This is a genomic window from Bradyrhizobium guangdongense, assembly GCF_006483445.1.
In the GTDB taxonomy this organism is placed as follows: Bacteria; Pseudomonadota; Alphaproteobacteria; order Rhizobiales; family Xanthobacteraceae; genus Bradyrhizobium; species Bradyrhizobium guangdongense_A.
Genome location: NZ_PPPT01000095.1, coordinates 1 through 49,571 on the forward strand (window position 1 = coordinate 1; position 49,571 = coordinate 49,571).

General features: G+C 65.1%; 46 protein-coding genes, 2 tRNA genes and 1 riboswitch. Of the genes, 29 read left to right on the top strand and 19 right to left on the bottom strand.

All coding sequences use genetic code 11. From position 1 onward, the window contains the following. On the bottom strand, positions 1–1,167 hold a 1,167-nt coding region (locus tag C2U70_RS13845; protein ID WP_140978646.1), incomplete at its 3' end, for an MATE family efflux transporter. An 86-nt stretch (positions 1,168–1,253) separates the two neighbouring features. Continuing rightward, positions 1,254–1,832, bottom strand: a complete 579-nt coding sequence (locus tag C2U70_RS13850; RefSeq protein ID WP_186294246.1) for a DUF2239 family protein — start codon at positions 1,830–1,832, stop codon at positions 1,254–1,256. Positions 1,833–1,992: 160 nt separating this feature from the next. On the opposite strand from C2U70_RS13850, the gene C2U70_RS13855 reads away from it, so the two are divergent. Further along, a complete protein-coding gene (locus C2U70_RS13855) occupies positions 1,993–2,658 on the top strand; it encodes a glutathione S-transferase family protein (protein WP_140978650.1) in 666 nt (221 codons plus the stop codon). A 3-nt stretch (positions 2,659–2,661) separates the two neighbouring features. Here C2U70_RS13855 and C2U70_RS13860 read toward each other — a convergent pair whose 3' ends face one another. Both C2U70_RS13860 and ggt read right to left on the bottom strand, forming a co-directional pair. Continuing rightward, a complete protein-coding gene (locus C2U70_RS13860; RefSeq protein ID WP_140978652.1) occupies positions 2,662–4,056 on the bottom strand; it encodes a serine hydrolase domain-containing protein in 1,395 nt (464 codons plus the stop codon). 65 nt (positions 4,057–4,121) lie between these two features. After that, positions 4,122–5,873, bottom strand: a complete 1,752-nt coding sequence (gene ggt, locus C2U70_RS13865) for a gamma-glutamyltransferase (protein WP_140978654.1) — start codon at positions 5,871–5,873, stop codon at positions 4,122–4,124. A 103-nt stretch (positions 5,874–5,976) separates the two neighbouring features. On the opposite strand from ggt, the gene C2U70_RS13870 reads away from it, so the two are divergent. Continuing rightward, positions 5,977–7,356, top strand: coding sequence for an MFS transporter (locus C2U70_RS13870; RefSeq protein ID WP_140978656.1), 1,380 nt, complete (start codon positions 5,977–5,979; stop codon positions 7,354–7,356). 105 nt (positions 7,357–7,461) lie between these two features. On the opposite strand, the gene purH is transcribed toward C2U70_RS13870, so the two are convergent. The 3 genes from purH to C2U70_RS13885 all read right to left on the bottom strand — a co-directional run bounded on the left by purH (position 7,462) and on the right by C2U70_RS13885 (position 12,440). Then, positions 7,462–9,051: a bifunctional phosphoribosylaminoimidazolecarboxamide formyltransferase/IMP cyclohydrolase gene (gene purH, locus C2U70_RS13875; RefSeq protein ID WP_140978658.1), complete on the bottom strand. Its 1,590-nt coding sequence runs from the start codon at positions 9,049–9,051 to the stop codon at positions 7,462–7,464. 25 nt (positions 9,052–9,076) lie between these two features. Then, a riboswitch (ZMP/ZTP riboswitch) is annotated at positions 9,077–9,158 on the bottom strand. A 60-nt stretch (positions 9,159–9,218) separates the two neighbouring features. Further along, positions 9,219–10,937: a heparinase II/III family protein gene (locus C2U70_RS13880; RefSeq protein WP_186294247.1), complete on the bottom strand. Its 1,719-nt coding sequence runs from the start codon at positions 10,935–10,937 to the stop codon at positions 9,219–9,221. 156 nt (positions 10,938–11,093) lie between these two features. Next, positions 11,094–12,440: an RsmB/NOP family class I SAM-dependent RNA methyltransferase gene (locus tag C2U70_RS13885; RefSeq protein ID WP_140978661.1), complete on the bottom strand. Its 1,347-nt coding sequence runs from the start codon at positions 12,438–12,440 to the stop codon at positions 11,094–11,096. A 176-nt stretch (positions 12,441–12,616) separates the two neighbouring features. On the opposite strand from C2U70_RS13885, the gene C2U70_RS13890 reads away from it, so the two are divergent. Beyond that, complete coding sequence (locus C2U70_RS13890) at positions 12,617–12,814, top strand: DUF1674 domain-containing protein (RefSeq protein ID WP_140978663.1); 198 nt, start codon at positions 12,617–12,619, stop codon at positions 12,812–12,814. 50 nt (positions 12,815–12,864) lie between these two features. Continuing rightward, entirely contained in the window at positions 12,865–13,461 is a 597-nt protein-coding gene (locus C2U70_RS13895) for a thermonuclease family protein (RefSeq protein ID WP_140978665.1), read from the top strand. A 52-nt stretch (positions 13,462–13,513) separates the two neighbouring features. Here C2U70_RS13895 and C2U70_RS13900 read toward each other — a convergent pair whose 3' ends face one another. Then, positions 13,514–14,029, bottom strand: a complete 516-nt coding sequence (locus tag C2U70_RS13900) for a L,D-transpeptidase (protein WP_140978667.1) — start codon at positions 14,027–14,029, stop codon at positions 13,514–13,516. A gap of 440 nt (positions 14,030–14,469) precedes the next feature. After that, positions 14,470–16,422: an acetate--CoA ligase gene (gene acs / locus C2U70_RS13905; RefSeq protein WP_186294248.1), complete on the bottom strand. Its 1,953-nt coding sequence runs from the start codon at positions 16,420–16,422 to the stop codon at positions 14,470–14,472. A 402-nt stretch (positions 16,423–16,824) separates the two neighbouring features. Between acs and C2U70_RS13910 the strand changes: the two genes are divergently transcribed. Then, entirely contained in the window at positions 16,825–17,994 is a 1,170-nt protein-coding gene (locus tag C2U70_RS13910; protein ID WP_140978669.1) for a DNA topoisomerase IB, read from the top strand. 136 nt (positions 17,995–18,130) lie between these two features. Here C2U70_RS13910 and C2U70_RS13915 read toward each other — a convergent pair whose 3' ends face one another. Next, positions 18,131–18,589: an SRPBCC family protein gene (locus tag C2U70_RS13915; protein WP_140978671.1), complete on the bottom strand. Its 459-nt coding sequence runs from the start codon at positions 18,587–18,589 to the stop codon at positions 18,131–18,133. A gap of 102 nt (positions 18,590–18,691) precedes the next feature. Between C2U70_RS13915 and C2U70_RS13920 the strand changes: the two genes are divergently transcribed. Next, positions 18,692–19,777 carry an adenylate/guanylate cyclase domain-containing protein gene (locus C2U70_RS13920; protein WP_186294249.1) on the top strand — a complete coding sequence of 362 codons (1,086 nt, stop codon included), beginning with the start codon at positions 18,692–18,694 and terminating at the stop codon, positions 19,775–19,777. Between the two features lie 144 nt (positions 19,778–19,921). On the opposite strand, the gene C2U70_RS13925 is transcribed toward C2U70_RS13920, so the two are convergent. The 3 genes from C2U70_RS13925 to tsaD are packed head-to-tail and all read right to left on the bottom strand — an operon-like array spanning position 19,922 to position 22,394. Then, the gene (locus tag C2U70_RS13925) at positions 19,922–20,335 is read right to left on the bottom strand and encodes an EVE domain-containing protein (RefSeq protein ID WP_140978732.1); all 414 of its coding nucleotides are present in this window, start codon (positions 20,333–20,335) and stop codon (positions 19,922–19,924) included. A 2-nt stretch (positions 20,336–20,337) separates the two neighbouring features. Then, positions 20,338–21,318, bottom strand: coding sequence for an NAD(P)H-dependent glycerol-3-phosphate dehydrogenase (locus C2U70_RS13930; protein ID WP_140978673.1), 981 nt, complete (start codon positions 21,316–21,318; stop codon positions 20,338–20,340). A 2-nt stretch (positions 21,319–21,320) separates the two neighbouring features. Further along, on the bottom strand, positions 21,321–22,394 hold the full coding sequence (gene tsaD, locus C2U70_RS13935; protein ID WP_140978675.1) for a tRNA (adenosine(37)-N6)-threonylcarbamoyltransferase complex transferase subunit TsaD: 1,074 nt from the start codon (positions 22,392–22,394) through the stop codon (positions 21,321–21,323). 151 nt (positions 22,395–22,545) lie between these two features. Here tsaD and C2U70_RS13940 point away from each other — a divergent pair, with 151 nt between their 5' ends. The 6 genes from C2U70_RS13940 to C2U70_RS13965 all read left to right on the top strand — a co-directional run bounded on the left by C2U70_RS13940 (position 22,546) and on the right by C2U70_RS13965 (position 28,777). Beyond that, a complete protein-coding gene (locus C2U70_RS13940; protein WP_140978677.1) occupies positions 22,546–23,292 on the top strand; it encodes a uroporphyrinogen-III synthase in 747 nt (248 codons plus the stop codon). 69 nt (positions 23,293–23,361) lie between these two features. Continuing rightward, a complete protein-coding gene (locus C2U70_RS13945) occupies positions 23,362–24,552 on the top strand; it encodes a COG4223 family protein (protein WP_140978679.1) in 1,191 nt (396 codons plus the stop codon). Between the two features lie 7 nt (positions 24,553–24,559). Further along, on the top strand, positions 24,560–26,320 hold the full coding sequence (locus C2U70_RS13950; protein ID WP_140978681.1) for a heme biosynthesis protein HemY: 1,761 nt from the start codon (positions 24,560–24,562) through the stop codon (positions 26,318–26,320). Between the two features lie 88 nt (positions 26,321–26,408). After that, a tRNA-Thr gene (locus C2U70_RS13955) sits at positions 26,409–26,484 on the top strand. 105 nt (positions 26,485–26,589) lie between these two features. Continuing rightward, positions 26,590–28,254, top strand: a complete 1,665-nt coding sequence (locus C2U70_RS13960; protein WP_246666749.1) for a hypothetical protein — start codon at positions 26,590–26,592, stop codon at positions 28,252–28,254. Between the two features lie 121 nt (positions 28,255–28,375). After that, positions 28,376–28,777 (top strand): hypothetical protein, encoded by a 402-nt coding sequence (locus C2U70_RS13965; protein WP_140978683.1) that lies wholly within the window; start codon positions 28,376–28,378, stop codon positions 28,775–28,777. An 83-nt stretch (positions 28,778–28,860) separates the two neighbouring features. Here the strand turns inward: C2U70_RS13965 and C2U70_RS13970 are convergent, their stop codons facing one another. Next, positions 28,861–29,919, bottom strand: coding sequence for a polysaccharide deacetylase family protein (locus C2U70_RS13970; protein WP_140978685.1), 1,059 nt, complete (start codon positions 29,917–29,919; stop codon positions 28,861–28,863). A 252-nt stretch (positions 29,920–30,171) separates the two neighbouring features. On the opposite strand from C2U70_RS13970, the gene C2U70_RS13975 reads away from it, so the two are divergent. Both C2U70_RS13975 and C2U70_RS13980 read left to right on the top strand, forming a co-directional pair. Further along, entirely contained in the window at positions 30,172–30,483 is a 312-nt protein-coding gene (locus tag C2U70_RS13975; RefSeq protein ID WP_140978687.1) for a hypothetical protein, read from the top strand. 181 nt (positions 30,484–30,664) lie between these two features. Beyond that, complete coding sequence (locus C2U70_RS13980; protein WP_140978689.1) at positions 30,665–30,874, top strand: hypothetical protein; 210 nt, start codon at positions 30,665–30,667, stop codon at positions 30,872–30,874. Between the two features lie 104 nt (positions 30,875–30,978). Here the strand turns inward: C2U70_RS13980 and C2U70_RS13985 are convergent, their stop codons facing one another. After that, positions 30,979–32,667 (bottom strand): MFS transporter, encoded by a 1,689-nt coding sequence (locus tag C2U70_RS13985; RefSeq protein WP_140978691.1) that lies wholly within the window; start codon positions 32,665–32,667, stop codon positions 30,979–30,981. Between the two features lie 133 nt (positions 32,668–32,800). Between C2U70_RS13985 and C2U70_RS13990 the strand changes: the two genes are divergently transcribed. The 8 genes from C2U70_RS13990 to C2U70_RS14025 all read left to right on the top strand — a co-directional run bounded on the left by C2U70_RS13990 (position 32,801) and on the right by C2U70_RS14025 (position 41,131). Further along, positions 32,801–34,171, top strand: a complete 1,371-nt coding sequence (locus C2U70_RS13990) for a hydrolase (protein WP_140978693.1) — start codon at positions 32,801–32,803, stop codon at positions 34,169–34,171. 36 nt (positions 34,172–34,207) lie between these two features. Then, entirely contained in the window at positions 34,208–35,596 is a 1,389-nt protein-coding gene (locus C2U70_RS13995) for a cytochrome P450 (protein ID WP_140978694.1), read from the top strand. Between the two features lie 51 nt (positions 35,597–35,647). Beyond that, the gene (locus tag C2U70_RS14000) at positions 35,648–37,060 is read left to right on the top strand and encodes an adenylate/guanylate cyclase domain-containing protein (protein WP_140978696.1); all 1,413 of its coding nucleotides are present in this window, start codon (positions 35,648–35,650) and stop codon (positions 37,058–37,060) included. 238 nt (positions 37,061–37,298) lie between these two features. Next, positions 37,299–37,787 (top strand): TerB family tellurite resistance protein, encoded by a 489-nt coding sequence (locus C2U70_RS14005; protein ID WP_140978698.1) that lies wholly within the window; start codon positions 37,299–37,301, stop codon positions 37,785–37,787. A 226-nt stretch (positions 37,788–38,013) separates the two neighbouring features. Beyond that, positions 38,014–38,793 (top strand): SDR family NAD(P)-dependent oxidoreductase, encoded by a 780-nt coding sequence (locus tag C2U70_RS14010; RefSeq protein WP_140978700.1) that lies wholly within the window; start codon positions 38,014–38,016, stop codon positions 38,791–38,793. Positions 38,794–38,920: 127 nt separating this feature from the next. Continuing rightward, complete coding sequence (locus C2U70_RS14015) at positions 38,921–39,718, top strand: glutamine amidotransferase (protein ID WP_140978702.1); 798 nt, start codon at positions 38,921–38,923, stop codon at positions 39,716–39,718. 70 nt (positions 39,719–39,788) lie between these two features. After that, positions 39,789–40,292: a nuclear transport factor 2 family protein gene (locus C2U70_RS14020; protein ID WP_140978704.1), complete on the top strand. Its 504-nt coding sequence runs from the start codon at positions 39,789–39,791 to the stop codon at positions 40,290–40,292. A 26-nt stretch (positions 40,293–40,318) separates the two neighbouring features. Further along, positions 40,319–41,131 (top strand): enoyl-CoA hydratase, encoded by an 813-nt coding sequence (locus C2U70_RS14025; RefSeq protein ID WP_140978706.1) that lies wholly within the window; start codon positions 40,319–40,321, stop codon positions 41,129–41,131. 126 nt (positions 41,132–41,257) lie between these two features. On the opposite strand, the gene C2U70_RS14030 is transcribed toward C2U70_RS14025, so the two are convergent. Further along, positions 41,258–41,333 (bottom strand) — tRNA-Ala (locus C2U70_RS14030). 190 nt (positions 41,334–41,523) lie between these two features. On the opposite strand from C2U70_RS14030, the gene C2U70_RS14035 reads away from it, so the two are divergent. From C2U70_RS14035 to folD, 3 genes are read left to right on the top strand one after another with little or no spacing between them, the layout of a single operon-like run. After that, positions 41,524–41,814, top strand: a complete 291-nt coding sequence (locus tag C2U70_RS14035) for a YggT family protein (RefSeq protein WP_140978708.1) — start codon at positions 41,524–41,526, stop codon at positions 41,812–41,814. A gap of 19 nt (positions 41,815–41,833) precedes the next feature. After that, positions 41,834–42,175 (top strand): DUF167 domain-containing protein, encoded by a 342-nt coding sequence (locus C2U70_RS14040; RefSeq protein WP_140978710.1) that lies wholly within the window; start codon positions 41,834–41,836, stop codon positions 42,173–42,175. Continuing rightward, on the top strand, positions 42,172–43,056 hold the full coding sequence (folD, locus tag C2U70_RS14045) for a bifunctional methylenetetrahydrofolate dehydrogenase/methenyltetrahydrofolate cyclohydrolase FolD (RefSeq protein ID WP_140978712.1): 885 nt from the start codon (positions 42,172–42,174) through the stop codon (positions 43,054–43,056). Before C2U70_RS14040 ends, folD begins: the two co-directional genes overlap by 4 nt. Before the next feature lie 159 nt (positions 43,057–43,215). Here folD and C2U70_RS14050 read toward each other — a convergent pair whose 3' ends face one another. From C2U70_RS14050 to C2U70_RS14060, 3 genes are all read right to left on the bottom strand, one after another. Then, positions 43,216–44,697: a M20 family peptidase gene (locus C2U70_RS14050; RefSeq protein WP_140978714.1), complete on the bottom strand. Its 1,482-nt coding sequence runs from the start codon at positions 44,695–44,697 to the stop codon at positions 43,216–43,218. Positions 44,698–44,870: 173 nt separating this feature from the next. Continuing rightward, entirely contained in the window at positions 44,871–45,407 is a 537-nt protein-coding gene (gene ppa / locus C2U70_RS14055) for an inorganic diphosphatase (protein WP_140978716.1), read from the bottom strand. A 174-nt stretch (positions 45,408–45,581) separates the two neighbouring features. Next, positions 45,582–46,091 carry a GNAT family N-acetyltransferase gene (locus C2U70_RS14060; RefSeq protein WP_140978718.1) on the bottom strand — a complete coding sequence of 170 codons (510 nt, stop codon included), beginning with the start codon at positions 46,089–46,091 and terminating at the stop codon, positions 45,582–45,584. Positions 46,092–46,364: 273 nt separating this feature from the next. On the opposite strand from C2U70_RS14060, the gene C2U70_RS14065 reads away from it, so the two are divergent. The 4 genes from C2U70_RS14065 (at position 46,365) to C2U70_RS14080 (ending at position 49,524) form a co-directional block, all read left to right on the top strand. Next, complete coding sequence (locus C2U70_RS14065; protein WP_140978720.1) at positions 46,365–47,258, top strand: alpha/beta hydrolase family protein; 894 nt, start codon at positions 46,365–46,367, stop codon at positions 47,256–47,258. After that, entirely contained in the window at positions 47,255–47,722 is a 468-nt protein-coding gene (locus tag C2U70_RS14070) for a DUF2269 family protein (protein WP_140978722.1), read from the top strand. Before C2U70_RS14065 ends, C2U70_RS14070 begins: the two co-directional genes overlap by 4 nt. Positions 47,723–47,726: 4 nt before the next feature. Next, positions 47,727–49,055: an SDR family oxidoreductase gene (locus tag C2U70_RS14075; RefSeq protein ID WP_433960677.1), complete on the top strand. Its 1,329-nt coding sequence runs from the start codon at positions 47,727–47,729 to the stop codon at positions 49,053–49,055. A 61-nt stretch (positions 49,056–49,116) separates the two neighbouring features. Beyond that, entirely contained in the window at positions 49,117–49,524 is a 408-nt protein-coding gene (locus tag C2U70_RS14080) for a thiol-disulfide oxidoreductase DCC family protein (protein WP_140978726.1), read from the top strand. Positions 49,525–49,571: the final 47 nt, after the last annotated feature.

Consider the following 49,571-nt stretch of genomic DNA (forward strand, 5'->3'; position numbering starts at 1 on the left):
CGGCGTCAGCGCGACGCCGCCGGCCCGCATCGCGCCCGAGAACACGGTCGCCATGCCGAACGGCACCGTGCTCCACAGAGCGATATAGAGCAGCCCCTTCGCGAGATCGAGCACAGCGGCGTCCGTGATGAAGATGCCGAGCACGGCGCGCGGTGCGAGATAGATCAGCGCCACCAGCCCGCCGGTGAGGAACAGGTTGAACAGCAACCCGGTCCGCACGATCGCGCTCAGCCGCGTCGCATTGCCGCCGCCGATGGCCTGCGCGCCGAGGATCGACACCGAGATCGAAATCGACATCGCGGTGAACTGCGCATAGCCCATCACTTGGTTGACGGCGCCATAGGCCGCAGTCGCAGCCGAGCCAAAGCCGTTGACGAGGCCGAGCAGCACCAGCTCGGCGATCGCCATCGCCACCATGCCGACCGCGCTCGGAAGCCCGATGCTCAGCACCATTCCGAGCACCGCGCCGTCGATCCGCAGATGACGCATAAGCGTCGCGTCCGGAGCTAGCGGATGCTTCTTGCGGCGGAGATAAATGGCCAGCACGACGAGCGTCAGCGCATTCGAGATCGCGGCTGCCCAAGCCGGGCCAGTGATGCCGCAAGCCGGCAATCCGAACCATCCGCGGATCAGGACCGGCGCCAGCACGAGACCGATGAATGTCTGCAAGGCCAGCGCCAGCAACGGTGTCAGCGTGTCGCCGACGCCGCGGATCATCGCCGTCGACAATAGGAAGACGAAGCCGAGCGGCATCGTCAGAAGCATGATGCGCGCGTAGTGGCTGGCCTGGTCGAGAATGTCAGGCGGCGTGGTGAGCGCCATCATCAATTGACGGCTGAACAGGACGCCGAACAGTGCGACCGTGATTGCAAGCAGCAGGCCGACCGCAAGCGTCGTGCCGGCGACCGTCTTGATCTTGTCGCGCTCGCCGGCGCCCCAGGCCTGTCCGATCAACACGGTCGCACCGGTGCTCAGGCCCATGACGAAGGCGAACAGAAAGAACATCACCGGAAAAAATACCGACACTGCGGCGAGCGCGTCGACACCGATCATGTGGCCGAGATAGACGTTGCTGACGGTGCCGAACAGCGATTGCAGCGCATTGCTCAGCATCAACGGTGCGAGGAAGGTTGCAAACGTCTTGGGAAGCGACGAGGGCGCGGACATGGATATTCCTTTCGATGAACGTGCAAAGCCGTTGCCGCGCGCAGTGCGCGCGGCTCAGGCCGTCGATGGTTGGACGTGGATCTCGCCTAGGCGCGGTCGCTGTAGGCGAGCTTGACGATGTGGTCGCGGATGTCGGTCGGCCAGTCCGCGATCAGTCCGGTGAAACGCCGCCGGTCATCTGCGAACAAGGCCCGCGAAGCCTCCTCGAAATTCCCGAGGTTACCCGCCATGGTCGACATGAAGTGGTAGGCCGCATCGCGCGCCCCCCGCTCGCGGTCCTTGTCGCCGCTGACACGTCGCGCGTCGTCGACGAGTTTTCGCAGCGCCACCGACGCGCCGCCCGGCTGGGCGTTGAGCCATTCCCAATGCCGCGGCAGCAACGTCACCTCGCGCGCGACCACGCCGAGCTTCGGCCGGCCGCGACCACGCGGTTCGCTTGGCGGTGTTTCGGCCGCGGGAGGCGGCGCCAGCTTGGCCAGCCGCGCCACGACTTCCCGCTCGTCGCCGCGCAGGTCGAAATCGACCGGGCGTCCGGTCGCATCGGTGAAGATGATGATGGGATCGCTGCCGCGCGCCTGCGCCCGCTTCACGGCGAGCGCGACCTCGGTCAGAGGTCCAGACGCCAGGCGCCGCTGGCCGGCGAAGGCTGTGAAAGTGTCGGTCATTGGAATCATTGCCAATTTGATCAGTTGCGCGATTTAATACCCGGATAAAATAGATCCGTCAATATGCCCGGGTAAAAATCATGGGACCGGCGTCTCGACATTCCCCCTTCAGGCTGGCACGAACGCGGTCCAACCGACCACGCGACCGGGGATTTTTGCGATGCTGACCGTTCACCACCTCAACAATTCGCGCTCCCAGCGCGTGCTGTGGCTGCTCGAAGAGTTGGGCGTGCCCTACGAGATCGTCCGCTATCAGCGTCAGCCGGACATGCGCGCACCGAAAGAGCTGCGCGCCATCCATCCGCTCGGCAAGTCGCCCGTCATCACCGATAACGGCAACACCGTCGCCGAATCGGGCGCGATCATCGACTACATCGTCGGCACCTATGGCAACGGCAAGCTGGTCCCGCCGGCGAACACGCCGGACCGGCTGCGCTATAATTATTGGCTGCACTATGCGGAGGGATCCGCGATGCAGCCGCTGCTGCTAAAACTGCTGTTCACGCTGATGCCGAAGCGTGCGCCCGCGCTGCTGCGTCCTCTGGTGCGCAAGGTCACGAACCAGGCGCTGACCACGCTGGTCAATCCGCAACTCAAGCAGCACATGGACTATTGGGAAGGCGAGCTCAACAAGAGCGAATGGTTCGCGGGTTCCGAGTTCACCGCCGCCGATATCCAGATGAGTTTTCCGCTGGAGGCCGCTCAGTCGCGCGGCGGGCTGGAGCAGGGCCATCCGAAGGCGATGGCTTTCCTCGAGCGCATCCATGCCCGGCCGGCCTATCAGCGCGCGCTGCAAAAGGGCGGTCCGTACGAGCTGGCGCGCTAGCGCTTAGTTCACCGCCGCGATCACTTCCTTGATCAGCCGCGCCACGCCTTTGATATCGCCGGTCGGATCGACGGAATCCCCCAAACGCACCACCACCATGCGCTGCGACGGGATGATGAAGATGCGCTGGCCGAGATCGCCGGAGGCGAAGAATGCATCGCGCGGAATCCCGGCCTCCACACGGCCCCTGGCGTGCGGATGCTCGCTGCGATTGGTCCAGAAACCGGCCGCATAATCCGTATCGAGCGTGGCGGCCGCGCAAAAATCCACCCAGTCCTCGTGCAAAATGCGTTTTCCGCCGACCATGCCGTCATTGAGATAGAGCAGGCCGAAGCGCGCCCAGTCGCGCGCGCTTGCCAGCATGTAGGTCGTGCCCTGAATGGTGCCGGCGCCGTCGAGCTCCAGCGTGACGTTGCGCATGCCGAGCGGGTTGAAAAGCTCGCGCCAGGCGAAGGCGAGGCTCTTCTCGGGTCCGCCGGTGCCGTCGCGAACCATGCGCGCCAGAATCTGCGTGCTGCCGCTCGAATAATGCCAGCGCTGGCCGACGGGCGCGACGAGTCCCGCCTTGACCGCGAAGCCCGCCATGTCGTCGGCCAGATACATCATCCGGCTCGACGGATCGAAGCCGCTATTGGTCTCGTCCAGATCGAGCCCCGACGTCATCTTCATGAGATGACCGACCTCGATCTCGCGCCGCGGATCGGATGTGCCGCGCCATTCAGGCACGGGCGCAGGCACTGAAGGGCTCAGGAGATCCTGCTGAGTCATGATGCCGAGCAGGGCATTGATGACGGATTTGGTCATGGAAAAGCCGAGCAGCTCGGTGTCTACGCCGATCCCCGCCGCGTAGCGCTCGGCGATGATTCGACCGTCGCGTACCACGACAACCGCCTTGGTGCGCCGGAACGGCGGTTCGGGCGGCTCCTCGAAGGCATGATCGAGCGCCGCCTTCAGCGCGGGATCGGTCGGCTCGACTACAGCGGCATCGGCGATTTCGGGCAACAGCGGCGGCGCCTTCGGCGTCTTCGCGGCCACGAGGTCGATCTTGGGCAGATAGGGTGTGGTCGTCCCATGCTGCAGCACGCAGCCGAAGCCGTCGCGAAAGATCGCGTGACTACGAAAGCCGCCGAGCACGGTGACGTCGGCCGTCTTCGCCGCGCGATCGAGATCAAACCGCATCAGCCGGCGCAAACGGTGGATGCCGTCGCGCTCGGTCGTCTCCGCGAACACGATCTGCGGATCGAGGCCTGAGACGAACGTCTTGCTGCAGACGTTATGCGCGACGTAGCCGGTCGCGACGCGGATCGCATCGTCCGGCCGGTAGATGAAGCTGAGCGCGACGGCTGCCAGCAGCGCCAGCGCAACAAGCGCAGCCGAGATCCGAAAGAAAAGTTTCATGGAAGCTCGTCGTGACGCGGATGCTGCGTCGATATCACGCCGCAGCCGGTCTCAAAAGCCCGGCGCTATTGCCCCGCGGCCTCCGCCCCGCGGGTGCGGGGATCGGGTGCGCCGAGTGCTCCGTTCGGCGTCACCGCGATCGAATTGGCCGAGGTCTGCCCCATCGGCTCGACGACGGTGTGACCCATGGCCTTCAGCCCGGACAGCACGTCGTCGGGAAACCCCTTTTCGACGCGAACTTCGTCGGGCAGCCATTGGTGATGCAGTCGCGGCGCTGCGACAGCAGCTGCCACGTCCATCCTGTAATCCAGCACATTGACGATCACTTGCAGCACGCTCGATATGATGCGGCTACCGCCGGGCGAGCCCGTGACCAGCACCGGCTTGCCGTCCCTCAGCACGATGGTGGGGGACATCGAGGACAGCGGCCGCTTGCCGGGGCCGGGCAGATTGGCCTCGTAGCCGACGAGACCATAGGCATTGGAGGCGCCGACTGCCGCGGTGAAATCATCGAGCTCATTGTTGAGCAGCACGCCGGTGCCCTCCGCGACGAGGCCGACGCCATAGCTGAAGTTGAGCGTATAGGTGTTGCTCACCGCATTGCCTCGGCTGTCGACGACGGAATAATGCGTGGTGTTGCTGCCTTCGCGGATCGGCGCCGCAGTCGCGGCAATCTCGCTCGACGGCGTGGCCTTATCGGCCTTGATGCCGGCGCGCAACTTGTCCGCATAGTCCTTTGCGATCAGTGTCTGGATCGGCGCCTTGACGTAATCGGGATCGCCGAGATAGCGGGCGCGGTCCGCATAGGCGCGCTTCATGGCTTCAATCAACAGATGCAGCGATGCCGGCGAACCCTGCTTCAGGTCGGAGAGCGGGAAACCCTCCAAGATATTGAGCGTCTCGACCAGCACCACCCCGCCCGACGAAGGCTGCGGCATCGAGATGATGTCATAGCCGCGATACGTACCGCGCACCGGCTCGCGAAGTGCGGGCCGGTATGATTTCAGATCGTCGGATGTCATGATGCCGCCGGCATCGCTCACGGCCTTGGCGAGCTTTTCCGCGACCGGGCCCTCATAGAAGCCGCGCGGCCCCTGCGCCGCGACAGCCATCAGGGTCTGCGCAAGGTCGCTCTGCACGAGACGGTCATCCTCGCGCAGCGGCGTGCCGTCCGGTCGCGAAAAGATTCTTGCGGAGGACGGCCAGCGCGCCAGGCGCTTGTGCCAGCCGGGCAAGGTGTCGGCCATGTCGTCGCCGATGACAAAACCGTCGCGCGCGAGCTCGATCGCCGGCTGCAGCAATTCGGCCAGCGTGAACTGACCCGAGCCGTATTTCTCGAGTGCCAGCGCCAATCCGGCAACCGTACCGGGTATACCGATGCCGAGTGCCGAATCGCGCGATTTTGCGGTGTCCGGCTTGCCGTCGGCGCCGAGAAAGATTTCAGCCGTGGTCGCGGCCGGTGCGGTCTCGCGATAGTCGATCGCGACCGCTTCCTTGCGTTCCGCCGAGTAGATCACCATGAACCCGCCGCCGCCGATATTGCCGGCGCGCGGATAGGTGACGGCCATGGCAAAACCGGTGGCGACAGCGGCGTCCACGGCGTTGCCGCCACGCCGCAGGATATCGGCGCCCACCTGCGCGGATATTTTCTCCTGCGCCACCACCATGCCATGTTCGGCGCTGATGGCGTGGACCGTATCGAGCGAAGGGGGTACATAGGCGCGCCGCGCGTCCTGTGCGGCGGTTGGCAGGATACCCGCAAGCAGAAGCGCAATGGTTGCGACGAATTTCCGCCGCGTTGAATGAGACGACATCATCACACTTCCGCCGTGCCTTCGGACCAACCCCACGTTTGTCACATGATGCTATACGGTTTGCGCTAAGTCAGGCAAAACGCCTGTTCGTGATAAGGAATTGACGATGACGACGATTGCCACAGAGGTGAGCATGGCCGGGCGGACCTATCCGCCACGCGCTGCCGTCGTCAGTTGGATATTCTTCGATTGGGCCGCGCAGCCCTATTTCACGCTGATCACGACCTTCGTCTTCGCTCCCTATTTCGCCACCAGCATCGCGCCAAACCCCGCAACGGGCCAGTCGCTGTGGGGATTTGCGATGGCAGCAGCCGGCATGGCCATTGCGCTTCTGTCTCCCGTGCTCGGGGCGATTGCGGATGCCTCCGGCCGCCGAAAGCCCTGGATCGCCGTGTTCGGCGCGCTTCTCGTGATCGGCTCGAGCACGATGTGGATCGGCAAGCCCGGCGACCAGGCCATCATCCCGCTGCTGCTCTCGGCGCTCGCCCTCGCCAGCGTCGGCGCGGAGTTCGCCACCGTCTTCAACAATGCGATGATGCCGACCCTGGTGCCGCCGGAGCGGATCGGCCGGCTCTCCGGCACCGGCTGGGCCACCGGCTATATCGGCGGCATCGTCAGCCTGGTCATCGTGCTCGGTTTTCTCGCCGCCAATCCGGAGACGGGTCGCACGTTGCTCGGCTTCCAGCCGTTGTTCGGCCTTGATCCCGTTTCGCACCAGGGCGACCGCATCACCGGGCCGCTGACCGCGTTGTGGTTCGTCGTCTTCGTGACACCGCTTTTTTTGTTTACGCCGGACTATCCGGCCAAGCGGCCGGTGCGCGAAGCTCTGCGTGAGGGTCTGTCGGAGCTGAAGCAATCGCTCGCCGGGCTGCCGAAGCAGAAATCGCTCGCCGCGTTCCTGCTCGCCAACATGATCTACACGGATGGCCTGGTGTCGCTGTTTGCCTTCGGCGGCATCTACGCGGCCGGCACCTTTGGCTGGCATACGATTCAGATCGGCACGTTTGGCATCATGCTGGCGATCGCCGGCACCTTTGGCGCCTGGCTCGGCGGCAAGCTCGACGATTCATTGGGGCCCAAGCGCGTCATCGCCGGCAGCATGCTGATTCTGTTGCTGTCGCTGGCGGCGATCCTGATGGTCGACAAGAACAGCGTGCTGTTCGTCAAGGTCGCGCCGCCCGTGCCCGGCGGTCCCCTGTTCTCGGGCGCAGCCGAGCGGGCCTATCTCGTGCTCGGCTGCCTGATCGGCGCGGCCGGCGGTCCGCTACAGGCGGCCTCGCGCACCATGCTGATCCGCCTCGCGCCCAAGGATCGCATCGCGCAATATTTTGGCCTGTTCGCGCTGACCGGCAAGGTGACGTCCTTCGTCGGCCCGCTGCTGATCGGCCTGATCACCGCGGCCACCGCCAGCCAGAAGGCCGGCATGGCGGTGCTTGTGGTGTTCTTCGTTGCGGGGCTCGGGCTGCTGATGCGGGTGAAGGACTAGCCGCGCTTCGTAGCCCGGATGGAGCGAAGCGCAATCCGGGACGATCAACGCCCCGGATGCAGAACCCGGATTTCGCTGCGCTCCATCCGGGCTACGTCAACTCAATCAGTGCCTGAAATGGCGCGTTCCCGTGAACACCATGGCGATGTCGTGCTCGTCGGCGGCCTTGATCACCTCGTCGTCGCGCATGGAGCCGCCGGGCTGCACCACGGCGGTGGCGCCGGCTTCGATGCAGGCGAGCATGCCGTCGGCGAACGGGAAGAACGCATCCGACGCCACGACCGAACCCTTGGTCAGAGGCTCCGCGAGCTTCAGCTCGTTCGCCGCATCCTGGGCTTTGCGTGCTGCGATTCGTGCCGAATCCACGCGGCTCATCTGCCCGGCACCGATGCCGACGGTGGCGAGATCCTTGGCGTAGATGATCGTGTTCGACTTCACATGCTTGGCGACCCGGAACGCGAATTTCAGGTCGCGCATTTCGGCATCGGTCGGCGCGCGCTTGGTCACCACCTTGAAGGTCATGTCGTCGACGACGGCGTTGTCGCGGCTCTGCACGAGCAAACCGCCGGCGACCGTCTTGGCGGTGAAGCCGGCTGCGCGCGGATCGGGCAGGCTGCCGGCGAGCAGCAGGCGCAAATTCTTGCGCGCACCGATGATGGCGATCGCTTCCTCCGACGCGTCGGGCGCGATGATCACCTCGGTGAAGATTCTTGTGATCTCGCGCGCGGTGTCTGCGTCGAGTGCGCGGTTCATCGCGATGATGCCGCCGAACGCCGAGGTGGAGTCGCAGGCGAGCGCGCGCCGATAGGCGCTGACGAGATCGGAACCTTCGGCCACGCCGCACGGGTTGGCATGCTTGACGATCACGCAGGCCGCGGTGCGCTTGGCATCGAACTCGCCGATGCATTCATAGGCCGCGTCGGTGTCGTTGATGTTGTTGTAGGACAGCTCCTTGCCCTGCAACTGCCGCGCGGTGGAGACGCCCGGCCGCTTGTCGGGCGTCGCATAGAACGCCGCATTCTGGTGCGGGTTCTCGCCGTAGCGCAGCGCCTGGATCAGCCGGCCGCCGAAGGCGCGGAAGTCGGGCGCGTCGATCTCGAGCTGACGCGCGAACCAGTTCGAGATCGCGGCATCATAAGCGCCGGTGCGGGCATAGGCCTTTGCGGCGAGGCGCCGGCGCAGCTTCAGCGTCGTCGCCCCATTGTGGGTGGCGAGCTCGTCGAGCACGGCCTGGTAATCCTGCGCCTCGACCACGACGGCAACGTCGTCATGGTTCTTCGCGGCGGCGCGGATCATCGCGGGGCCGCCGATGTCGATGTTCTCGATGCACTCTTCGAAATCAGCGCCTTTATCGACGGTCGCCTCGAACGGATAGAGGTTGACGACGAGCAGGTCGATCGGCGCGATGCCGTACGCCTTCATCGCTTCGGCATGTTCCTTGTTGTCCCGGATCGCGAGCAAGCCGCCATGCACTTTCGGATGCAGCGTCTTGACGCGGCCGTCCATCATCTCGGGGAAGCCGGTGAGTTCGGAGACGTCCTTCACCTTGAGGCCAGCCGCGGCGATCGCCTTGGCGGTGCCGCCGGTCGAGACCAGCTCGACGCCGTGCGAAGCAAGCGCCTTGGCAAACTCGATCAGGCCGGTCTTGTCGGAAACGGAGAGAAGGGCGCGGGTGACGCGACGGTGGTCAGTCATGAGCAAGATCCTCTGTTGAAGGGAGTCCCTATGCCCAGGCGCGCGGCAGATATGTTCCGCGCTTCCCGATGGTGCTCCATCCAAGGTCGCCAGTCGCGCGAACGAGGGCTCGTTAGCAGCTTTCGGCGGCCCCTACAATAACGCGAAACCGCATGCACCGCGTGCGTTCACAGCGGAAGTTCGGGCTCCCGCCGCGCGTTACGCCGGGCATTGGTGACCGTCGGCGAGGCCGTGGAGCGGACGAAGCTCCAGCGGATCGAAGGCGCCTGACGCGCGTCCTGCCGGATCACGATCTGGGCGGTGCGGCGTGGGCCGTCATTGCCGGCCAGGAACACGCTGTCCTCGAGGTCGACCTTGTCGTCCAGGGCTTCAAAGGTCCAGACGTCGCGGTTCGGCAATACCAGCATGACGCCGCGGGCATCCGACAGCCGGCTCGCCTTCACCGCCGGGTGAAGATGGAAGCGCAGCGCGAAATCGGCGTCGCCGCCCTTGAGGCGCCCGCCCTGCGGCGGCGACAGCGTGTCCTCGCCGTCGAGCCGCGTGCCGTCATCGGCGACCATCACGACACGGCGATGGATCACGCCGAATTTTGCGAGATAGCCGTCATGCGAGGTCGTGAGCAGCGTGCCGTTCTGCACGACCTCGCGATAACTCTCGACCTGGCCCGGCCCGGTCGTGATGGGTGCGCCATGCAGCAGCTTCTTCATCGCCGACATCTCCACGAACTGACAGGACGAGGTGTCGTGGTAGGTCAGCGTCGAATGCGCCGCGGTGCCGCGCGCAAACGGCCGCCAATTGTCGCGGCCCGTGGTCGGCATGCCACAATTGGTCACGATGCGGCTGATGCCGGAGGATAGTTCGAACGACAGGCATCCGGCATGGGCGTCGTGGCTGACATTGGCCGGCGGCGGCGGGCCGGTGTCCATGATCAGCGTCATCTGCCCGGCGTCGAGCCGCTGGAAGCCGGTATGCGGCATGTTTGCCATCGGCGCGCCATGGGTGTCGTCATAGGCGAGCAGGGTGGCAAGCAGATCCGACGGCGTCGCGCTCATGCCGTTGAACAGCGCAAAATTTCCGTCGCCGTGCCGGAAGAAGCGCAACATCGGCATCATGCGATCGATGGCGTTGAGCAGCGCCGGCGGCGGGGCGATGTTGCGCGCGGCAAAGGTTTGCCGCAGCGGCAGCAGGTCGATCAACAACTCGATCAGCGCACCGGGATTGCGCGAGATGTGCCCGCCGTCAGGCAGGATCTGGCGCTGCAATTCGTCGGAGAGTTTTCGTGAGGCGCTGCGGATGTGGCGCGCCTGGTTGGCAAGGCACAGCGCCGCATAACACAGCGCGATCAGCACCTGGAGCCGCGGCACGCCGTCCGGGATGTCCACCATCGTGTAACGGAGATAACGGATCTCGCGCGCCAGGCCGCGGAGGTAACGGCGGTAAAACTTGTTGTCGGTATCGCTGAGCACCAGCGGCGCCTGCGACAGCAGCGAGATCACGCGGCGTGCCAGCACGTCGGCGCGACGCGCGACCGGGCGGCGCTTGTTGGTGGGATTGGAAATCCAGTCTTCGACCAGCGAGCGCGCATTGGCCCGCGTCAGCGCGGTGTCGGCGGCACGCAGATGGCGCAGCCAGCCGAAGCCGAGCAGCGCGACCTCCCAATCCTCCGACGGCGGCTCGAGATCGAAGATCGAGCGGCCATGGCAATTGACGATCTTGCCGGCGAAGACGAAGCGGCCTGCATAGATCTCTGCGGCGCGGGTGGCGTCCGCGGTGCGCAGGTCATGCGGCGCGATGATCAGCCGGTCGGTGCGTCCCGGCCAGAGCCGCGACAGCGCAACCGATCCGCCGCTCGCGCGCGCAAGCACGTTCCGCGCGAAGCGGTTCATGACCAGCGTCGAGATACGTCTGCGTTGAGCGACCGACACGCCTTGCCTTGAAGGGGGAGAGGATTCCGACGAATCCTTTTAATCCCAAAATCGGACGCCTGACACCACCTTGAAACCGCGCGAATCAGTGCCGGGGGAGCAAAATCCGGTGCAAAATCAGGATTTAACGAGCCGGGCGGCGTAGAATCCGTCGAGCCCGCCGAGCCTGGGGTCGGCATGCGGCAAATGGCAGGGCAGGGTGCGCAGGTCACCGTCGGCGGTGATGATCTCGGTCAGGCCCGCGACCTCGGACGCCGCGATCGGGGCACGCCGCAAACCAGGCTCCGCGGCCAGCAGCGTGGCAATCGCCTGCTCGCCCTCCTCGGGTTCCAGCGAGCAGGTGCAATAGACCAGCGTGCCGCCCGGCTTGAGCAGCGAGACGGATTTTCGCAGCAGCCGCTGCTGAAGCGCGGCCAGCGCGGCGATGTCGGATTCCTGCCGTAGCCAGGCGACGTCGGGGTGACGGCGGATGGTGCCGGTCGAGGTGCAGGGGGCGTCGATCAGGATGCCGTCAAAGCCTTCCACAGGTCCTGCCCATTCCACGGCGTCCGCAACCACGGTCTCCGCCTGCAGCGACAGGCGCGCAAGATTTTCCCGGAGACGCGCGACGCGCGCAGGCGAACGGTCGATGGCGGTGACCTTTGCGCCGGCCAGTGCCAGTTGCGCGGTCTTGCCGCCGGGGGCCGCGCAGAGATCGGCGATGGATTTGCCGGCGATATCGCCGAACAGACGCGCGGGCAGAGCCGCAGCGGCGTCCTGCACCCACCATTGGCCATCGCCGAATCCGGGCAGCATGGTCACCGAGCCGTGCAGCAGCGTGCGCACCGATCCGGTCGGCAACACCTCGCCATGCAGGCGCGTTGCCCATTGCGCAGCGTCCGACTTCACCGTGAGATCGAGCGACGGCTCGTGGCCAAGCGCCGTCGCCATCTCGCGTGCGGTGGCCTCACCATAATGCGCGATCCAGCGGGCGAGCAGCCAGGGCGGCAAGTCCAGTGATTGCGTGGCGACTTCGTCGACCAGCGCCTTGCCCTCGCGCGCGCAGCGCCGCAGCACGGCATTGACGAGGCCGGCATAGCGCGCCGCGCGGCGATCGGATTGCACGAGGCGAACCGAGAGATCGACCGCGGCGTGATCGGGCACGTCCATCCAGAGGATTTGCGCGGCACCGATCAGCAATGCGCTCTGCGCACGAGGGGCGTCGGACGGAATGCCCTTGTCGAGCAATCGCGACAGCACGTGACCGAGCGTGCCGAGCTTGCGCAGAATCGTCGCGACGAGGCGACGCATCAGCGCGCGGTCGCGATCGGCGAGTGTCTTCAATCCGGGATGGGCGCCGGCACCGTCGAGCTGGTCGTCGAGCGTGCGGTGCTTGTGCAGGACGCCGTCGACGATGTCGGCAGCGATCCGCCGTGCCGCAAGGCCAGGCACTTCAGTCGGAGGAGCGAAACGTTGAGAAGGCATGCGAAAGTAAGGTTCTGAGCGAGTGGCAGTTCCGCCGGAATAGGCGCATGCCTGATGATGCGCATCTGTGACATGCGAATATGCCAAATGTAAGAATCGCCTCTGGTTTTTTCATCCGGTCATGATGATCTCTGAGGGATCGCGCAGGGCACCGTCCTGGGCTAAAGAGCGTCCCGATGAGCGATAAATCTCCATCCGAACCGAAAACTTTGCCGCCAGCCGCCCAGCGGGCGCTGGCCGAGGCTGAAGCGCGCCGTCAGGCCGCTGCCAAGGCGCAAGACGAGGCGCGCCCGAAGGAAATGCAGGGCCCAAAGGGGCCGGAGCCCACGCGCTACGGCGACTGGGAGCGCAAGGGCATCGCCTCGGATTTCTAGGGTCGGGGCCGTCTCTTGCCGGTTCGCCCGACTCAGTCCAGCGTCGGCTGATGTCTCCCTACGATCGCCCCAATCCCTATCGGCCGTCGTTCCGCGGTTCATCCCTTGGCGGCCCTTTCCGCGGTTTGCTGCCATGGATGTTCGTGGTCGGCATAGCCGTCGCCGTTGTCCTGACGTTTCGGCATGGGCTGAACTGGCCCTTGTCGCGTTCCGATGACGGCCGGACGCAGGATGCCGCAATCGTCCTGCAGCACGCCGGCAATCCGGACGTTCGCCAGGCCGTGGACGTCATCCGCACCATCGACGGCGACACCTTCCTCGCGCGTGTACATCAACGTGATGGGCGCGATCTCGTCACGCGGGTTCGCCTGCGCGGTATCGACGCGCCTGAACTGAAGGCATCGTGTCAGGACGAACTGACGAAAGCGGAAGCCGCGACCGATGCGCTGCGCGAGCTGCTCGGCCAGGGCGGTGTTGCCATCTACAACATCGGCCCGGACAAGTATGAAGGTCGCGTCGTTGCCGATGTTGCAACCAAACGCACCGCCAGCGTGTCGGCGGCCTTGCTCGCGAGCGGCCATGTCCGCAGCTACAATGGCGGCCATCGCGACGGCTGGTGCGCGCGCGGTTGGCGCTTCTGGCAATGAAAAAGCCGCGTCGAAACGCGGCTTCTTCGCTCTCTTGCCGAGATAAATCGGATCAGCGCGTCACGACGACGGTCGTGCCGACGGAGACGCGGCCGTAGAGATCGGTGATGTCGTCGTTGAGCATGCGGATGCAGCCATAGGAGACGAAGCCGCCGACCGAGCCCGGCATGTTGGTGCCGTGGATCGCATATTCACCGCCGGCGAGCGTCATCGCTGCGACACCCATCGGATTGCGCGGCGAGCCGCCCGGGATCACGTCGGGCATGCTCGGCTTGTCGCGCTTCACTTCGGCAGGTGGCGACCAGGCCGGGTTGCGATACTTGCCGTCGATGCGGGTGGTGCCGGCCCACTGCTTGCCGGAGCGGCCGACGCCGACGGGGTAACGCACGGCGTGGCCGGTATCGAGAATGAGATAGAGCCGGCGCTCATTGGTCCGGACCACGATGGTGCCCGGCGAATAATCCGCCGACCGCATCCCCACCATTTCCGGCCGCGCTTCGGCCGCTGTCGACACCAAGACGCCTGCCCCGATGGTGGCGGCCAATGCCACCGCAATCCTCATCGACATGATCTGCTCCACTTCCCAGCCGCCCCTCGCGGGGCCCTCAAAACCGGCATGCAGACCGCTCGAAATTGGGCCTGCCGGCCTCACCCACGCATTCTTAACCGCGTGTCTTAACCGGATGGTTTCCACATCCGGCGTCGGGGGCCTGCCTGTGGAGGGAACAAAGGAAATGTTCGAATTAAAGTAAATGACCTGAAAACAACACTCGGCCGGAAATGTCAGGCGGCGCCGGGGGCGCCTCTGACAAGTGCGTGAGGGATGTAGCGAACCGCACCAGGTGCTGAGAATTGCGACTCGTCTCGTGTCCCGGACGCAGCGCGGCACGGAGTGACGCGACGCTGAGCCGAGACCCATCTCGCAGAGGGTGAGGTGGTGGCATGGGCCCCGGCTCTGCAGCGCACCGCTGTAGGAGTGCTGCGCTGCGTCCGGGGCACGAGAGCCGATCAGGCCGACGCGTTCTTCTTGTTCTGCCGGTTCTTGACGAGGTCGTCGACCACGGCGGGATCGGCCAGCGTCGAGGTGTCGCCGAGGCTGCCCGGCTCATCCTCGGCGATCTTGCGCAGGATACGACGCATGATCTTGCCGGAGCGGGTCTTTGGCAGGCCCGGCGCGAACTGGATCTGGTCGGGCGAGGCGATCGGACCGATCTCCTTGCGCACCCAGGTGACGAGTTCCTTGCGCAGATCCTCGGTGGGCTCGATGCCGGCCATCAGGGTCACATAGGCATAGATGCCCTGGCCCTTGATGTCGTGCGGGAAGCCGACGACGGCGGCCTCCGACACCTTCTCATGCGCGACCAGCGCACTCTCGACTTCGGCGGTGCCCATGCGGTGGCCGGAGACGTTGATGACGTCATCGACGCGGCCGGTGATCCAGTAATAGCCGTCGGCATCGCGGCGGCAGCCGTCGCCGGTGAAGTACTTATTCTTGTAGGTCGAGAAGTAAGTCTGCTCGAAGCGCGCGTGATCGCCATAGACCGTGCGCATTTGGCTGGGCCACGAGCGCGTAAGGCAGAGGTTGCCGGTGGTCTCGCCTTCCAGCACCTTGCCGTCGGCATCGACGATCTCGGGCACCACGCCGAAGAACGGCTGCGTCGCCGAGCCCGGCTTGAGTTTTGTCGCGCCCGGCAGCGGCGTGATCAAAATGCCGCCGGTCTCGGTCTGCCACCATGTGTCGACGATCGGGCAGCGGTCGTCGCCGACGACGCGGTGATACCACTCCCACGCCTCCGGATTGATGGGCTCGCCGACCGAACCGAGCAGGCGCAGGCTTGCGCGCGAGGTCTTTTTCACGGGCGCGTCGCCCGACTGCATCAGCGCGCGGATCGCGGTCGGCGCGGTGTAGAAGATGTTGACCTTGTGCTTGTCGATGACGTTCCAGAACCGCGAATTGTCCGGATAGTTCGGCACGCCTTCGAACATCAGCGTGGTCGCGCCATTAGCGAGCGGACCGTAGAGAATATAGCTGTGCCCGGTGACCCAGCCGACGTCGGCAGTGCACCAGTAGATGTCGCCCTCGTGATAGTCGAAGACGTATTGATGCGTCATCGACGCGAACACGAGATAGCCGCCGGAGGTGTGCAGCACGCCCTTCGGCGTGCCGGTCGAGCCCGACGTATAGAGGATGAACAGCGGGTCCTCGGCGTGCATGTGCTCGGCGGGGCATTCCGTCGTCACCATCGCGGCCGCCTCGTGGTACCAGAGGTCGCGCGACGGATTCATGTCCACCTTGCCGCCGGTGCGCTTGACCACGACGACCCAGTCGACGCCGTCGGCCTTGGCGAGCGCTGCATCGACATTGGCCTTCAGCGGCACCTTCTTGCCGCCACGCAGGCCTTCATCGGCAGTGATGATCACCTTGGAATTGCAGTCGTTGATGCGCTGCGCGAGGCTGTCCGGCGAGAAGCCCGCGAACACCACGGAGTGGATGGCGCCGATCCGCGCGCAAGCGAGCATCGCATAGGCCGCTTCCGGGATCATCGGCAGATAGATCGTGACGCGGTCGCCCTTCTTGACGTTGCGCGTGCGCAGGATGTTGGCCATCCGGCACACTTCATCGTGCAGCTCTTTGTAGGTGATGTTCCGGGATTGCGAGGGATCGTCGCCTTCCCAGATGATCGCGGTCTGGTTGGCGCGCTTGGCAAGGTGGCGGTCGATGCAGTTCCAGGCGACGTTGAGGACGCCGTCCTCGAACCATTTGATGGAGATGTTGCCGGGTGCGAAGGAGACGTTCTCGATTCTGGTGGGCGCCTTCATCCAGTCGACGCGCTTGGCCTGTTCCGCCCAGAAGCCGTTCGGGTCCGAGACCGAGCGGGCGTACATGTCCTTGTACTTCGCCTGATCAACCCAGGCGCGCTTCGACCACTCGGCAGGTACGTCGTAGATCTTCTCGGACATGTTTCCCTCCACAAGCGGCACGCCGAACCCCACGCGGCCAGCGCACCTGACTTCATCATTGACGTGATTATGCGTCCGCGTAACCGGACCCGACAAGGAGGACAAGCTGGACCTTCGGCGGGCACGCCACCATGCGAAGGATCAAGCCGGGCGTGCCTGCTGTCGCAAATCTGAAACAGGGCGGGTGCCGCCTTTGGGTCTTTACCGCGATGCGCGGAAGTGTCCCTGCAAACCCGGTATGCGCCGGAATGCGGTATTCAGGAACCGCTCGTCACCGATTCGGGACTCGCAATGCAGTTCGGAAGCCCCTAAATGGCCAAACCGGGTCCGGAGAGACCCGACAGGAACAAAAGCCAAAACAACGGCATTGACGGGTAACAGGCGGAGCTAAGGCGTAACATTATGATGGATCAGCAGAATCTGGGAGCGATTCAACCCGCTTCGGCCGATCCCGCCGCTATTGCTCTGGCAAAAGCCCTGGGACAATGGCCCAAACCGGCCCCTTTTCCTCGTCCCAACCCGAAAAAGACCTACGATGCGACCCCTCCGGCCACCGTGGAATCCCTCGCCCGGGAGCTGGGGCTGCGCCTCGGCGACCAGAACGAGCTGACCATCCGCCGCATCCGGCGCGGAAAGGGTTATTCCTTCGTCCGTCCCAACGGCGCACATATCCGCGATGCCCGGACCATCCGCCGGCTGCACGCCATGGCGGTGCCGCCGGCCTATCGCGAGGTCCGCTACTCGGCTGACCCGAAGACGCATCTCCAGGCCGTGGGCCGCGATGCCGCCGGCCGGCTGCAATATCGCTATCACGCCGATTGGGAAAAGGTGCGCGAGCAGCGCAAGGCGCATCGCCTGGAAAAGCTCGTCGGCGCGCTGCCAAAGATCCGGCGCAAGGTCTCGGCGTTCCTGTCCGGCGGCGAGCCGACGCGCGAATTCGCGCTCTCGGCCGTCATCGAGCTGATCGCCCGCACCGCGATCCGACCCGGTAATGAATCCTATGCGCGCCTCAATGGCACCCGCGGCGCCACCACGATGCTCAAGTCCAACGTCACGCTGGAGGACGACTCCTTCGTGCTGACCTTCAAGGCCAAGGGTGGCAAGGCCGTGCGGAAGGAATGCGACGCGGCCAAGCTGGTGCGCGCGATCGGCATTCTGAACGGGGTGCCGGGCAAGCGCATGTTCCAGTATCGCGACGCCTACGGCATCGTGCGCGCGGTGAGCACCACGCAGGTGAATGCGTTTCTGCGCGAGATCGCCGGCATCAAGATTTCGCTGAAGGATTTTCGTACGCTGATGGCCTCGGCCGTGGTCGTCGAGTCCCTGTCGCGGATCACGCCGGCCACCAGCCAGCGCGGCCGCAAGAAGCAGGTGCTGGATGCGATCCGCGCCGCGGCGGACAAGCTCTCCAATACGCCGGCGATCTGCCGCAAGAGCTACGTGCACGACACCATCGTCACGGCGTTCGAAGATGGCATCCTCGAGCGTTTTGCCGCGACCATGAAGGGCCAGCGCTCGCAGGCACGACGCGAGCAACTGTTGGCGCAGGTCGTCGCGACGGCGGCGGTCTAACGATCGCAACCGCTGTAGGATGGGCAAAGGCGCGTTTGCGCCGTGCCCACCATCTCTCCAAGTCATCGATGACGAAATGGTGGGCACGCCTCGGCCACGCATTCGCGCGAGCCGTCGGCTTTGCCACCCTACCGATCTACATCCTCTCGTTCGGCAGGCCCTTGTCGGGACCGGGATCAAGGCCAGCGGCCGCGCTCGTCAGCCGTCCCAGATAATGCGCCCAGCCTTTGCTGTGGCTGATGCACTGCGCTTCACTGGGCAGGCCGCTATGGGTCATGCGCAGCAAGGTGCCGCCGTCCTGCTCGAAGAGGTCGATCTCGATCAGGCTTGATCCCGGCGGCACTTCCTGGCCGCCGTCCCAACCGAACGTGTAAGCGAGGCGATGCACCGGCACGACCTCGCGAAACGCGCCACGCGCCGCACCGTTGCGCGGGCCGATGCCCTTCAGCAGATAGAGCCCGTCGGGATGCGGCTCCATCGTCGCCTCGGTCCCCATCCAGCTCAAGATCTTGTCGGGGTCCGTCAGGAAAGCAAAAACGGTGGCGCGGGGGGCCGCGATTTGGGTCTCGCGTCGGACGATGAACGGCTCGGTCATTGCGGCTGAGGTCTCCGTTGCGCTGGGTGAGATGGCGGTGCGCGCGTTCCAGTTCAAGGATAGGTCGTGACAAAGATGGCGCGCGGACGCCATGATCGCGTCATGAAACTTTCCGCCACGCTCGCCTGGCTCGTCGATTCCGCCGCGGAGACCGCAGGCGCGGACCGGCTCCTGGCGGAATTGGGCGCGCATCTGGTTTCAGACGGACTGCCGCTCGCCGCCGGCACGCTGACCCTCGACGTGCCGCATCCCTTGATTGCAAGACGAACCTGGCTGTGGCGCGCCGACAGCGGCGAGGTGATGGAAGCCTTGAATTTTGCGTCGGGGCCGGCGGCGTTTGCGCCGCAAGCCTCCGGCGATGCCGGCCGCCGCTGGCTCAGCGACAGGGCAGATGGTGTCGTGCACGAAGACGTGATCGGGGCGCGGGTCAATGGTCCGTCGTTGGGCTGGATCGGGCCGCGTCCCTTCACGCCGGACGAGAGCGATGAGTTGAAGCAGGCCGCGCGCTTCGCCGCGGCACCGCTCGCCGTGCTCGCTGCGCGCGCGACGTTGTCGGCAACGCTTGAAGCCTATCTCGGACGGCGCAGCGCGCAGCGCGTGATGGCGGCTCCCTTGCGCCGCGATCTCGGCGAGACCATCCAGGCCGCGCTTCTCTATGCCGATCTGCGTAGCTTTACGGCGCTGTCGGAAAGCAATCCGCCTGCCGCTGTCATCGCCGCACTCGATGCCTGGTTCGACCGCATCGCCGGCGCCGTGCACGCCTTCGGTGGCGAAGTCTTGAAATTCATCGGCGACGGCGTGCTCGCGATTTTTCCTGTCGTCGGCGAACCGCCGCGTCGTGCCTGCCAGGCGGCGTTGCGCGCGGCGGCTGCCGCGCAGGCCGGCATGGCGCATCTCAACGAAGAGCGGCAGCGACAGGGACTACCGCCCTTGTCGTTCGGCGCGGCGCTGCATCTCGGCGAAATGCTCTGGGGCAATATCGGCGCCGCCAACCGTCTGGACTTCACCGCGATCGGTCCCGCCGTGAATCTGGCGAGCCGGCTCGAAGGCCTGTGCCGGCCGCTCGGCAAGACGGTGCTTGTTTCAGGTGCGCTTGCCGCGGAGACCAATGCGCAGCTGATTGCGCTGGGGACGCATGAGCTGCGTGGGATTGCAGCTCCGTGTGAGGTGTTTGCGCTGCCCGACTAGCGCCGCTGCGGTAGGGTGGGCAAAGGCGCGCTCTTCGCGCGTCGTGCCCACCATCTCTCCGCGATCGAGATAGAAGTGGTGGGCACGCCATCGGGCGCGCGTTCGCGCGCCCCGTTTGGCTTTGCCCACCCTACAGATCTGAGTTTAAAGCCCGCCCATCTCGCAGACGGCTTTCCACTCGTCCGCCGTCACCGGCTGCACCGAGAGCCGCGAATATTTGACGAGCGCCATGCCTGACAACTTCTTGTCCGCCTTGATCGCGGCCATCGTCACCGGCGTCTTCAGAGGCTTGTCGGCCTTGATGTCGACGCAGACGAATTTTTCGGTCTTGTCGGTCGGATCGGGATAGGCCTCCTTGATCACCTCCGCGATGCCGACGATCTCCTTGCCCTCGTTGGAATGATAGAAGAACGCCTTGTCGCCCTTCTTCATGGCCACGAGATTTTGGCGTGCGGTGAAGTTGCGTACGCCGGTCCAGGCCTCGCCCTTCGCGCCTTTGGCGACCTGCTGGTCCCATGACCACACCGACGGTTCGGATTTCACCAGCCAATACGCCATGCTCATTCCTCAGCCTTGAAGGGGCGCGTTAGAAGCCCCGAGATCGCGGCATCGATCGTCGTCTTGCCGCTCAAAATCGCTGCCACAGCCTGTGATACCGGCATCTCGATGTTTTGCGAAGCCGCAAGCTCAATCAAGACCGGCGCGGTGGACTCGCCCTCGGCGAGTTTGCCGGCCGGCGCCTTCTCGCCACGGCCGAGCGCAAGCCCGAGCGCAAAGTTGCGCGATTGCGGGCTCGAGCAGGTCAGGATGAGGTCGCCGAGGCCGGACAGGCCGCCGAGCGTTTCGCTGCGCGCGCCAAGCGCGCGGCCGAACCGGGCGAGCTCGGCAAAACCGCGCGTGGTGAGCGCGGCCTGCGCGGATGCACCGAGCTTGCGTCCGACCGCGATGCCCACCGCAATCGCCAACACGTTCTTCGCCGCGCCGCCGATCTCGACGCCGCGCACGTCGGTGGAATGATAGGGCCGGAAAGTCGGTGAACCCAGCGCCTGCACCAAGGCACTTGCGAGCAGTTCGTCCTTCGCGGCCAGCGTGACGGCAGTCGGCAGGCCGCGCGCGACGTCGTCGGCAAAGCTCGGGCCCGACAGGATGCCAGGTTGCGAAATGGGCGCGGCCTCCGCGATCACGTCGGTCATGAATTTATGCGTGCCGTGCTCGATGCCTTTGGCGCAGGCGACGATCGGCACGGGTCTTGTCAGATGCGATGCCAATGCGTTGACCGCGCCGCGCAGATGCTGCGCCGGGGTTGCGATCAGGATCATGTCGGCCCGCGCCCCCAAGGCAAGCTCGTTCGTCACGACGATTTCGGGTGCTATCGCGACGCCGGGTAGCCGCGGATTGTCGCGCGTCGAAGCAATGCGTGCGGCATGCTCCGCATTGCGCGCCCACAGCGTGACGCTGCGTCCCGCGCGCGCGGCAACCGTTGCCAGCGCCGTTCCCCAGGCGCCCGCACCGATGACAGCGACGGATTGGAACGCCGGCATGGCTAATATCCCGCGCGGGTGTTGCCGTAGCCGGCCGGCGCCGTGGCGTTTGCGTCGAGCAGCCAGCGTGCGCGTGGCTGCGCCTCCATCGTATCGGTCAGGCCGAGCGCGAGGCGTTCGGCGCCAGCCCAGGCGATCATGGCGCCGTTGTCGGTGCAGAGCGCCGGCGGCGGCATAATGAGCTCGGTCTGCGCCTTGTCGGCGACGTCCTGCAGTGCGCCGCGGATCGCCTGATTGGCGGCGACACCGCCGGCGGCGACGAGGGCATGCGGTGCGCCGAACTGTTCGCGAAATAACTTCAAGCCAACGCTCAGCCTGTCAGCAGTCGATTCCAGCACGGCGGCCTGAAAGCCCGCGCAGAGATCGCTGATATCCTGCGGCTCCAGCGGGACGATGCGGCTCGCTTCATTGCGCACGGCCGTCTTGAGACCGGACAGTGAGAAATTTGCGTCGGGTCGCCCCAGCATCGGCCGTGGCAGCGAAAATCGCGCGGCATCGCCGCTTAAGGCGGCTTGCTCGACTTTCGGACCGCCGGGGTAGGGCAACCCCAACATCTTCGCGACCTTGTCAAAGGCCTCGCCAATGGCGTCGTCGACGGTGGTGCCGAGCCGCACATACTGGCCGACGCCGACGACAGCGACGATCTGGGTGTGACCGCCGGAGGCAAGGAACAGGCAGTAGGGAAATTCGAGCTTGTCGGTCAGGCGCGGCGTCAGCGCATGCGCCTCGAGATGGTTCACCGCAACGAGCGGCGTATTATGCACCATCGCGATCGCCTTCGCGGTGGTGAGACCCACGATGACGCCGCCGATCAGCCCCGGACCTGCTGCCGCAGCCACGCCGGACAACTCGGCGAAACCGACGCCGGCATCCTTCATGGCGCGGTCGATGATACCGTCGAGCAGATCGACATGGGCGCGTGCGGCAATTTCCGGCACCACGCCGCCGAAGCGGGCGTGCTCGTCCACTTGCGAGCGCACGATGTTGGAACGGATCGTTCCGCTGCCGTCGGGCGCGCGCTCGATCACCGCAGCGGCGGTCTCGTCGCAGGTGGTTTCAATACCCAGCACCAGCATTGGCGAATCGTTATCCAATTTGCGACCTTGCGCTCATCCGTAAAGCAGAGTTCTGGTAGGTCCGGTAGCATTCCGGGGACGCCAAGCGCAATTGTCACGCTTTGCCTTTATTCCGAGGATAGCTCGCCACGACATGCCGGGAATATAGACCATGGCCATTCTTGTGACACGGCCGCAACCTGACAATGAGACCACCGCGGCTGCCTTGCGCGCTCGCGGGTTCGACGTGCACCTCGCGCCGCTCTTGAAATTCGAGCCCGTCGCGTTCCAGGACGCAGGCGAGACGAAATATGGCGCCGTCATCGTGACCTCGGCCAATGCGATCCGTGCCATCGTGCCGCAACTGGCGGAACTGAAGCTGTCAAAGCTGCCGCTGTTCGCGGTCGGCGAGCACACGGCGGCCGCGGCCCGCGACGCCGGCTTTGTCGAGGTCATCGTCGCCGGCGGCGATGCGGCCGCGTTGCGCGACGCCATCTCAAAGAGCGCGCGCGACAAGGTCGTGAAGAAGAAGAGCACGCTGCTTTATCTTGCGGGAGCCGACCTGTCGCGCGATCTCGCCGGCGAGCTTGGCGCGGACGGTTTTGACGTGGTCACGCAGACGACCTACCGCATGGCGCCGGTCAGCCATTTGCCCCGCGCGGTCTGCGACGGTTTTGCCGCCCACGGCATCGAGGCCGTCCTGCATTATTCCCGGCGCACCGCCCGGGCCTTTTTGGAGGCGGCGCGTGGGGAGGGCGTCGAGATTTCCGCGTTAGCGATTCCGCAATGTTGCCTGTCGGAGAATGTCGCCGCCGTCCTGCGCGAGGCGGGTGCGACACAGGTCGCGGTGGCGGCCTCGCCGGACGAAAATGCCCTGTTCGAGACCTTGGAGCGTGCGTTGCGGACCCGTTTGGCGTAAGAGAACGGGCCGAATCCGACGTAAAAGGGTCCGGATCAGTACGCTTTGCAAGTTGAGGGAAACGTCACGATGGCCGATGACAAGCCTGAAGACGCAGGATTGGCCCCCGAATCCGGCCGTGCCAAGCGCACCCCACCTACCATCGATCTCGAGGCGACCGAAGTTTCCACCCAGCCGCAGCAGGCCGGTGAGGCAGAGGCACAGCCCGAGCCATCCAAGGCAGAGGTTGAAGGCGAACCGGAGCGCAGCGAGGCCAACGCGGCCGTTCCGCCGACGCCGGTGCCTGCGCCGGTATCTCCCTGGGTAATCGCGCCGCTGTCGGGCGCGGTCGCGGCCGCACTCGTCATTGCGGTCGGCTGGATGCTCGGATGGCCCGCGGTGCAGGCGCCGCCCGCTGCGCCGCAAGTCACGACGGCGGCTGTCGATGCCTTGACTGGCCGCGTCGCCAGCGTCGAAGCCAAAATCAGCAAGCCCGCTGCCGATCCGGCCGCAGCCGCGCGCGTCGATGCACTCGAAAAATCGGTGACCGGTCTGCGTAGCGATCTCGCTGCCGTGCGCGCGCAGTCGGACAAACTTGCGAGCACCTTGGACGCGGTAAAGGCCGCGCCCGGTGCTGCGGCAACCGCGCCAGACTTCTCAGCCGTCAACGAGCGCATCGCGCAGCTCGAAAAGACCATCAAGGCCTCGCGCGCCGAGCTCGCCCAGCAGGGCGAGAAGATCGCCGACGCAAAACCTGCCGATGACAAGCCGCTGCGCCGCGTCGTTGCGGCGGCGCTGCTCGATGTCGCGGTCCGTCACAATGACGGCTATGCCGCGCAGCTCGCGGCGGCGCGTTCGTTCGCCGCCGATCCCGCCGCGCTCAAGCCGCTCGATGCATTCGCGACATCGGGCGTTCCGAGCTCGGTCATGCTGACCCGCGAGCTGCTCAACATCGTGCCAAAGCTGTCGCCGCCTGCGGAGGCGCAGACCAGCGGCACCGGCATCGTCGACCGTCTGCAGGCCGGTGCGGCAAAGCTCGTGCGCATCGAGCGCACCGATGCCGTCGGCAATGATCGCGGCGCGATCGTCGCGCGGGTGACTGCGGCTGCGCTGCGCAACGACTTCAACGAAGCTCGCCGCGAGTTGAAGACCTTGCCCGAGACCGATCGCGAGCCGGCAAAGGCCTGGCTCGAAAAAACCGACGCGCGCGATGCGGCGCTCGCCGCCTCCCGCAAATTCGCCGACGAGGCCATGGCGGATCTCGCCAAAGCTGCGCAATAGGATTTTCATGCTTCGCGTCGTTTTCTTCCTCATCCTGATCGCTCTCGCCGCGGCCGGCGCGGCCTGGGTCGCCGACCAGACCGGCGACGTCGTCCTGACCTGGGGCAATCTGCGCGCCAGGACGACGGTGCCGGTGTTCGCATTGGGGCTCGGCCTCGTTGCCGTGGCAGCCGTCTTCGTCTGGAGCATTTTGGGCGCGATCTGGCGCACGCCGGGGCGCATGCGCCGGCGCCGCCACGAGAAACGTCATGCGCGCGGCCGTCATGCCATCACGCAAGGCCTGCTCGCGATCGGCCATGGCGATACCGGCCTCGCCCGCCGCCATGCCGATGCGGCGCGCCGCCACGCGCCGGATGATCCGCTGGCTCTCCTGCTGCATGCGCAATCGGCGCAGCTCGACGGCAATCGCAACGAAGCGCAGCGTGCGTTCCGCGCCATGGCCGAACGACCGGACACGCGCCTGCTCGGCCTGCGCGGCCTCTTCATCGAGGCGCAGCGCGCCGACGATGCGGTCTCGGCGGTGATGATCGCGGAAGAAGCGATCAAGCTGTCGCCGTCGTCGACCTGGGCCTCGCACGCCGTGCTCGGCTTCCGCTGCGCGCGGAGCGACTGGAGCGGCGCGCTCGCGATCCTCGACTCCAACCTGTCCGCAGGCCTGATCGACAAGCCGACCTATCGCCGCCAGCGCGGCGTGCTGCTGACGGCGCGCGCGCTCGAACTGCAAACGATGGACCGCGACGTCGCGCGCGAGAGCGTGATGGAAGCGGTCAAGCTCGCGCCGACGCTGGTGCCGGCTGCCGTGCTCGCCGCAAAGTTCGAGAGCGAGGCGCATCAGGTGCGCCGCGCCATGAAGATGGTGGAAGCGGCCTGGCTCGCGCATCCGCATCCCGATCTCGCCGATGCTTATGCGCATGTGAAGCTCGGCGATTCCGCGCGCCAGCGCTTGCAGCGGGTCGAGACGCTCGCCGCGAAGACGTCGGGCCACATCGAAGGCGCACTGGCGATCGCGCGCGCCGCGATCGATGCATCAGAATTCGCGCGTGCCCGCGAGGTGCTGGCGCCATTCGTCGCCGATCCGACTCAACGTGTCGCGCTGCTGATGGCGGAGGTCGAGCGCACCGAGCATGGCGATAGCGGCCGCGCCCGTGCCTGGACCTTGCGCGCGGTGCGCGCCCGCCACGATCCCGCCTGGACCGCGGACGGCTATGTCAGCGATCGCTGGCGCCCGGTCTCGCCGGTCACCGGCCGTCTCGACGCCTTCCAGTGGCAGACGCCGGTCGCGAGCCTGCCGTCGGACAAGGGCACCACGATCGAATCCTCCCCGTTCGAGGAGGCCATGCTGGCCGCCCCCCCGCCGAAGCGCGTCACGTCCGGTGCGGCTGCGACGGAACCGGTCGTGGAGACGCAAGTGCCCGCCCAAGCGCCGGCTCCGCAGGACAACTCTCCGCCCGCCGCCAAAGCGCCCGAAACCAGGGTTTTGGAGGCCAAGACCCCTGAGGTAGCAGAGGCTGCCGACCCGGTCCCGGCCGAGCCGGCCCCTGAGCCGGTCGAATCAGCCCCGGTCGCGGCGACGCCGGTGTTCCGGGCCCGCCCCGATCTCGGCAAGCCGGCGCCGGCGCCGATTCCCGCGGTCATCCCCATCGTCCGCGCGCCCGACGACCCCGGGATCGATGACGACGCTCCGGCCGATGAATTCACGGAACAAATCGGCACACCCAAGGCCCAGGCCGGCGGCTGGCGCGGATTCTGGTCCCGCTGGGGCGCCTGAGCGGCCGCAACTCCTTGCCAATTCGGGCCATGCCCGATATCAGGGGCGCGCGTAGGGGGCTGGCACCGCTTCGGCCCCAAAATGGTCCGCCGCAATAGCTCAGTCGGTAGAGCACGTCATTCGTAATGACGGGGTCGGGGGTTCGAATCCCTCTTGCGGCACCAGCGCCTTGATCCCTCCCAAACGAGACGATTTGGCTGCCACTTGCTGCGCATCGCGCGGTCATGACGGCGCGTTGCGCGTCCCTTCGCTGCAACTAGGATCGGCATATGGGTGCGGTGGGCATGGGGTACGGCGCCGAGATGGACGATGAGCTGCCTTGGGCGCGGCTCGCCGGGCTGATTGGTCTCGCGCTCCTGCTCACGGCGGTCGTCGCGTATCGTTCGCTCGAAGTGTCGAGCCTCTACAGCCGGCTTTCCGTTCCTCCGCTCTATGACGACGTCTCCTATTTCCATCACGCCGTGAAGTGGATGAACGCGCTCGGTAGTCGAAGCGTGACGGCCAGCGTCTGGGATCTCCTGCATCACCACGCGCCATTCTCGACGCTGGTGGCGGTCGTTGGCCTCAGCCTGTTTCCCGGCGGCTATATCGGGCCGTATCTCGTGCATGCGGTGGTCGTGTTCGCGTTCCTGCTCGGCGTCATCCTGCTCACATGGAAGCGGCCCGCCGTTGAGATAGCGACCTGCCTCGTGGGAGCCGTCTGTGTGCCCGTGCTTTGGCACACGATCACCGAGGCACGGCCTGATCTGCCGTCGGGCCTTGCCGTCGGCTTTGCTGCCGGCGCGATCGTCTATCGCGGCGTGCTGCAAAGGAGCACCCGATCACTCGTCGTCCTCGGCATCGTCTGCGCCATCGCCGCGAGCATCAAGCCGACCTCGTTCCCGGCCTCACTCGTGTGCCTCGGAAGCGCGTTCGCGATGCGCCTGCTGGCCGACTGCATCGAAGCCGGTGGATTGCGGTCGTCGCTCCGCGATGCGCTTGTCGCACTAGCATGGTTTCTGCTCGGACTGATTGTGACGGTGGCGCTGGTCCTCGGACCCGCGCTGGTCGCCACCATCACCTACATTCTCGAAGTTTTCGTTCGCGACCGCGACATCTGGACCAGCGGCGGCGAGAGTTTTTGGACTGGAATGCTGCGTTTCTCCCTGGGCGGAGAGGGACGCTTCGGTCTCGACAAATGGCTCTATTGGGGGCTCGCGTTGATGCTGTTTCGCGTGCTGCTCGCGGCGATCATGGGGCGCGCTGCGCTGCTGGATGCTTCCGTGCTGCTGGCGACGGTTTTGATCGCCTACGTCATTCCGTCGGTCGCGGAGATCAAGACCTATTATTTCGGTGCGCTGTTCTACGGCATCTTCATCGTCGCGATGGCGCTCAATTTCTGCGCCAACCTGGCGGGCATTGAAGCGCTGATGCTGCGCTGGCATCTTGCGATGGACACGCGGCGCAATGCGCTAGCAAGCCTTCAGGTGCTTGCGCTGGCTGCCGTTGCATTCCTGTTCGTCACGAACGTCGTCATCGGGCAGGTCAGCACCGCGACGGCGCTCAACGCGCAACAGCGCGACGATATCAGCGTCGCAACCGACCGCCTGTGGTCGCGCCTGCGCGGGATGAAATCGAATACCGACCGCCCGCTCTATGTGGGGTTCACGAGTCCCTATCCGGTGACGCCCATGACAGTGCAACTGTATGCGACGCAAGCGAAAATGAATCTCATCGTGCGCCAGGAGTTCTTGCACCGGACGGTGCAAGCGACGGTCGATTCGCTGCTTCGGTCGGACATTCTCGTCGTTTCGAGTTCGATCCAGCACACGCTGCTGCCGCCGCGCGTCGGCGACGAGATTATCGCGCGGCTGGATAAGGAGCAGGGCGTCTGCCCGCTCGATAGCCTGTCGTTTCCCGACGTGACGCTGCGGGTCTATCGGCGGGGCTGCTGAACGTCGGCAGGGGTGGGTTCGGCCGCGGTTCATCTCGGGCAGGCGCCTGCGTGATCTGCATCACATAATCCCGCGCGCGCATCTCCTAGTTTCCGGTCACGCCAAGAACGGGAGACACGACATGCGCAAGATTCTTCTGATTGCCGCTCTGGTTTTGGTCTCGGCATCGGCCCAAGCCGCCGGTCCCCGCAGCCTGTCGCTGGCTTCGAGCAATGAGCCGGCCGCCGCGCAGCAGCCGGCCGCGTCAAATACGACGGCGGTGGCGCAGTCGACCGAATTGGCCAAGCCCGCCGAGGCGCCGGCCTATGTCGAGCGCCCCTCCGCGGTTTCCACACCGGCGCCTGCTGCCGCCACGACCACGACTTCACCGCCTGCGACGACACAGACCCAGGCTTCCACCGCCACGACCCAGCCGGTGACGCAGACCAAGACCGCAGCCAAGGCGAGCAAGCCGAAGCACAAAGCGTATTGGACCGAAGGCCGGATCATCAGCGAGCTGCATCGCCACGGCATCTACTGGTAAGGCCCCGTTCGCAGTCTCCCCTGAAACGACAATGGCCGGGCATGAGCCCGGCCATTGTGCATCCGTGCGCTATTTTGACGCGCTTACTGCGAGACCGTTTGCACCACGCTTGAGATGGGGCGCGCGCTCGTGCCGGCGGTCGGCACCTTCAGCTCCTTCAGCAGTGCCTCGTCATATTCCGGCATCGTCTGGAACGTCGTCTTGGCCTTCATCTGCACGACCTTGTAGCCGCCGGCCTTGAGGCGGGCGAGCAGCGTCGGCAGCGCTTCGCCGGTGTGCTTCTGGAAGTCGTGCATCAGGATGATGCCCTTGCCGAGCTTGTCGAGCTTGGTCATCACGTTGCTGACGATCTTGTCCGGCGTCGCACCCTTCCTGAAGTCGAAGGAGTCGATGTCGGTCGAGAACATCGCGACGTTGCGGGTGCCGAAATAAGTCACCATCGCCGGATTGTGCTGAAGCTGCGGGAAGCGGAAGAACGGCGCCGGGTTGGTGCCGAGCGCGAATCTCACCGCGCTAAAGCCCTTCTCGACCTCGTCCTTGACCTGTTGCTCCGTCAGCTTCTTGCTGTTCAGGTTGACGTGCGACCAGGTGTGCGTGCCGACCGTGTGGCCCTGGGCCAGCACCTGACGCAAAATTTCCGGATGATAGGTCGCGTGCTTTCCGACCGAGAAAAACAGGCCCTTCGTGCATTCGTCGGCGAGCGCCTTGAGCACGGCGGGCGTGTTGTTCGGCCACGGACCGTCGTCGAAGGTCAGCACGACCTCCTTGTCGGTCAGGAAGTCGAACTGCTTGAAATGATCGAAGCCGAAGCCGGGGCCGCCTGTGGTGTCGATCTCGACCACGCGGGACACGCCGAGCGCGTTCGGATTGGCGCAAGCGGGCTTTTGCGCGACGGGAGCCGGCGGCGGTGCGGGCGGTGCGGGCGGCGGAGTCGGACCAGCAGCGACCTGCTTGCCGGAAAGGGCCGCGGTAACCTCGACGTCGTCCTTGGCGGTGAGCTTCGCGGGCGCTGGATCCGGCTTGCGCGCGGCTGTGGTCTGGGGCGCGGCCGTTTCGGCGCGCGAGGAATAGAAGAACCAACCTCCGGCGATCACGACCGCCGCAATTACACTGGCCAGCATCAGGCCCAACGCATTACGCATCGCTACTCTTTCCAAATACGCAACCAAACGAGCGCTTTTCCCTCGCGCCCAGCCATTAATGCGAAGGATCGGTTAACGTCACACCAACACGGCGGCGATTGCGGAGGGATTTCAGACAGATTTGCTTGTGTGACCGATGTCACAAAGAGGGGGGTCCTCGTGACCGTCATCACAGTGGAAACGACTTTCCTGGAGCATCGTAGCTCCCATCAACAACGGGCCCGCAAGACGCGGTGCCAATGGGAGCCTCAAATGACCACCTCTACTTCGAGCAAGTCTCTGACCTCAAAGATCCGCGATACCAGCCTGGCGCTGGGCTTCGCGGCCCTGGTTTCGATCATCTCGTCGACCTCGAGCTTCGCCTACACCGCCGAAGCGCAGCAGATGTGCACCGGCGACGCCTTCCGCCTGTGCTCGTCGGAAATCCCCAACATTCCCAAGATCACCGCCTGCATGATGAAGCACCGCGCCGATCTCAGCCCCGGCTGCCGCGCCGTGATGGACAAGGATCTCGCCAAGGGTGCGACCCGCAAGGTTGCCGACGCAAACGACAGCGCCAAGTAAGACATCTGTTCTTTGCGGTGGTGATCGAAGCCATCGCGTCCTTGAGCTCCCACTCTTGGCAAGTGCCCCGGCGCAAGCCGGGGCCACTCGCCCGGGATCATCGCTTCCACAAAGTCGTTGCGGTGACGGAACCGTCGCTCTAGCTTCGCCCGCCTATTGTCCGGGTATGAGGCGTCACGCGATGACCAGATTTCTTTTTGTCATTCCCTTTATTCTCGTCGCATCGAGCGCATCCGCACAGCAAGGGAACGATGCCTGCGCGCGCGACGTCTCGCGCTTCTGCCGCGCCGTGATGAACAATGGCGACATGGCCGTGCTGGCGTGCCTCAAACAAAACCGTTCGCGCCTGAGCAAGGCGTGCGAGAAGGTGCTGACCGAGCACGGGCAGTAGTCTCGATATCGTCGCAGGATTCGTAGCCCGGATGAGCGAAGCGATATCCGGGACTCTTCGACCCCGCATGTCGCTGACGCTCATGCGGGCTACAAGGGCGGCGACTAAGTGCTGCTCCCCGCCGCGGTCGCAACCACCGGAAGCACTTCGCCTGACGCGCTGTCGGGCGTCTCCTCTTTCCAACGCACCGATCCGAACGGCCGCTCCAGCATGCGGCGGATCCGCACCGGCTCGGGCCCGATGTGGAAATCGATTGCCTCCTGATGCAGCGCGCGCTCGGACTGGGTCGAGCGGTTGCGCTGGCGCAGATAATCGAGCCAGGTCGGGCAGTGATAGCGCTCGGTCCACAATTCGGGGTCGGCGATGTCACGTGCGATCGACCAGCCATAGGCGCCGTTGCGCTGCCTGGAGAGCTGCACGTCCTGCATCACATTGTGGAAGGCGCGCGCATTCTCTTGGGCAACGCGATATTCGATCTCGACCACCAGCGGCCCGCTGCGTCCCGTCAGCGACAGTTTTACCTCGGGATCGGCCAGCACTTCCGCATCTTCGTTGCGTGCGCCGACGCGCGGCATCGTGAGCCAGAAGCCCAGCACCGGCGAGACCAGCATCGTGCCGGCGGCAACCAGCAGCGCAACCTCGACGCCGGCATAGTCGGTGAGATGACCCCAGCCCCAGGCGCCAATCGCAATACCGCCCGCGATCGCGGCCTGGAACGCGGCGAGCGAACGGCCCGCGACCCAGCGCGGTGCGGAGAGCTGCACGCCGATGTTGAACAGCGCCACCGCAGCCATCCAGACCGCACCGGCCAGCACGAGGGCTGCCGCCGTCAGCACCGGCTCCTTGCTGATCGCGAGCGCGCCCATCGCAAAGGCCAGCGAGATCGTGCAGGCGCGGATCGCCGATTCGCCGCTCATGCGCTTGCGCAGCTCATGGATGTTGAGTGCGCCGAGCACCGCGCCCATGCCGAACGCACCCAGCAGGATGCCATAGGTCTGCGCGCCGCCATGCAGGAGATCGCGCGCGATCAGCGGCATCAGCGCCATCACGGCGCCGCCGATCAGGCCCATCACCAGCGTTCGCAACAGCACGATCTTGATCGGCGGCGAATTGGTGATGTAGCGAAAGCCGGACACCATCGCGCGGTTGAGCTTTTCCCGCGGCAGGCGCGAGGGTTCGGTGGTGCGTCGCCAGAGCAGCAGCACCGCAAACAGGGGAAGATAGAGGATCGCGTTGGCCGCGAAGGCCGCCACGGCACCAAGCGACGCGACGATGACGCCGCCGATGGCGGGGCCAAAGCTGCGCGCGATATTGTAGCTGATGCCGTTCAGCGCCACTGCCGACGCCAGCGCATCCGGCGGCACCTGCTCGCTGACGGAGGACTGCCAGGCGGGGCCGAACAGCGCATTGCCGCTGCCGACGATGAAGCAGAAGGCGAGCAGGGTTTCAGGCGTGATCAGCTTGAGCCAGGCCAGCACGGTGAGCGCGGTGGCGCCGATCAGCGCGATCGAGAGCGAGACCAGCGTCACGATGCGCCGGTCGTACATGTCGGCGATGGCACCCGCCGGCATCGAGATCAGCATGATCGGCAGCATCAGCGCGGTCTGCACCAGCGCCACCTTGTCGGCCGAGGCCGCCATCTGCGTCATCGCCCAGGCCGCGCCCACGCCCTGGATCAGGAGCCCGAGATTGGAGAGCAGGCTGGCGAGCCAGATGCGCCGGAACACGGTGTATCGCAGCGGGGCGGCGATGCCTTCGCCGGCACCTCTCGGACGTTTCGGCTGCTCGGTCATATCCCCTTCCATCTCGACTGGCAGAACTGCGCGCGACGATGTTTCAGTGATGCCTGCGAAAGTCCTTCGCTGTCCAGTGGTTAGACGGCTATAAGCAGCGCAACGAGCCTTATTTTTGCCGGGGAGGAACACCATGAAATTTTCGCGACGCACCATCCTGCGAGGCGTCAGCGCGCTGCCCTTCGCTGTTGCGGGCCTGCGCAACTCCGCGTTCGCGCAAGGCGCGGCCGCAACGCCCGCGGCTGACGTGCCGCCGATCCTGTTCGTTCACGGCAATGGCGATTGCGACGCGGTCTGGACCACCGTTTTGTGGCGGATGGAATCGAACGGCATCGCGCGTGAGCGCATGATGGCGCTGAATTTCACCAATCCCAATGCAAGGAGCGACGACAAGGTCGAGCAGGCAGACAAGTCCTCGACCGAGGACCAGCGCCGCGAGCTGGCCGCGGCCATCGCCGAGCTGAAGAAGCGCACCGGAGCTGCGCGCGTCGCGCTGGTCGGCAGCTCGCGCGGCGGCTATGCGATCCGTAACGTCATCAAGAACGGCGGCGCGGCCGATGTCAGCCACGCCGTGCTCTGCGGCACGCCCAATCACGGCGTCTTCGCGATCGACAGTCTGCTCGGCAGCGAGTTCAACGGCCGAGGCGCGTTCCTGCGCGGACTGAACGAGGGCGAGAGCGAGGTGACGCCGGGCCCGGCCTTCCTCACGCTGCGCAGCGATGGCATGGACAAATATGCCCAACCCGACGGCCGCTTCATCGGTCAGCCGGGCGTGCCCACCAACGTCACGGCGGAAGGGCCGGAATTGAAGGGCGCCACGAATCTGGTGCTTGGCACGCTCGATCACCGCGAGGTCGCGTTTCATCCGCGCGCCTTCCGCGAGATCTACAAGTTCATCGCCGGCCGCGAGCCGGCGCGCATCGCTGTCGTGCCTGAAGCGAGCGTCAAGCTGAGCGGTCTCGCCACGGGCACGCCCGGCGGCAACGCGACCAACCGTCCGGTGGCCGGTGCCACCGTCGAAGTCTTCCGCGTCGACCCTGATAGCGGCGAGCGCCGGGGCGATCCGCTGTACAGCATCAAGACCGGGGCTGATGGCCGCTGGGGGCCGATCCAGGTCGAGCCCACTGCGTATCTCGAATTCGTGCTCACGTCACCGGATGCGCCCACGACGCATATCTACCGCTCGCCCTTCGCGCGTTCGTCCGACGTCGTGCACCTTCGCGCTGCGCGTCCGCTCGGGCCGGCCGATGCCGGCGCCGGCGCTGTCGTGATCATGTCGCGGCCGCGGGGCTATTTTGGCCTGCCGCGGGACGTCGTGCTGTTCGACGGCAAGGAGCCGGCGGACGTCAAGCCGGGCGTGCCCACGAATTCGGACGCTACCTTAAGGCTTCCGGCCTCGGACGTCGGCCGTAACATTGTGGCAGAGTTCAACGAAGAACGGATTGTGGCACGTGCCTGGCCGGCCCAGGAGAACAGGATTGCGATTGCCGAACTGACTTACTAGCTATTTGCTTGCAGCGCGCTTTCAGCGGAGAGAGCCATGAGCATCGCCGAAGCCTATGACGTACCGGTGGCGCGTCGGCCCCTGGTCCCGCCGAGCCCGCCCCGTGCGCCCGAAGGCATGGGGACGTTCGGCCGGATCATGGCGATGCGCGACAGCGTCATCTCCACCTGGGGCCCGCGCGCCTATCAGGAGGATCTGATCCAGGCGCGCTTCTTCCTGCGCAGCAATTTCATCGTCAACCGGCCCGACGCCATCAAGCACGTGCTGGTCGACAATTACGAGAACTACACGCGAACCGCGCCTGGCATCAGGGTGCTGCGCCCGATCCTCGGCAAGGGCGTGCTGATCGCCGAAGGGCGCCCCTGGAAGCATCAGCGGCGCACGCTTGCCCCGGCCTTTTCGCCGCGTGCCGTCACCACGCTGGTGCCGCACATGGTCGACGGCGTCGACGAGGCGATCGAAGAATTGAAGGCGAAGGGTAACCAGCCGGTCGACGTGCGCGACGTCATGCAGCGCATGACGCTGGAGATCGCCGGCCGCACCATGTTCTCCTTCGAGATGGGACGCCACGGCAAGACCTTGCGCGAGCTCATCATGGAATATGGCGAGAACCTCGCGCGACCGCATCCGCTCGATCTGCTGCTGCCCCTGAGCTGGCCGAGCCCGCAGGATTTTGCCCGCGCGCGCTTCAGCAAGCGCTGGATGGAGTTCATGACGACCGTCATGGCCGAGCGCCGTGCCATCGGCAAGCAGGAGGGCGCGCCGCCGCGCGACCTGTTCGACCTGCTCGATGCAGCGCGCGACCCCGAGACCGGGGCCGCATTCTCCGAGGAGCAGTTGCGCGACGAAGCCGCGACCATGATCCTCGCGGGCCATGAGACCACCGCGACCGCGCTGTTCTGGGCGCTCTATCTGCTGTCGCTCGATCCGCAGACGCAGGACGAAGTGGCCGCCGAGGTGAAGAGCGCGATGGCCGCCGGCGGGCTCGAGCTCGATCGGCTGAAATTCACCCGCGCCGTCATCGACGAGACCATGCGGCTCTATCCGTCGGTGTTTTTGATCGCACGCGCTGCCGCGGCGCCCGACACGATCGGCGACAAAAAGGTGCGCAAGGGCGACGTCATCCTGATCTCGCCCTGGCTGTTGCATCGGCACGAAAAACTCTGGACCGATCCCGATGCCTTCATCCCCGCGCGTTTCATGCCGGGCGCGCCGCAGCCGGACCGGTTTGCCTATCTGCCGTTCGGCGTCGGGCCGCGCGTTTGCATCGGTGCGCAATTCGCGCTGGTCGAGTCGACCCTTGCGCTGGCGAAGCTGATCGGTGCATTTCGTTTTGACCTGCTCGACAAGAAGCCGGTGATGGCGATTGGTGTCGTGACGACGCAGCCGGACTATTCGCCGATGTTTTCCATCACGCCTCGCTGACGGAAGGCCCGATCGAGAATTTTCCCGATCCTCACCCGAGAGGTTATCGTCATGAGTGACATCAAGGCCCAGTTTGCATTGCTGCGGCAGACCGCGGATGCGACGGTGGCCAATGCGATCGAGCACCTCGTGGAGAAGGGCGCCGATCCCGATCTCAACCGCATCAACGCGATCGACTTCGCCAAGAGCATCGGGCTGGACGAAGAGAAGGTCATCTCGGGCTTTCTTCATTCATCGAGGCTGGGGCTGTTCGACCTGACCTGGAACGTGCTGTGTCCGGGTTGCGGCGGTGTGCTCGGCGCACACTCGACACTGAAATCGCTCAAGCCTGACGACTATCATTGCGGCCTGTGTGCCTGCGGCTATGAGGCTTCTGTCGACGAGCAGGTCGAGGTCGCCTTCACTGTCAGCCCGCGGGTCCGGCGCATCGCCGCGCATGATCCGAACACGCTGCCGATCTGGGACTATTACAAGCAGATTTTTTGGAGCTCAGGCGTCGACTTCAATGTCGAGGGGTTTTCGACGCTTGCCGACGAGGTGACACTCGATACGATGGAGCTGCCGGCGGGCGAGAAGGCGGTACTGTCGCTGCAACTGCCGAAAGAGTTCATCATCATCTTCGAGCCGGTGACGCATTCGGCGCAGTTCATCGACGTCCAGGGCGAGCCGACCAGGGACCGGCAGCAGCTTTCGCTGGTCTATACCAAGACGCCGACGCCGACCGGCGGCACGCGCACCATGCGCCCCGGTCCGTTGCGGCTGTCGCTCGACAACCAGGCGGACCAGCGCGTGCTACCCTCGGTCTTCGTCGCGGGCGAGGCGATGCATCACCTGATCGGCAAGCGCAAGCCGTTCCTCACCGCGAAGCGGATGCTGTCGAATCAGACCTTTCGCGACGTGTTCAAGGCCGACAATCTCAGCGTCGACCAGCGGCTGAAGATCACCTCGCTGACCTTCCTGTTCACCGACCTCAAGGGCTCGACCGCGCTCTACGAACGCGTCGGCGATCTCGCGGCGTTCGACCTGGTGCGCGCGCATTTCCATGCGCTGCTGGAAATCATCGCGTCCGAGAAGGGCGCTGTCGTGAAGACGATTGGTGATGCCGTGATGGCGACGTTCATTCGTCCCGAGCATGCCATCGTCGCGGGCTTGAAGATGCGCGCGGCGATGGACGAGCTGAACAAGCAGCGCGGCACGGACGATCTCATCGTCAAGATCGGCATCCACGAAGGACCGTGTCTCGCGGTGATGCTCAACGAGCGCCAGGATTATTTCGGCCAGACCGTCAACATCGCCGCGCGCGTGCAGAGCCTCTCGACGGCGCAGGAAATTCACATCACTGGCCCCGTGCTCGACGCGCCGGCGGTGGCCGAAATTCTCGAACAGCGTTCGATCCGGCCGATCCAGAAACAGGCCGCGCTGCGCGGCATCGCCGACAAGATGGTGGTGTACGAGATACCGTAGCCACTTAGCTCTTCGTAGCCCGGATGGAGCGCAAGCGTAATCCGGGTATTTCTCAGCAATGGCCGGTTTCCCCGGATTGCGCTTCGCTCCATCCGGGCTACGGTCCGCTCAGATTGCCGAAACGTAATGCAGCGCGCAGGCCTGCCGCACGTTGCGCCGTTTGGGTTTCACGCTCATATAGGAGCTGGTCGAAGCCGCTTTTGCGGCGCTCCCTTCAATCGGATTTTGGCAGGACGTAATGCTCGACGGATTGCGCCAGTTCATCTCTGACATCGTTTCCCCGCAGGCCCAGGATCGCCCGTTCGGCGATAACGATTATCGTCTGGCCGCCACCGCACTGCTGATCCATGTGATCTCGCTGGATGGCGAGCCGACGGAGACCGAGAAGCGCAAGCTGCACGGCCTGATCGAAAGCCACTTTGGTCTGGATCGCGGCACTGCCGATCGCCTGATCGCGTCGGCGACGGACGTCGAGGGCGAGGCCGTCGATCTCTATCATTTCACCAGCGTGATCATGCGCTCGGTGGACGACGAAGGCCGCAAGCGCATCGTCGAGATGATGTGGGAGCTTGTCTATGCCGACGGCCATGTCACCGAGTTCGAGGACAACGTGGTCTGGCGCGCGTCCGATCTGCTGGCGGTCTCGCAGCGCGACCGGATCGATTTGAAGCACATCGTTGCCAACCGCCGCACCGGCAAGGTGAAGGACGGCGTTGCGGGCGGCTGACCGCCTGCGGGCTGCGACCGGCGCGTGTGTCGCCGACATGACGAAACTTTAATGTTCCAGTTGATTGCCGGGCGGACGGACGGGCCTGCAAAACAAGGCATTTTCCCGCACTGCCTATTGATTGCTCACGGCGCCATGCGCTGAGACCGCTTGCGCTTTTCGCAAGGCGCGTGTTCTCGTCGGCCTTGTTCCCTTCCAATTCGCTTGCATTCAAGAGACTTCCATCGTGACTGAGCGTGTGACGCTGATTACTGGTGCCTCGGCGGGCATCGGCGCGGAGCTGGCGCGGGTATTTGCGGCCAATGGCCACCGGCTGGTCCTGGCCGCGCGCCGTGCCGACCGGCTCGAAGCGCTTGCGAGCGAGATTGCGGCCAAGGGCGGCACACGGCCGATCGTGATTGCCTGCGATCTCCAGGACAGCAGTGCCGGTGACAAGATCGCGGCTGCGCTCGCCGCGGAAGGCGTCGAGCTCGACCATCTCGTCAACAATGCCGGTTTTGGCGTGTTCGGCGAAGCGATCAAGCGCGACCGCGCCGAGCAGATCGGCATCATCGACGTCAATATCCGCGCGCTCACCGATCTCTCGCTGCGTTTTGCCGAGCAGCTCGTCAAGAATCGCGGCGGTATCCTCAATGTCGGCTCGGTCGCGGGCTTTTTGCCGGGGCCCGGCATGGCGGTCTACTACGCCTCAAAAGCCTATGTGATCTCGTTCACGGAAGCCTTGCGCGGCGAGCTGGGGCCGCGCGGCGTTCGCGTCACCGTGCTCTGCCCGGGGCCGGTGCCATCAGAATTTCAGGCGCGCGCGGGTTTTATGCCCGGCGTCGATTCCGCTGTCCTCAATGTCTCGGCGGCTGACGTCGCGAAGGATGCCTATCGCGGCCTGATGGCCAATAAACGGGCAGTGCTGCCCGGGCTCGGCATCAAGATCGTGCCGTTCCTGCTGCGCTTCTTCCCGCGCGGCTTCATCCTCAACGCGGTCGGCCGGTTCCAGATGCGCAAGCGCTAGGCGCGTACGGGAATCCCCGTACTGGCCCGTGGTTTGCTTAGCGAACCCTGTGTGCGCGAACTCACACGAAATTAACGATCGCTTAGTTATGCTGGCGGTCTGAGCTCGTCGTCTGTTTGGAAAGGCAATGTCGTTCCGGTCTCTCAGTGTTGGTGGCGCGAATGTGGTGCCCTTCCCCCGAAGGACGCTGGACGCGGCCGCCGCTCACCGTGAACCCCTGCCGGTCCTCATCGTCCTGCATCAGGAATCCTCGACACCCGGCCGCGTCGGCAATGCGCTCCGTGCGCTCGGCCACCGGCTCGACATCCGCCGCCCGCGTTTTGGCGATCCCTTGCCCGATACGCTCGAGCGGCACGCCGGCGCCGTGATTTTCGGCGGCCCCATGAGCGCCAACGATTCCGACGACTACGTGCGTCGCGAGATCGACTGGATCGAAATTCCGCTCCGTGAACAACGCCCGTTTCTCGGCATCTGCCTCGGCGCGCAGATGCTGGCGAAGCAGCTCGGTGCACGCGTCGCACCGCATCCGCAGGCGCTGACGCAGATCGGCTATTATCCGATCCGCCCCACACAAGCAGGCCACACGCTGTGCCCGAACTGGCCGGATCAGGTCTATCACTGGCACCGCGAAGGCTTTGAATTGCCTGTAGGTGCCGAGCTGCTCGCGGAGGGCGATGATTTTCCGGTGCAGGCTTATCGTACCGGCAATGCCTTCGGCTTCCAGTTTCATCCCGACGTGACCTACGCGATGATGCATTGCTGGACCACGCGCGGCTATGACGGTTTTGGCGCACCTGGCGCCCGCGCACGCCACCATCACTTTGCCGATCGCGCCGTCTACGACGTCACCGAACGCGCCTGGCTAAAACAGTTCGTCGACGGCTGGCTCGCGCAGCAGCCCGCGCTGGCGCAGGCCGCCGAGTAGTTCAAATCCGCAGATGTGTTAGGGTCGATCCCGCAAGCAGCCCCTTGAGAGGCTGCGCGAGGGAGGCCCCATGACTGCCGAGGACTTTGCAAACCTGCTCGACGCGTTCACGTATTCGGCGGAATCCGGCGACGGCGCGCGCTTCGCAAAACACTTCACCGAAGACGGCGTCTACTACGACTACATCTACGGCCCGCATCGCGGCCGCGCCGATATCGCGCATATGATGCAGGGCCTGTTTCACCGCGACGCCACTGACTATCGCTGGGAAATGTTCGATCCCGTCTTCGACGGCCGCCAGGGCTATGCCTGGTCGCTGTCGAGCTTCACCTCGACCATTCCGCAATTCCAGGGCAAGCGCGTCGTCATCGACGGCATGAGCCGTTTCATCATCCGCGACGGGCTGATCGCGGAGTACCATGAATCCGTCAATGGCGGCGTCGCGATGGCGCAGCTCGGCGTCGAGCCCGCACGGATGGCAAAAGTATTTTCCCGCTGGAGCGGCTGGCTCAACGAACGGCCGGAAACGCAGGCCTATCTCGCGCGCCCCAAGGGCTCGCGCGCCAAGAGCTAGAACAAGAACAGAAGGGAGAGACCACCGTGAGCTACGAACACATCCTCTATGACGTCGCCGACAAGATCGCGACCATCACGCTGAACCGTCCCGACCGCATGAATGCGTGGACGCCGATCATGGAGCGCGACGTCCGCCGCGCCATGGAGACGGCAGCAGCCGACGACAATGTCCGCGTCATCATCATCACAGGCGCCGGCCGCGCCTTCTGCGCCGGCGCCGACATGGATGCGCTGAAGGGGCTCGATCCCAACGATATCAGGCGCGCCTCCAGCCTGCCGTCCTTCGACATGAACCGCAGGCCGGACTGGCAGACGCGCTATGGCTATTATCCCTCGATCGGCAAGCCCGTCATCGCCATGCTCAACGGCGCTACCGCCGGCATCGGCCTCGTGCATGCGCTCTATTGCGACCTGCGCTTTGCCGCCGACAATACCGTCTTCACCACGGCCTTTGCGCGGCGCGGCTTGATTGCCGAGCATGGCATTAGCTGGATGCTGCCGCGCATCGTCGGCCATGCCAATGCGCTGGATCTCCTGATGTCGGCCCGCCGCGTCTCCAGCGAGGAGGCGCTGCGGATCGGCCTGGTCAACCGGCTCTGCCCGCCCGACAAGCTGCGCGAGGAAACTTATGCTTATGCGAGGGACCTCGCCGATTTCGTCTCGCCCAGCGCCATGGCCGTGATCAAGCGCCAGCTCTACGAGGTGCCGTTCCAGACCCTCGGCGAGGCCACGATCGAGGCCAACCGGGAGATGATGGTCGCGCTGAGCGGCAGCGATTTCCGGGAAGGTGTGGCGAGTTTTATGGAGAAGCGCCCGCCAAGGTTTACGGGGAAGTAGGGGGTGCGATTCGGCTGAGGAAGCCCGGCTACGCCCTTCGGGCTACGCCGCGGCAGCCTTCGCTCACTTCGCTACGAAAGAGCTGGACTGGCTTGCCGAGCCGAAGCTCGCGAAGCGAGCGAAGGCTGGTGGAGCCAGGCGGGATCGAACCGCCGACCTCGTCATTGCGAACGACGCGCTCTCCCAGCTGAGCTATGGCCCCATCGTGGCCGCTCTGGTGGAACGCGGCCAACAATCGGCCGCCATTTAAGTCGCCGCCAAGGTCAAGTCAAGGACGGGCGTAACGGGGTTTTCGCCAAGACTCCGCCGGAACTTCCCTTGTTTGGGGCGGGAGGAACCGATATCTAGCAAAAGTACGCCACCCCGCCCCACAGCCAGAGTTCTCAAAAGCCATGCGTGCCGTCCTCGACATCGTCATTATCGTGCTCGACCTGTACGTCTGGCTGCTGATCGCCTCGGCGATCCTGTCCTGGCTGATCGCGTTCAACGTCGTGAACACCCGCAACCAGTTCGTCTCGGCGGTGGCCGAATTCCTGTACCGCATTACCGAGCCGGTGCTGGCGCCGATCCGCAATTTCCTGCCCAGCCTCGGCGGCATCGATATCTCGCCGATCATCCTGATCCTGATCATCATGTTCCTGGAGCGGGTGATCATGTACTACATCTACCCGAACGTCGTTTAGGCCAGCCGAGCGGAGCGTCCTGTTGTCGTTGAAAGAGCCCTGGCGCTATTCAACGACCGGCGTCAGCGTTGCGATTCGCGTGACGCCGCGCGGAGGCCGCGATGACATCGACGGGATCGAAGAGTTGGCCGACGGTCGCAGCGTGCTGAAAGTGCGGGTGCGCGCCATTGCCGATGGCGGCGAGGCCAACCGCGCGGTTTTGGGTCTGTTGGCGAAGTCGCTCGGGGTGCGGAAAGCCGACGTGCGGCTGCTGTCCGGGCCAACGTCGCGGCTGAAGCAGATTGCGGTCGATGGCGACCCGGCGCGTTTGGGCGAGGCCCTGCGCCGGCTCGCAGCGTCCGAGGATAAGGGATCGAAATGACGGCCAAAATCATCGACGGAAAAGTCATTGCCGCGGACTTGCGCGCGCGCGTTGCCGACGAAGTCGCCCGCGTCAAGCGCGAGCACAATCTGGTGCCGGGGCTCGCCGTCGTGCTGGTCGGCAACGATCCGGCCTCCGAAGTCTATGTCCGCTCAAAGCACACGCAGACCCAGGCTGCCGGCATGGCCTCGTTCGAGCACAAGCTGCCGGCGGATGTTTCGCAAGCCGACTTGCTCGCGGTGGTCGCAAAGCTCAACCGCGACCCCGCCGTGCACGGCATTTTGGTGCAATTGCCGCTGCCAAAAGGCCTCAACACCGAAGCCGTCATCAACGCCATCGATCCCGCCAAGGATGTCGATGGCCTGCATCCGAACAATGCCGGCCGGCTCGCCGGCGGTTTTCAGGCGCTGTCGCCCTGCACGCCGCTCGGCTGCATCATCTTGACCAAGAGCGTGCATCCTTCCCTCGAAGGCATGAACGCCATCGTCATCGGCCGCTCCAACCTGGTCGGCCGTCCGCTCGTGCAATTGCTGCTGAACGAGAACGCCACGGTAACGATCGCGCATTCGCGCTCGCGCGATCTGCCGGGATTGGTACGCCAAGCCGATCTCGTCTATGCCGCCGTCGGCAAGCCGGAGATGGTTCGTGGCGACTGGCTGAAGCCGGGCGCGACCGTGATCGATGTCGGCATCAACCGCATTCCCAAAGACGACGGCAAGACGAAACTCGTCGGCGATGTCGCCTATCAGGAAGCGCTCGGTGTCGCCGGCGCGATCACGCCGGTGCCCGGTGGTGTCGGCCAGATGACGGTGGCGTGCCTGCTGGTCAACACGCTGCGCGCGGCGTGTGCGATTGCGGGCGTTGCAAAACCGGCGGTGTAGCTCCCACTCTCGTGTCCCGGACGCGGCGCAGCGCTTCTTCAGCGGTGCGCCGCAGAGCCGGGACCCATAGTTGCTCCGGATGGACCCCGGATCAGCAGCGCATCACGCCGCGAAGTGGCGGCGCGCTGCGCAGCATCCGGGGAACGCTGCGGACAGAGCCTACCCCGCCGTATTCTCGATCAGCCGCCGATAAAACCGGATCATGTCGGCATAGCCTTCGATGCTGAGGCGTTCGTTGGTGCCGTGGAAGCGCTTCAAGTCTTCCGAATTGGCGCGCACCGGCGAGAAGCGAAAGATGTTGTCGGCGATCTCGGCGTAGTGCCGCGAGTCGGTTGCGGCCACCATCAGGCCGGGCGCGACGACGACATCGGGGAAGACTTCGCGGATGGTTTTGTTCAGCGCTTGGTAGGATTTGCCCGACGTGCCCGTGACCGGCGGCGGGTTGGTGTTGCCGGGGAAGGGCTCGATCGAGATCTTGTCGTTCCTGATCGTGGTGCGGACGTGATCGGTGACGCTGTCCTGGGTGTCGCCGGGCAGCAGGCGGAAATTGACGGTAGCCTCGGCAATGCCGGGCAGCACGTTGTCCTTGTCGCCGGCATTGAAGATCGTCAACGCCGTGGTGGTGCGCACCATCGCTTCGGTCGGGCCGCTTTTGGCGAACTCGCGCAGGAGCAGCGGCTTGAGCAGCCAGAGGTTCGACAGCACCACGCGGTTGACCGGGCTCATCTCCGGCGCCAGCGTGTCGAACATTTCTGCGACCGTGCCGCGGATATGCATCGGCAGGCGATTGTCCTCGAGCCGCGCCAGCGCCGCACTCATCATGCCGATCGCGGTCTCCCGCGGCGGCATCGAGGAGTGGCCGGGCGTCGAATGCGCCGTCAGCACCAGCGTGGCATAGCCCTTTTCCGACAGGCCGATCAGCGCCGCCGGCCTGTCGAGGCCCTTCATGACGCCGTCGGCAATCAACAGGCCTTCGTCGAGCACGAAGTCGAGCCGCACGCCGCGCGTGGCCAGGGCTGCCGCGATCGGCTTGGCGCCGCGAGTGCCCGCCACTTCCTCGTCATGGCCGAATGCAAAATAGATCGTGCGTTTCGGGCGAAAGCCCTCCTTCGCCATCTGCTCGGCCGCCTCCAGCATCGAATAGAGGTTGCCCTTGTCGTCCCAGGAGCCGCGGCCCCAGATGTAGCCATCGGCAATCGCGCCCTCGAACGGCTTTTGCTGCCAGTCTTTCTCGGTGCCGGGAGCAATAGGCACGACGTCCTGATGCGCGAGCAGCGCGATCGGCTGCGCTTTGGGATCGGAACCTTCCCAGGTGTAGAGCAGGCTGTGGCCGCCGATCACCTCGCGCTTGGCCGCCGCGTGGAACGCGGGGAAGCTCGCAAGGATGTGCGCCTCGAGCCCGCGCAACGCCTCGGCGTCCTGCTCGGGATTGAGGAAGTTCGAGATGGTCTGGAAGCGGATTGCTTCCGACAGCCGTTTTGCCGCGCCGTGCGTATCGACGGTCGCGCGCGGAATGGCCGTAACCTGAAGCTGGCGCGAGCTACGTGTGACGACGTTGAAGGCGAGCACGCCGGCGAGAATGACGAGGCCGGCGACAACGAGCAGAACGACGTTGCGAAGAATCTTGAGAAGCCGGCGCATGGACCATTCCGAATTGCGCTCGTGCCCCGGACGCAGCGCAGTGCCAAAAGCGCGTTCACGCGCGTCTTCGACGCACTATGGTGATGCGCTGCCGAGCCGGGGCCCAGTGGCGCCATGGGTCCCGGCTCAGCGGTGCGTCATTTCATGCCGCACCGCGTCCGGGACAAGTGAACCTATTTCTTCTTTTTCTTCTCGCGCTCGATACCCTCGGCGATCAGCTTGTGCGCGTCTTCCGGGCCGCCCCAGCGCAAAATCTTCACCCATTTGCCGGGCTCGAGGTCCTTGTAGTGCTCGAAGAAGTGCTGGATCTGCTGCAGCGTGATATCGGGCAGGTCGGAGTAGGACTTCACCTTGTCGTAGCGCTGCGTCAGCTTCGAGGACGGCACCGCCAGAATCTTCTCGTCGCCGCCGGCCTCGTCTTCCATGAAGAGCACGCCGACCGGGCGCACGCTCATGACGGCGCCGGGGATGATGGCGCGGGTGTTGACGATCAGGACGTCGCAGGGGTCGCCGTCGTCGGACAGGGTGTGCGGGATGAAGCCGTAATTGCCGGGGTAGCGCATCGGCGTATAGAGGAAGCGGTCCACCACCAGCGTGCCGGCCTCCTTGTCCATTTCATATTTGATCGGTTCGCCGCCCACGGGCACTTCGATGATGACGTTGACTTCGTGAGGCGGTTTGGTCCCGATCGAGACCGCGTCGATACGCATGGAAAGCTCCGTTAATGCCGAGGTCCTTCAATCGCCCGGCAGCGATTTGGCCCTGTCATACGCGGGCTGGCGGCAGCTATCCATCGAACTTTCGCGAAATAATGAACTCAGCTTCCGGCCTACGCAAAAAGCGTAACGGTATCAGCGGAAGGGTGCCGTTGGAGCGTTCTAAGCTCAGTTGGTCCAGGCGAAGGCGACCTTGTCGAGCGATTTTGGCCCGAATCGCTCCGAGGAGCGCGCCACCATGCGGCCACCCAGGGCCCGATAGAACTCGGTGGCCGGATCGTTGTCCGAGAGAGCCCAGACCACCATGCTCTTGAGGTTGCTCTGCATCAGGTCGCGGCGGGCGGCCGCGAACAGGCGGCGGCCAAAGCCGAGACCCTGGAATTCCGGGCGCAGATACAGCTCGTAGATCTCGCCATCGAAATGCAGGCTGCGGGCGCGGTTGCGGCCGTAATTGGCATAGCCCGCGATCTTGTCGCCGAACACCAGAACGCTGACGCGGCTACCCTTGCGGATTGCGCTGTCCCACCACTGCGGCCCCCTGCGGTTGATCAGCTTTTCCAGCTCGCCGCCGGGAATGATGCCCTGATAGGCCGAGCGCCAGGCTTCGTCATGGGTCGACGCCACAGCAGTTGCGTCTGCGATTTTGGCCGGCCGGACCTCGATCAGGGTTGTGCTCATGGACAGGATCAAACCAAGTCGCCGCGCCGGCGGCAAGAGCTATCGTTAATTATCAGTTAACGTGTGGATTTTCTGCATCAGTATATTAACCATGTTGTACCGAAAGAGGACAGGACGCCGCGTCAGGCGGCACCGGGCTGCCCTGCAGCAGTGCAAAACTCGTCCGCGGCAGTGATGGTTTCACGCGATGGTGAGCGTGTGCAGAAAACAGCGGCCAAGTTGATTCGCGCCCGCTACTCTGCCGGCGGTCTCTGCACCCCGCCCCGGCATTTCATGCGCTCCCTGAACATCGCCATCGTTTTTCTCATGCTTGCCGCGTTCGCAAGTGCATCGGCGCGCGCGCAAAACGGGCCGGTGGGTGGCGAGGGCGAGCCGTGGCGCAAGCAGCAATGGCACCTGCCGTCGTCAGACGCCGAGCATCCCGCCCGCAGCTTGCTGTTCCGGCCGCCCGGCGACGGGCCGTTTCGCCTGGCTGTGATCGCGCACGCGACGACGCAAAACGTCTTGCGTCGCGTGCAAATGCCGCAGCCTGAATACACCGCACTCGCGGCGTTCCTGGTCGCGCGCGGCTTTACCGTGCTGGTGCCTGAAAGGCTCGGCCATGGCGCGACCGGCGGCCGCTACACCGAGGACCAGGGCGGCTGCGACGAGGCCGATTACGTCAAATCCGGCCGTGCCACCGCCGAGCAGATTTCGCTCGCGCTGGAATTTATGCGCGGCCAAAACTTTGTCCGCAAGGACGGTGCCGTCGTGCTCGGCCATTCCGCCGGTGGCTGGGGTGCGCTCGCGCTGGCAACGCAGGATCCGAAGGCGCTGTCGGCCATCGTATTGTTCGCGCCCGGACGCGGCGGCCATGCCAACGACTTCCCGAACCGCATCTGCGCGCCGCATACACTCATCGCGGCCGCGACCGAGTTCGGCAAGGCCGCCCGCATCCCCGTGACGTGGCTCGTCGCCGCCAACGACACCTATTTCGCCCCGGCCTTCTCGCAGCAATTGGCGTCAGCATTTCGCAGCGGCGGCGACAAGGTCGATTTCCGCAGCATTCCGGCGAGCGGCAGCGAGGGCCACTGGATGATCGAGACCGAGGCCGGCGTCAAAGCCGTCAGCGCCGAGCTCGACCGCGCGCTGAAGGCTGCGCCACCGGTTGCGGCCAAAAAGCCATGACGCTGTACTTCCTGGTCAAGTATCTGCACGTGCTCGGCGCCATCGTCATCCTCGGCACTGGAACCGGCATCGCCTTCTTCATGCTGATGGCACATCGCAGCCAGAACGCGGAGTTCATCGCCCGCACGGCATCGGTCGTCGTCATCGCGGATGCGCTGTTCACGTTCTCGGCGGTGATCTTCCAGCCGGTCACCGGCGGCCTCCTGATGATGCTGTCGGCGACATCGATCGCCGAGCGCTGGGTGATGGCCTCGCTCGCGCTCTATGTCGTAGCCGGCCTGTTCTGGGTGCCCGTCGTCGTCATGCAGATCGAGATGCGCGATCTCGCGCGCAAGGCGGCGGAGACGCAAGGCCCGCTGCCGCCGCGCTATTTCCTGCTGTTCCGCCGCTGGTTCATTTTCGGCTTCCCCGGTTTTGGGGCGACGATGCTGATCCTGTGGCTGATGATCGCAAAGCCGTTTTGAGGGAATGATGGGCGAGCCTTCGCAAAACAATCTCCTGCTCGGCGCCTCCGGCTTGATCGGTCGCTTCGTCACCGACGATCTGCGTGCGCGGGGATTCCGTGTCGTCGGTATCGCCCGATCCTTGTCGCCGGCGCAGAAGATGAGCCCGCTCGATCTGGAATTGCCGATCCTGTCGCTGGATGCGGCGGCGCTCACGCGCCTCCTGCGCGAGCACGCGATCGATATTGTCGTGAACTGCCTCGGCGTGCTCCAGGACGGCCCCGGCAGCGACACCAACGCCGTGCATCGCGATTTCGTCGCGCGCCTGTTGCAGGCGATTCACGCGAGCGGCCGCGCGATCCGGCTGGTACATATCTCGATCCCCGGCATCGCCGAGGACGACCGCACGGCCTTTGCGACCACCAAGCGCGAGGCCGAACGCCTGATCGCGGCGTCAGGCATTCCCCACGCAATCCTGCGGCCCGGTTTCGTGGTGGCGCCAGCAGCCTATGGCGGCAGCGCCATGCTGCGCGCGCTCGCGGCGTTTCCGCTCGACCTGCCGGAGAAGGAAATGGCGACGCCGTTCCAACCCGTCGCGGTCGAGGATATCGCCGCCACCATCGCTTGGCTCGCCGCGCGCGATATCGGCGACGCCTCCGTGAAGTCCGTCACCTGGGATCTGATGCAGAAGCAGCCGATCACCATGGCCGGTGTCATCAGGCAGTTCCGCGTTGCTTTCGGCACCGCCGACTGGCCGCATGTCGCCATGCCCGCCTTCCTGCTCGCTAGCAGCGCATGGCTCGGCGATCTCGCCAGCCGCCTCCGCTGGATGCCGCCGTTGCGCACCACCGCGATCGCCGAGCTGCGCCGCGGCGTCACCGGCGATCCCTCGGCCTGGATGTCAGCGACCGGCATCACGCCGAAGGCGCTGTCCGAGACGATCGGCCGGCACCCCGCCACCATTCAGGACAAATGGTTCGCGCGGCTGTACCTCGTCAAGGCACTGATCATCGCGAGCCTCGTCGTGTTCTGGCTCGTCTCCGGCTTCATCGCCCTGTTCGTCTCCTACCGCGCCGCCGCCGGCATCTTGACCACGCACGGCTTTCCGCCGGCGCTGGTCGATCCCGTCACGATAGGCACCAGCCTGATGGACATGTCGATCGGCGTACTCATCGCCTTCCGCCGCACCTGTGCGATCGGTCTCATCGCCGGCATGACAGCCTCGCTCGGCTACATGTTCGGTGCCGCGATCCTGACGCCCGACCTCTGGATCGAGCCGCTCGGTGCGCTCGTGAAGACGGGCCCAGCGATCGTGCTGATGCTGGTCGCGCTTCTCATGCTGGATAACAGATAGCGTTTTCGAGCGAAGTGGAACCCGGTTCGCGTGAAGAAAACGCGTCAAAAAAGAGAATCTAATGCCTCAATGGCCCGACGATGACGTGATTCTGTTCGACGGCGTCTGTATCTTCTGCTCGCGCTGGGTCCGCTTCGTCGCGAAACGCGACACCGCGCGCCGCTTCCGTTTCACGCCGATTCAGTCGGATTACGGCGCGAAGCTGGCGCGGACCTTTGGGATCGACCCTGATGACCCCGACACGAACGCCGTGATCCACGGCGGCGAGGTGTTCCTTAAGTCGGACGCCGCGCTGACGGTGCTGTCGCAATTGCCGGCTTGGGGCTGGGTCCGCGTGCTGTTCGCCGTGCCAAAGCCGCTCCGCAACGCCGTCTACAATCTTGTCGCGCGCAATCGCTATCGCATTTTCGGGAAGTACGACGCGTGTTTCGTGCCGGATGCCGATTTGCGGGCGCGGGTGATCGAGTAGCGGGACAACAGCGAGACAAACTCAGTGTCGTCCCGGCCTTCGCCGGG

What these genes read in the sequence shown, in the direction of transcription:
- folD (WP_140978712.1), top strand. Translation starts at nt 42,172, where the DNA reads ATGACGGCCAAAATCATCGACGGAAAAGTCATTGCCGCGGACTTGCGC.
- C2U70_RS13920 (WP_186294249.1), top strand. Translation starts at nt 18,692, where the DNA reads ATGAAACTTTCCGCCACGCTCGCCTGGCTCGTCGATTCCGCCGCGGAG.
- C2U70_RS14005 (WP_140978698.1), top strand. Translation starts at nt 37,299, where the DNA reads ATGCTCGACGGATTGCGCCAGTTCATCTCTGACATCGTTTCCCCGCAG.
- C2U70_RS13995 (WP_140978694.1), top strand. Translation starts at nt 34,208, where the DNA reads ATGAGCATCGCCGAAGCCTATGACGTACCGGTGGCGCGTCGGCCCCTG.
- C2U70_RS14065 (WP_140978720.1), top strand. Translation starts at nt 46,365, where the DNA reads ATGCGCTCCCTGAACATCGCCATCGTTTTTCTCATGCTTGCCGCGTTC.
- C2U70_RS13870 (WP_140978656.1), top strand. Translation starts at nt 5,977, where the DNA reads ATGACGACGATTGCCACAGAGGTGAGCATGGCCGGGCGGACCTATCCG.
- ppa (WP_140978716.1), bottom strand. Translation starts at nt 45,407, where the DNA reads ATGCGTATCGACGCGGTCTCGATCGGGACCAAACCGCCTCACGAAGTC.
- C2U70_RS13985 (WP_140978691.1), bottom strand. Translation starts at nt 32,667, where the DNA reads ATGACCGAGCAGCCGAAACGTCCGAGAGGTGCCGGCGAAGGCATCGCC.
- C2U70_RS14000 (WP_140978696.1), top strand. Translation starts at nt 35,648, where the DNA reads ATGAGTGACATCAAGGCCCAGTTTGCATTGCTGCGGCAGACCGCGGAT.
- C2U70_RS14060 (WP_140978718.1), bottom strand. Translation starts at nt 46,091, where the DNA reads ATGAGCACAACCCTGATCGAGGTCCGGCCGGCCAAAATCGCAGACGCA.
- C2U70_RS13945 (WP_140978679.1), top strand. Translation starts at nt 23,362, where the DNA reads ATGGCCGATGACAAGCCTGAAGACGCAGGATTGGCCCCCGAATCCGGC.
- C2U70_RS13860 (WP_140978652.1), bottom strand. Translation starts at nt 4,056, where the DNA reads ATGAAACTTTTCTTTCGGATCTCGGCTGCGCTTGTTGCGCTGGCGCTG.
- C2U70_RS13940 (WP_140978677.1), top strand. Translation starts at nt 22,546, where the DNA reads ATGGCCATTCTTGTGACACGGCCGCAACCTGACAATGAGACCACCGCG.
- C2U70_RS14035 (WP_140978708.1), top strand. Translation starts at nt 41,524, where the DNA reads ATGCGTGCCGTCCTCGACATCGTCATTATCGTGCTCGACCTGTACGTC.
- C2U70_RS14080 (WP_140978726.1), top strand. Translation starts at nt 49,117, where the DNA reads ATGCCTCAATGGCCCGACGATGACGTGATTCTGTTCGACGGCGTCTGT.
- C2U70_RS14015 (WP_140978702.1), top strand. Translation starts at nt 38,921, where the DNA reads ATGTCGTTCCGGTCTCTCAGTGTTGGTGGCGCGAATGTGGTGCCCTTC.
- C2U70_RS13970 (WP_140978685.1), bottom strand. Translation starts at nt 29,919, where the DNA reads ATGCGTAATGCGTTGGGCCTGATGCTGGCCAGTGTAATTGCGGCGGTC.
- C2U70_RS13850 (WP_186294246.1), bottom strand. Translation starts at nt 1,832, where the DNA reads ATGACCGACACTTTCACAGCCTTCGCCGGCCAGCGGCGCCTGGCGTCT.
- C2U70_RS13885 (WP_140978661.1), bottom strand. Translation starts at nt 12,440, where the DNA reads ATGCCTTCTCAACGTTTCGCTCCTCCGACTGAAGTGCCTGGCCTTGCG.
- C2U70_RS14075 (WP_433960677.1), top strand. Translation starts at nt 47,727, where the DNA reads ATGATGGGCGAGCCTTCGCAAAACAATCTCCTGCTCGGCGCCTCCGGC.
- C2U70_RS13915 (WP_140978671.1), bottom strand. Translation starts at nt 18,589, where the DNA reads ATGACCGAGCCGTTCATCGTCCGACGCGAGACCCAAATCGCGGCCCCC.
- C2U70_RS13990 (WP_140978693.1), top strand. Translation starts at nt 32,801, where the DNA reads ATGAAATTTTCGCGACGCACCATCCTGCGAGGCGTCAGCGCGCTGCCC.
- C2U70_RS13855 (WP_140978650.1), top strand. Translation starts at nt 1,993, where the DNA reads ATGCTGACCGTTCACCACCTCAACAATTCGCGCTCCCAGCGCGTGCTG.
- C2U70_RS13890 (WP_140978663.1), top strand. Translation starts at nt 12,617, where the DNA reads ATGAGCGATAAATCTCCATCCGAACCGAAAACTTTGCCGCCAGCCGCC.
- C2U70_RS13975 (WP_140978687.1), top strand. Translation starts at nt 30,172, where the DNA reads ATGACCACCTCTACTTCGAGCAAGTCTCTGACCTCAAAGATCCGCGAT.
- C2U70_RS13965 (WP_140978683.1), top strand. Translation starts at nt 28,376, where the DNA reads ATGCGCAAGATTCTTCTGATTGCCGCTCTGGTTTTGGTCTCGGCATCG.
- C2U70_RS14070 (WP_140978722.1), top strand. Translation starts at nt 47,255, where the DNA reads ATGACGCTGTACTTCCTGGTCAAGTATCTGCACGTGCTCGGCGCCATC.
- C2U70_RS14020 (WP_140978704.1), top strand. Translation starts at nt 39,789, where the DNA reads ATGACTGCCGAGGACTTTGCAAACCTGCTCGACGCGTTCACGTATTCG.
- tsaD (WP_140978675.1), bottom strand. Translation starts at nt 22,394, where the DNA reads ATGCTGGTGCTGGGTATTGAAACCACCTGCGACGAGACCGCCGCTGCG.
- C2U70_RS13925 (WP_140978732.1), bottom strand. Translation starts at nt 20,335, where the DNA reads ATGGCGTATTGGCTGGTGAAATCCGAACCGTCGGTGTGGTCATGGGAC.
- C2U70_RS13880 (WP_186294247.1), bottom strand. Translation starts at nt 10,937, where the DNA reads ATGAACCGCTTCGCGCGGAACGTGCTTGCGCGCGCGAGCGGCGGATCG.
- purH (WP_140978658.1), bottom strand. Translation starts at nt 9,051, where the DNA reads ATGACTGACCACCGTCGCGTCACCCGCGCCCTTCTCTCCGTTTCCGAC.
- acs (WP_186294248.1), bottom strand. Translation starts at nt 16,422, where the DNA reads ATGTCCGAGAAGATCTACGACGTACCTGCCGAGTGGTCGAAGCGCGCC.
- C2U70_RS13960 (WP_246666749.1), top strand. Translation starts at nt 26,590, where the DNA reads ATGGGTGCGGTGGGCATGGGGTACGGCGCCGAGATGGACGATGAGCTG.
- C2U70_RS13910 (WP_140978669.1), top strand. Translation starts at nt 16,825, where the DNA reads ATGATGGATCAGCAGAATCTGGGAGCGATTCAACCCGCTTCGGCCGAT.
- C2U70_RS14050 (WP_140978714.1), bottom strand. Translation starts at nt 44,697, where the DNA reads ATGCGCCGGCTTCTCAAGATTCTTCGCAACGTCGTTCTGCTCGTTGTC.
- C2U70_RS13980 (WP_140978689.1), top strand. Translation starts at nt 30,665, where the DNA reads ATGACCAGATTTCTTTTTGTCATTCCCTTTATTCTCGTCGCATCGAGC.
- C2U70_RS13900 (WP_140978667.1), bottom strand. Translation starts at nt 14,029, where the DNA reads ATGTCGATGAGGATTGCGGTGGCATTGGCCGCCACCATCGGGGCAGGC.
- ggt (WP_140978654.1), bottom strand. Translation starts at nt 5,873, where the DNA reads ATGATGTCGTCTCATTCAACGCGGCGGAAATTCGTCGCAACCATTGCG.
- C2U70_RS13895 (WP_140978665.1), top strand. Translation starts at nt 12,865, where the DNA reads ATGTCTCCCTACGATCGCCCCAATCCCTATCGGCCGTCGTTCCGCGGT.
- C2U70_RS13950 (WP_140978681.1), top strand. Translation starts at nt 24,560, where the DNA reads ATGCTTCGCGTCGTTTTCTTCCTCATCCTGATCGCTCTCGCCGCGGCC.
- C2U70_RS13930 (WP_140978673.1), bottom strand. Translation starts at nt 21,318, where the DNA reads ATGCCGGCGTTCCAATCCGTCGCTGTCATCGGTGCGGGCGCCTGGGGA.